Annotated in this window: 55 protein-coding genes and 1 pseudogene (2 of these 56 cut by a window edge); 29 read left to right on the top strand and 27 right to left on the bottom strand. The window is 47.0% G+C overall.

Annotated features, from left to right (window positions below; genetic code table 11):
• Positions 1-1469, bottom strand: the 5' portion of a protein-coding gene (gene alaS / locus VC178_RS10220; RefSeq protein WP_323482452.1) for an alanine--tRNA ligase. The gene continues 1156 nt to the left of window position 1, outside the view; only the first 1469 of its 2625 coding nucleotides appear in the window; the start codon lies at positions 1467-1469; its stop codon lies off the left edge, out of view.
• Positions 1470-1600: 131 nt separating this feature from the next.
• On the opposite strand from alaS, the gene VC178_RS10215 reads away from it, so the two are divergent.
• From VC178_RS10215 to VC178_RS10205, 3 genes are all read left to right on the top strand, one after another.
• Positions 1601-2062, top strand: coding sequence for a tripartite tricarboxylate transporter TctB family protein (locus VC178_RS10215; RefSeq protein ID WP_215295713.1), 462 nt, complete (start codon positions 1601-1603; stop codon positions 2060-2062).
• 19 nt (positions 2063-2081) lie between these two features.
• The gene (locus VC178_RS10210; RefSeq protein ID WP_215295714.1) at positions 2082-3584 is read left to right on the top strand and encodes a tripartite tricarboxylate transporter permease; all 1503 of its coding nucleotides are present in this window, start codon (positions 2082-2084) and stop codon (positions 3582-3584) included.
• Between the two features lie 84 nt (positions 3585-3668).
• Positions 3669-5441 carry a glutamine--tRNA ligase/YqeY domain fusion protein gene (locus tag VC178_RS10205; RefSeq protein WP_323482451.1) on the top strand — a complete coding sequence of 591 codons (1773 nt, stop codon included), beginning with the start codon at positions 3669-3671 and terminating at the stop codon, positions 5439-5441.
• On the opposite strand, the gene VC178_RS10200 is transcribed toward VC178_RS10205, so the two are convergent.
• Complete coding sequence (locus VC178_RS10200) at positions 5422-6318, bottom strand: SDR family oxidoreductase (RefSeq protein ID WP_323482450.1); 897 nt, start codon at positions 6316-6318, stop codon at positions 5422-5424. The two genes, VC178_RS10205 and VC178_RS10200, sit on opposite strands and share 20 nt — an antisense overlap.
• 27 nt (positions 6319-6345) lie before the next feature.
• Here VC178_RS10200 and VC178_RS10195 point away from each other — a divergent pair, with 27 nt between their 5' ends.
• On the top strand, positions 6346-7386 hold the full coding sequence (locus tag VC178_RS10195) for a CDP-6-deoxy-delta-3,4-glucoseen reductase (protein WP_323482449.1): 1041 nt from the start codon (positions 6346-6348) through the stop codon (positions 7384-7386).
• Between the two features lie 59 nt (positions 7387-7445).
• The gene (locus VC178_RS10190; protein ID WP_323482448.1) at positions 7446-8636 is read left to right on the top strand and encodes an acetylornithine transaminase; all 1191 of its coding nucleotides are present in this window, start codon (positions 7446-7448) and stop codon (positions 8634-8636) included.
• Between the two features lie 56 nt (positions 8637-8692).
• On the opposite strand, the gene VC178_RS10185 is transcribed toward VC178_RS10190, so the two are convergent.
• The 7 genes from VC178_RS10185 to VC178_RS10155 form a co-directional block, all read right to left on the bottom strand.
• Positions 8693-9406, bottom strand: a complete 714-nt coding sequence (locus VC178_RS10185) for an ABC transporter ATP-binding protein (protein WP_323482447.1) — start codon at positions 9404-9406, stop codon at positions 8693-8695.
• Complete coding sequence (locus tag VC178_RS10180) at positions 9403-10179, bottom strand: ABC transporter ATP-binding protein (protein ID WP_323482446.1); 777 nt, start codon at positions 10177-10179, stop codon at positions 9403-9405. Before VC178_RS10180 ends, VC178_RS10185 begins: the two co-directional genes overlap by 4 nt.
• Complete coding sequence (locus VC178_RS10175) at positions 10179-11240, bottom strand: branched-chain amino acid ABC transporter permease (protein ID WP_323482445.1); 1062 nt, start codon at positions 11238-11240, stop codon at positions 10179-10181. The genes VC178_RS10180 and VC178_RS10175 overlap by 1 nt, the downstream gene beginning before the upstream one ends.
• Positions 11241-11259: 19 nt before the next feature.
• Positions 11260-12195 carry a branched-chain amino acid ABC transporter permease gene (locus VC178_RS10170; protein ID WP_323482444.1) on the bottom strand — a complete coding sequence of 312 codons (936 nt, stop codon included), beginning with the start codon at positions 12193-12195 and terminating at the stop codon, positions 11260-11262.
• Positions 12196-12266: 71 nt separating this feature from the next.
• On the bottom strand, positions 12267-13430 hold the full coding sequence (locus VC178_RS10165; protein ID WP_416350553.1) for a branched-chain amino acid ABC transporter substrate-binding protein: 1164 nt from the start codon (positions 13428-13430) through the stop codon (positions 12267-12269).
• Positions 13431-13483: 53 nt separating this feature from the next.
• On the bottom strand, positions 13484-14425 hold the full coding sequence (ispH, locus tag VC178_RS10160) for a 4-hydroxy-3-methylbut-2-enyl diphosphate reductase (RefSeq protein ID WP_215318810.1): 942 nt from the start codon (positions 14423-14425) through the stop codon (positions 13484-13486).
• Between the two features lie 3 nt (positions 14426-14428).
• A complete protein-coding gene (locus tag VC178_RS10155) occupies positions 14429-14875 on the bottom strand; it encodes an FKBP-type peptidyl-prolyl cis-trans isomerase (RefSeq protein ID WP_215295723.1) in 447 nt (148 codons plus the stop codon).
• A gap of 30 nt (positions 14876-14905) precedes the next feature.
• On the opposite strand from VC178_RS10155, the gene radC reads away from it, so the two are divergent.
• The 3 genes from radC to rpmG all read left to right on the top strand — a co-directional run bounded on the left by radC (position 14906) and on the right by rpmG (position 16169).
• Positions 14906-15601: a RadC family protein gene (gene radC / locus VC178_RS10150; RefSeq protein ID WP_216124638.1), complete on the top strand. Its 696-nt coding sequence runs from the start codon at positions 14906-14908 to the stop codon at positions 15599-15601.
• A gap of 155 nt (positions 15602-15756) precedes the next feature.
• On the top strand, positions 15757-15990 hold the full coding sequence (gene rpmB, locus VC178_RS10145) for a 50S ribosomal protein L28 (protein WP_088526345.1): 234 nt from the start codon (positions 15757-15759) through the stop codon (positions 15988-15990).
• Positions 15991-16001: 11 nt separating this feature from the next.
• Positions 16002-16169, top strand: a complete 168-nt coding sequence (rpmG, locus tag VC178_RS10140; protein WP_015421876.1) for a 50S ribosomal protein L33 — start codon at positions 16002-16004, stop codon at positions 16167-16169.
• Between the two features lie 88 nt (positions 16170-16257).
• Here the strand turns inward: rpmG and VC178_RS10135 are convergent, their stop codons facing one another.
• Genes VC178_RS10135 through purN form a run of 3 tightly spaced genes read right to left on the bottom strand, consistent with a single transcriptional unit; the run spans position 16258 to position 19670 of the window.
• A complete protein-coding gene (locus VC178_RS10135) occupies positions 16258-17457 on the bottom strand; it encodes an acyl-CoA desaturase (RefSeq protein ID WP_323482442.1) in 1200 nt (399 codons plus the stop codon).
• 42 nt (positions 17458-17499) lie between these two features.
• Positions 17500-19044, bottom strand: coding sequence for an RsmB/NOP family class I SAM-dependent RNA methyltransferase (locus tag VC178_RS10130; RefSeq protein WP_323482441.1), 1545 nt, complete (start codon positions 19042-19044; stop codon positions 17500-17502).
• Positions 19041-19670, bottom strand: coding sequence for a phosphoribosylglycinamide formyltransferase (purN, locus tag VC178_RS10125; RefSeq protein ID WP_323482440.1), 630 nt, complete (start codon positions 19668-19670; stop codon positions 19041-19043). Before purN ends, VC178_RS10130 begins: the two co-directional genes overlap by 4 nt.
• 39 nt (positions 19671-19709) lie before the next feature.
• Between purN and VC178_RS10120 the strand changes: the two genes are divergently transcribed.
• The 6 genes and pseudogenes from VC178_RS10120 to VC178_RS10095 all read left to right on the top strand — a co-directional run bounded on the left by VC178_RS10120 (position 19710) and on the right by VC178_RS10095 (position 27178).
• The gene (locus VC178_RS10120) at positions 19710-20660 is read left to right on the top strand and encodes a bifunctional riboflavin kinase/FAD synthetase (protein WP_323482439.1); all 951 of its coding nucleotides are present in this window, start codon (positions 19710-19712) and stop codon (positions 20658-20660) included.
• On the top strand, positions 20635-23514 hold the full coding sequence (ileS, locus tag VC178_RS10115) for an isoleucine--tRNA ligase (protein ID WP_416350552.1): 2880 nt from the start codon (positions 20635-20637) through the stop codon (positions 23512-23514). Before VC178_RS10120 ends, ileS begins: the two co-directional genes overlap by 26 nt.
• A gap of 13 nt (positions 23515-23527) precedes the next feature.
• Positions 23528-24016, top strand: a complete 489-nt coding sequence (gene lspA / locus VC178_RS10110; protein WP_215295730.1) for a signal peptidase II — start codon at positions 23528-23530, stop codon at positions 24014-24016.
• Between the two features lie 9 nt (positions 24017-24025).
• A complete protein-coding gene (coaBC, locus tag VC178_RS10105) occupies positions 24026-25237 on the top strand; it encodes a bifunctional phosphopantothenoylcysteine decarboxylase/phosphopantothenate--cysteine ligase CoaBC (RefSeq protein WP_215295731.1) in 1212 nt (403 codons plus the stop codon).
• A gap of 41 nt (positions 25238-25278) precedes the next feature.
• Positions 25279-25728, top strand: coding sequence for a dUTP diphosphatase (gene dut, locus VC178_RS10100; protein ID WP_216124653.1), 450 nt, complete (start codon positions 25279-25281; stop codon positions 25726-25728).
• A gap of 92 nt (positions 25729-25820) precedes the next feature.
• A pseudogene (locus tag VC178_RS10095) lies at positions 25821-27178 on the top strand (IS3 family transposase).
• A 68-nt stretch (positions 27179-27246) separates the two neighbouring features.
• On the opposite strand, the gene VC178_RS10090 reads toward VC178_RS10095, so the two are convergent.
• The 3 genes from VC178_RS10090 to clpS are packed head-to-tail and all read right to left on the bottom strand — an operon-like array spanning position 27247 to position 30173.
• Positions 27247-27480, bottom strand: coding sequence for a hypothetical protein (locus VC178_RS10090; protein WP_068320954.1), 234 nt, complete (start codon positions 27478-27480; stop codon positions 27247-27249).
• A 33-nt stretch (positions 27481-27513) separates the two neighbouring features.
• Positions 27514-29820 (bottom strand): ATP-dependent Clp protease ATP-binding subunit ClpA, encoded by a 2307-nt coding sequence (gene clpA / locus VC178_RS10085; protein WP_215295734.1) that lies wholly within the window; start codon positions 29818-29820, stop codon positions 27514-27516.
• Positions 29817-30173 carry an ATP-dependent Clp protease adapter ClpS gene (clpS, locus tag VC178_RS10080; RefSeq protein WP_215295735.1) on the bottom strand — a complete coding sequence of 119 codons (357 nt, stop codon included), beginning with the start codon at positions 30171-30173 and terminating at the stop codon, positions 29817-29819. The genes clpA and clpS overlap by 4 nt, the downstream gene beginning before the upstream one ends.
• Positions 30174-30447: 274 nt before the next feature.
• On the opposite strand from clpS, the gene VC178_RS10075 reads away from it, so the two are divergent.
• Both VC178_RS10075 and VC178_RS10070 read left to right on the top strand, forming a co-directional pair.
• Positions 30448-30651, top strand: a complete 204-nt coding sequence (locus tag VC178_RS10075) for a cold-shock protein (RefSeq protein ID WP_011903586.1) — start codon at positions 30448-30450, stop codon at positions 30649-30651.
• Positions 30652-30735: 84 nt separating this feature from the next.
• Positions 30736-31188 (top strand): DUF192 domain-containing protein, encoded by a 453-nt coding sequence (locus VC178_RS10070; protein ID WP_215295736.1) that lies wholly within the window; start codon positions 30736-30738, stop codon positions 31186-31188.
• 73 nt (positions 31189-31261) lie between these two features.
• On the opposite strand, the gene VC178_RS10065 is transcribed toward VC178_RS10070, so the two are convergent.
• The 3 genes from VC178_RS10065 to argF form a co-directional block, all read right to left on the bottom strand.
• Positions 31262-31567 carry a pyrimidine/purine nucleoside phosphorylase gene (locus VC178_RS10065; RefSeq protein WP_215295737.1) on the bottom strand — a complete coding sequence of 102 codons (306 nt, stop codon included), beginning with the start codon at positions 31565-31567 and terminating at the stop codon, positions 31262-31264.
• A 43-nt stretch (positions 31568-31610) separates the two neighbouring features.
• On the bottom strand, positions 31611-32843 hold the full coding sequence (locus VC178_RS10060; RefSeq protein WP_323482437.1) for an argininosuccinate synthase: 1233 nt from the start codon (positions 32841-32843) through the stop codon (positions 31611-31613).
• Between the two features lie 68 nt (positions 32844-32911).
• On the bottom strand, positions 32912-33859 hold the full coding sequence (gene argF, locus VC178_RS10055; RefSeq protein ID WP_323482468.1) for an ornithine carbamoyltransferase: 948 nt from the start codon (positions 33857-33859) through the stop codon (positions 32912-32914).
• A 151-nt stretch (positions 33860-34010) separates the two neighbouring features.
• Here argF and VC178_RS10050 point away from each other — a divergent pair, with 151 nt between their 5' ends.
• A complete protein-coding gene (locus tag VC178_RS10050) occupies positions 34011-34325 on the top strand; it encodes a DUF3579 domain-containing protein (RefSeq protein WP_215295739.1) in 315 nt (104 codons plus the stop codon).
• Positions 34326-34400: 75 nt separating this feature from the next.
• Here VC178_RS10050 and rpsT read toward each other — a convergent pair whose 3' ends face one another.
• Complete coding sequence (gene rpsT / locus VC178_RS10045; RefSeq protein WP_068949332.1) at positions 34401-34667, bottom strand: 30S ribosomal protein S20; 267 nt, start codon at positions 34665-34667, stop codon at positions 34401-34403.
• Between the two features lie 151 nt (positions 34668-34818).
• Between rpsT and murJ the strand changes: the two genes are divergently transcribed.
• Both murJ and VC178_RS10035 read left to right on the top strand, forming a co-directional pair.
• Positions 34819-36372 (top strand): murein biosynthesis integral membrane protein MurJ, encoded by a 1554-nt coding sequence (gene murJ / locus VC178_RS10040; RefSeq protein ID WP_323482436.1) that lies wholly within the window; start codon positions 34819-34821, stop codon positions 36370-36372.
• 5 nt (positions 36373-36377) lie between these two features.
• Entirely contained in the window at positions 36378-37220 is an 843-nt protein-coding gene (locus VC178_RS10035) for a SirB1 family protein (RefSeq protein ID WP_215318836.1), read from the top strand.
• 29 nt (positions 37221-37249) lie between these two features.
• Here the strand turns inward: VC178_RS10035 and VC178_RS10030 are convergent, their stop codons facing one another.
• Positions 37250-37894 (bottom strand): VTT domain-containing protein, encoded by a 645-nt coding sequence (locus VC178_RS10030; RefSeq protein ID WP_323482467.1) that lies wholly within the window; start codon positions 37892-37894, stop codon positions 37250-37252.
• A gap of 58 nt (positions 37895-37952) precedes the next feature.
• On the opposite strand from VC178_RS10030, the gene miaA reads away from it, so the two are divergent.
• Positions 37953-38957 (top strand): tRNA (adenosine(37)-N6)-dimethylallyltransferase MiaA, encoded by a 1005-nt coding sequence (gene miaA, locus VC178_RS10025; protein WP_323482435.1) that lies wholly within the window; start codon positions 37953-37955, stop codon positions 38955-38957.
• A 15-nt stretch (positions 38958-38972) separates the two neighbouring features.
• Here miaA and purM read toward each other — a convergent pair whose 3' ends face one another.
• Entirely contained in the window at positions 38973-40025 is a 1053-nt protein-coding gene (gene purM, locus VC178_RS10020; protein WP_323482434.1) for a phosphoribosylformylglycinamidine cyclo-ligase, read from the bottom strand.
• 72 nt (positions 40026-40097) lie between these two features.
• Here purM and VC178_RS10015 point away from each other — a divergent pair, with 72 nt between their 5' ends.
• From VC178_RS10015 to panB, 6 genes are read left to right on the top strand one after another with little or no spacing between them, the layout of a single operon-like run.
• Complete coding sequence (locus tag VC178_RS10015; protein ID WP_323482433.1) at positions 40098-41087, top strand: AI-2E family transporter; 990 nt, start codon at positions 40098-40100, stop codon at positions 41085-41087.
• A 10-nt stretch (positions 41088-41097) separates the two neighbouring features.
• A complete protein-coding gene (gene hda / locus VC178_RS10010; RefSeq protein WP_323482432.1) occupies positions 41098-41862 on the top strand; it encodes a DnaA regulatory inactivator Hda in 765 nt (254 codons plus the stop codon).
• 19 nt (positions 41863-41881) lie between these two features.
• Positions 41882-42562, top strand: coding sequence for an HAD family hydrolase (locus VC178_RS10005; protein ID WP_215318843.1), 681 nt, complete (start codon positions 41882-41884; stop codon positions 42560-42562).
• A complete protein-coding gene (pcnB, locus tag VC178_RS10000; RefSeq protein ID WP_323482431.1) occupies positions 42559-43962 on the top strand; it encodes a polynucleotide adenylyltransferase PcnB in 1404 nt (467 codons plus the stop codon). The genes VC178_RS10005 and pcnB overlap by 4 nt, the downstream gene beginning before the upstream one ends.
• A 52-nt stretch (positions 43963-44014) precedes the next feature.
• Complete coding sequence (gene folK, locus VC178_RS09995; protein ID WP_323482430.1) at positions 44015-44542, top strand: 2-amino-4-hydroxy-6-hydroxymethyldihydropteridine diphosphokinase; 528 nt, start codon at positions 44015-44017, stop codon at positions 44540-44542.
• A gap of 17 nt (positions 44543-44559) precedes the next feature.
• Positions 44560-45375: a 3-methyl-2-oxobutanoate hydroxymethyltransferase gene (panB, locus tag VC178_RS09990; RefSeq protein ID WP_323482429.1), complete on the top strand. Its 816-nt coding sequence runs from the start codon at positions 44560-44562 to the stop codon at positions 45373-45375.
• Here panB and dnaJ read toward each other — a convergent pair whose 3' ends face one another.
• The 5 genes from dnaJ to hrcA all read right to left on the bottom strand — a co-directional run bounded on the left by dnaJ (position 45376) and on the right by hrcA (position 51513).
• Positions 45376-46515: a molecular chaperone DnaJ gene (gene dnaJ / locus VC178_RS09985; RefSeq protein WP_323482428.1), complete on the bottom strand. Its 1140-nt coding sequence runs from the start codon at positions 46513-46515 to the stop codon at positions 45376-45378.
• 111 nt (positions 46516-46626) lie between these two features.
• Positions 46627-48558: a molecular chaperone DnaK gene (dnaK, locus tag VC178_RS09980; protein WP_215295751.1), complete on the bottom strand. Its 1932-nt coding sequence runs from the start codon at positions 48556-48558 to the stop codon at positions 46627-46629.
• A 193-nt stretch (positions 48559-48751) separates the two neighbouring features.
• Positions 48752-49300 carry a nucleotide exchange factor GrpE gene (gene grpE, locus VC178_RS09975; RefSeq protein ID WP_215295752.1) on the bottom strand — a complete coding sequence of 183 codons (549 nt, stop codon included), beginning with the start codon at positions 49298-49300 and terminating at the stop codon, positions 48752-48754.
• 66 nt (positions 49301-49366) lie between these two features.
• Positions 49367-50467 carry a ferrochelatase gene (gene hemH / locus VC178_RS09970; protein ID WP_416350551.1) on the bottom strand — a complete coding sequence of 367 codons (1101 nt, stop codon included), beginning with the start codon at positions 50465-50467 and terminating at the stop codon, positions 49367-49369.
• A 35-nt stretch (positions 50468-50502) separates the two neighbouring features.
• On the bottom strand, positions 50503-51513 hold the full coding sequence (hrcA, locus tag VC178_RS09965) for a heat-inducible transcriptional repressor HrcA (protein WP_216178343.1): 1011 nt from the start codon (positions 51511-51513) through the stop codon (positions 50503-50505).
• Positions 51514-51550: 37 nt separating this feature from the next.
• Here hrcA and VC178_RS09960 point away from each other — a divergent pair, with 37 nt between their 5' ends.
• Together VC178_RS09960 and recN are read left to right on the top strand one after the other, a co-directional pair.
• Positions 51551-52456 (top strand): NAD kinase, encoded by a 906-nt coding sequence (locus VC178_RS09960; RefSeq protein WP_323482426.1) that lies wholly within the window; start codon positions 51551-51553, stop codon positions 52454-52456.
• A gap of 26 nt (positions 52457-52482) precedes the next feature.
• The gene (gene recN, locus VC178_RS09955) at positions 52483-54153 is read left to right on the top strand and encodes a DNA repair protein RecN (RefSeq protein ID WP_323482425.1); all 1671 of its coding nucleotides are present in this window, start codon (positions 52483-52485) and stop codon (positions 54151-54153) included.
• A 6-nt stretch (positions 54154-54159) separates the two neighbouring features.
• On the opposite strand, the gene glnE is transcribed toward recN, so the two are convergent.
• A complete protein-coding gene (gene glnE / locus VC178_RS09950) occupies positions 54160-56964 on the bottom strand; it encodes a bifunctional [glutamate--ammonia ligase]-adenylyl-L-tyrosine phosphorylase/[glutamate--ammonia-ligase] adenylyltransferase (RefSeq protein WP_323482424.1) in 2805 nt (934 codons plus the stop codon).
• Between the two features lie 78 nt (positions 56965-57042).
• On the opposite strand from glnE, the gene VC178_RS09945 reads away from it, so the two are divergent.
• On the top strand, positions 57043-57671 hold the 5' end (the start) of the coding sequence (locus VC178_RS09945) for a YhdP family protein (RefSeq protein WP_323482423.1). Its footprint extends 3502 nt past the window's final position; only the first 629 of its 4131 coding nucleotides appear in the window; its start codon is at positions 57043-57045; its stop codon lies off the right edge, out of view.

Below are 57671 nucleotides of genomic sequence, written 5' to 3'. Positions count from 1 at the left end.
ACCGCAGCATCGCCTGCTTGTACTGAGGTAACTTCAGAGCCATCGATGTATAGCGCAGTCACTTTGGAGCCCTCGTGTTTCAAGGAATCGTAGCCATGAAACTGCGTCGGCTTGCCTTTGTAATCCAAACCTTGAGCCACTTTGAACTTGCCGGCTGCTCTGGCTTGATCACGCTGCTTTTGCATAGCGACTTCAAAACCTTCGGCGTCTACTGTCACACCACGTTCGCGACAAACGTCTGCTGTTAAATCTAATGGGAAACCAAATGTGTCGTGCAAGCGGAAAGCGGTTTCACCGTCAACCACTTTAGCGCCACCCGCTAATGCACCATCCAAAATTTCCATGCCATTGGCAATCGTTTGGAAGAAGCGTTCTTCTTCTTGCTTGAGTACCTCACTCACCTTATCTTGCGCAGCACGCAACTCTGGATAGGCCTCGCCCATCTCTTTTACGAGTGCAGGGACTAGTTGATAGAAGAATGGTTTACGTGCCCCTAACTTATAGCCATGCCGAATCGCACGACGTGCAATACGACGCAAGACATAACCACGTCCTGCATTACCGGGAATCACACCATCCACCACAATAAAACTACAAGCCCGAATATGGTCAGCAATGACTTTTAATGAAGGACTTTCCGCATCACAGTTCTCGCCGCCAGCAGCGTCTACCGCTTCCTTGGACGCCTTGAGTAGGTTGACGAAGAGGTCAATTTCATAATTAGAATGCACGTGTTGCAAGACGGCAGCAATGCGCTCAAGGCCCATACCCGTATCGACGCTAGGCTTAGGCAATGGATGCATGACGCCTGCCTCATCGCGATTGAACTGCATGAACACGTTGTTCCAAATTTCGATAAAACGATCGCCATCTTCCTCTGGACTGCCAGGAGGGCCACCTGGAATGTGATCACCGTGATCATAAAAAATTTCAGTACAAGGTCCGCAAGGGCCGGTGTCACCCATCATCCAGAAATTATCGGAAGCGTAACGCGCCCCTTTGTTATCCCCAATCCGAATAATGCGATCTGCAGGAACACCAATTTGGTCTTTCCAAATGGCATAGGCTTCGTCATCTTCTGCATAGACAGTAACTAACAGTCTATCTTTTGGCAGCCTAAATACTTGGGTCAATAAATCCCAAGCAAATTGAATCGCATCTTTTTTGAAATAGTCTCCAAATGAGAAATTACCCAACATTTCAAAAAAGGTATGGTGGCGGGCGGTATAGCCCACGTTATCCAAGTCATTGTGTTTTCCACCCGCCCGAATGCACTTTTGCGCTGTCGTGGCACGATGATAGGAGCGCTTATCAAAGCCCAAAAACACGTCCTTAAACTGGTTCATGCCTGCATTCGTAAATAGCAGGGTAGGATCATCCCCAGGCACTACCGGGCTGGAAGTGACGATTTGGTGGCCTTTTTCGGCAAAGAAATCCAGGTAAGCCTGGCGAATTTGGGAGACTTTCATGTCAATAATTATCGCATTGGCACTAGCCTAGGGCAAAAGCTAGGCAATATGCCCTCGTCCTGCCTTACAATCCCACAACATTAATATAAATCGGCACCTTAGCAATTAAGTCGACATACAAGGAGAGCAACTTGAAAATTCGCAATCAACGGGATTTTGGGGCGGGGGTCATGTATATGGTCATCGGCCTCTTCTTTACCATTGTGGCTAGAAATTACCCCATGGGAACTGCCGCCAAAATGGGTCCTGGCTACTTCCCCTTCTACTTGGGCATATTGATGATTTTGCTAGGTTTACTGGTCGCCGTTAAAGCATTCAACGCAAAAGCTGCCATCGAATCCATTCCGAAATTCAACTGGAAGATCATTGCTCAAATTACGGGTGCGGTTGTCTTGTACGGACTTTTGCTTCCAAGAATGGGCTTCTTAGTTGCCGTAGTGGTTTTGGTATTCGTATCTGCCAGTGCCAGCAAAGAATTCACCTGGAAAGGCACTGCTATTAATGCAGCATTCTTAGTGACTTTCACTTATTCCGTGTTTGTAGTGGGCTTGAAACTTCAGTTCCCACTCCTGCCTGTCTTCCTACAACAATAACGAAACGGGACTCTGAAAAATGGATTTATTTGCTAACTTAGGTCTCGGTTTTGAAACCGCATTTACCTTACAGAATCTTTTGTACTGCCTGATTGGCTGTATCTTAGGAACCCTCATTGGTGTTTTGCCTGGACTTGGTCCGATCGCTACGATTGCGATGCTCTTGCCAGCAACGTATGCCTTGCCTCCCATTGCCGCATTGATCATGTTGGCCGGCATTTACTACGGCTCACAATATGGAGGCTCAACCACTGCGATTTTGCTCAACATCCCGGGGGAGACGTCCTCGGTGGTGACGGCGATTGACGGCTACCAAATGGCCCGCAATGGCCGAGCAGGTGTTGCCTTGTTTACCGCTGGCATGGGTTCATTCTTTGCGGGTTGCGTCGCAACTTTGGTGTTGGCTGCTTTTGCTGCGCCACTCTCACAGCTTGCCTTTAAGTTTGGACCTGCTGAATACTTCTCCCTCATGGTCTTGGGTTTAATTGGTGCCGTGGTATTGGCATCCGGATCTTTGATCAAGGCAATCGGCATGATCGTGCTTGGTCTATTGATGGGCTTGATTGGTACTGACGTGAACTCTGGTGTATCGCGCTATGCGTTTGATATTCCTGAATTGAGTGACGGTATTGGCTTTGTGGCAGTTGCTATGGGCGTATTTGGCTTCGCTGAAATCATGGGTAACCTTGAAAAAACAGGTGATGACGAAGGCTTCCTTAATAAGCTCACGAGTATGGTCCCCACCAAGACTGATGTGAAGCGCATGATTCCATCGATCTTGCGCGGTACAACGATTGGTTCGATCTTAGGCATTCTGCCCGGTGGTGGCGCAGCTCTAGCCGCATTCGGTGCTTACTCTGTCGAGAAAAAATCTTCCAAGTACAGCCATGAGTTTGGTAAAGGTGCGATTGAGGGTGTTGCTGGTCCAGAAGCAGCAAATAACGCAGCTGCTCAAACCTCCTTCATTCCATTGCTCACATTAGGCATTCCACCAAATGCGGTGATGGCCTTGATGGTTGGTGCGATGACAATTCATAACATTCAACCAGGTCCACAAGTAATGACCAGCAACCCAGCTTTGTTCTGGGGTCTGATTGCATCCATGTGGATTGGTAACGTGATGCTGATTCTCTTGAACTTGCCTTTGATTGGTATCTGGGTAAAGCTCTTGAAAATTCCTTATCGCTTCCTCTACCCAGCGATCTTGGTTTTCTGCTGTATCGGTGTATATACCGTGAACAATACGGTGTTTGACGTGTATGTCACGGCAGGCTTTGGCTTGATTGGCTACCTCTTCTTCAAACTTGGTTGCGAACCTCCTCCATTACTCTTGGGCTTTGTGCTTGGACCGATGATGGAAGAGAATTTCCGTCGTGCGCTACTCTTGTCGCGCGGTGATTTCACAACCTTTGTCACTCGCCCACTCTCCTTAGGATTGCTCATTGCAGCAGCCCTCTTAGTCGTGATCGTGGCTTTGCCAGCAGTGAAGAAGACCCGCGAAGAGGCATTCGTCGAAGACTGATTGTCTTAGACCTTACAGAAACGAGCCCGCAGCAGTTTGCGGGCTTTTTCTTTATGGTGCGGGGGTTTTCTCTACAATGTGGCTATGTCCCAAGATAGCAAATCTTCTAAAGTCGTTGCCGGCGCAGTCGCCGAGCCTTCCAACTTTTTACGTCAGATCATCGATCATGACTTAGCCAGCGGTGCTTTTTCACAGCGTACGAATTTAGCGGGCGAGCATATCCCATCGATCATCACTCGTTTTCCACCGGAACCAAACGGGTATTTGCATATTGGCCACGCTAAAAGTATTTGCCTCAACTTTGGCTTAGCTGCCGATTACAACCATCAAGCTGGTGGTGCGCGTTGCAATATGCGCCTAGATGACACCAACCCCGTTAAAGAAGATGTTGAATACGCTGACAGCATTCTAGATGCTGTGAAGTGGCTTGGATTTGATTGGGGTACACATCTTTATCATGCCAGCGATTACTTTGATCGACTGTATGAGTTTGCAGAAATTCTGATTCAGAATGGCAAAGCGTATGTCGATAGCCAAAGTGCGGATGATATTCATACTAATCGTGGCAACTTTGGACAAGCTGGAAAAAATAGTCCCTATCGTGAGCGTAGCCCTGAAGAAAATCTGACCCTCTTTCGCGAAATGCGCGATGGCAAGTTCAAGGATGGTGAACATGTTCTGCGTCTCAAAATTGATATGGCGCATCCCAATATCGTGATGCGTGATCCTGTGGTCTACCGTATTCGCCATACTGATCACCATCGCACCGGAAGCAAATGGTGCATCTATCCACTATATGACTTCACGCATTGCATCTCCGATGCGCTGGAGAGTGTCTCTCACTCGATTTGCACACTCGAATTTGAGAACAATCGTCCACTGTATGACTGGATCGTGAATTCACTTAAAGAATTGGGTGTCTTTAAAGATCCCGTCCCTCACCAATATGAATTTGCCCGGCTCAATTTAACTTACACCATTACTAGCAAGCGTAAGTTATTGCAGCTCGTTGAAGAAAAACAGGTTGATGGCTGGGATGATCCACGGATGCCAACCATTGTTGGTATCCGTCGTCGTGGTTACACCCCAGAAAGTATTCGCCTGTTCTGTGAACGGATTGGTGTCTCAAAAGCCGATAGCTGGATTGATATGAGCACGCTCGATCAAGCCTTGCGTGATGACCTCGAGGTAAGAGCACCACGCGCAACAGCTGTCTTAAAACCACTTAAGCTGGTAGTTGAAAACTTTGATGCTGCTGCAAAAGAATCTTGTTCAGCACCGCGCCATCCTCAACACCCTGAATGGGGTAATCGTGAATTCAACTTCACCCGCGAACTCTGGATTGAAGCGGATGACTTTATGCAAGAACCGATTAAAGGCTTCTTCAGGCTCTACCCACCAATTGGCGATCACGCTGGTAGCCGTGTGCGCCTACGTCATGGCTTTGTTGTTGAGTGCACTGGTTTTGAGACGGATGCGCAGGGCAATGTCACGCAAGTCAATGTGAGCTACTTCCCAGACAGTAAGAGCGGCACCGCTGGTTCCAATAACTATAAGGTGAAGGGCAATATTCACTGGATTAGCGCTGCAGAAGCAATCCCAACCGAAGTGCGCTTGTATGATCATCTCTTCACTGATCCACATCCGGATAGTGGCGATAAAAATTTCTTAGATGCCATCAATCCAAACTCTAAAGAAACAATGACAGCTTACCTAGAGCCTTGTATGAAAGATGTGAAAGCTGAAGATCGTTTTCAATTTGAACGTCACGGCTACTTTGTTGCAGATAAAACAGACTCCAAACCTGGCAAGCCTGTATTTAATCGCACAGTTGGTCTTAAGGATTCTTGGAAGTAGTCTGCAAAAAATCGGCTACGCTGGGATAACGCAGCGGAGTTTTCAACTCATGTAGTCGAGCATTTGTCACTCGTCTCGATTCCCGCATAAATGACCACAGCATCGGGCTCACCATCTGTTGCAGTTCACTAGCAGGCATACGTGGTGGCCTATCCAAACCAAAGGCATCAGCCACTTCATCAAAGTAATCGCCCATTTTGGTTTCACTCCCATCGCAGGTATTGATAATGCGCTGTGGCTTACCGTGATATACCGCCGCGCACACTAAGCGCGCTAGATCATCACTATGAATATGATTTGAGTAAGCATCTTCCTCTGGGAGTAGCGCCGGGGTTTTAGACTGTAAGCGCTCTAGTGGCAAACGATCAGCCGCATAGATTCCGGGCACACGCAAAATGGTGACAGCCACACCATGTGCTGGCCCCCATAAACGGAGTGCCTGCTCTGCGTCTACTCTTCTCTGGGCTCGCTCACTCTGAGGGCTAACGGGGGTTGCCTCGCTCACCTTGGCGCCACGATGATCGCCATATACGCCTGTGGTGCTGACATAGATCAAGCGCCTGACGACATTGGAGCCTTGGGCTAAAATTCTCAATAGGTTGCGGGTTCGGCAATCACGATTTCCTTGGTTTTGGGGTGGCGCTAAATGAATGACGGTTTGAGCTAAACCGGCTAGACGCCATAAAGTTTCTGGATGATCCAGATTCCCCAACATCGGAGTCGCGCCAACCTCCCTCAACTCCTGAAAACGATTTTGCGAAGATGTGAGTGCAAAAACCCGATGACTACGGGAAAGCTGTTTTGCTACCCGAAGACCAATGTCACCGCAGCCAATAATCAGGATTGAAGGTTTACCAAAAGATTGCATAAGTGACATCGTAACGATTTATTGAAAGGAATGAGAGTGTCTCATCAGGTCACGCTCAAAACGAGCGGCAAACAATTTACTGTAACTCAGGATGAAACCGTCCTGGAGGCCGCTCTTCGCCAAGGCATTAAGCTACCCTATGGCTGCAAAAATGGTGCCTGCGGCTCTTGTAAAGGTAAGGTCTTGGAGGGTCAAGTCAGCCATGATCAACACAGCGAGAGCGCTTTAAGCAAAGCCGATGAAACAGCAGGCGGCATCTTGTTTTGCTGCTCTCATCCACAATCCGATCTACTCATTGAAGCTCGTGAAGTCCAAGGCGCAGGCGATATCGCGATTCGGAAGATTCCTTGCCGCGTTAACACCATCATTAAGCCTAGTGACGATGTGGCGATTCTGAAGTTGCAACTTCCAGCTGCTGAACGCTTCCAGTTCTTAGCGGGGCAATACCTCGAGTTTCTTTTAAAAGACGGGCAACGTCGTGCTTATTCGATCGCCACTGCGCCCGAGCAAGAAGGTCCATTAGAACTGCATATTCGCCACTTACCTGGCGGCGTATTTACAGACTTTGTATTTGGGGCTGCAACGCCAGCACTAAAAGAAAAAGATATCCTGCGTTTCGAGGGGCCCTTGGGTAGCTTCTTCCTCAGAGAGGACTCTAAAAAGCCCATCATTTTTGTCGCCGCTGGTACTGGCTTTGCGCCAATTAAATCCATCATTGAACAAATGCAAGCCAAGAAAATGGATCGCCCGATTAAGCTGTATTGGGGCGGTAGGCGCCCAAGCGATCTGTATCTCCATGATCTATGCAAAACCTGGGAACAAGACATCCCCCATTTCCAATACATCCCAGTGATCTCAGACGGTTTACCAGAAGATACGTGGCAGGGCCGGACAGGCTTTGTACACCTTGCGGTCATAGATGACCACCCTAGCCTCAAGGACTTTCAGGTCTACGCCTGTGGGGCGCCTGTCATGGTCAACGCAGCCCGTGAGGACTTTTCATCCAAATGTCATCTGCCTGAGGAAGAATTCTTTGCTGATTCTTTCACTAGCGCGGCAGATTTAGCCACAAACTAATCCCCATAAAGTTAGATAATAGAAACTTCACTAGCCTTATTTAATTACCCCAGCCCAGCATGAACACTCCAGCCCCTATTGACACCCATTCAGTCATGTTTATTACTCAACGCCCAGATGTGGTGATGGTTGAGGGTGCTGGCTCATGGCTAACGGATAACAACGGCAAACGCTATTTAGATTTCTTACAAGGGTGGGCGGTAAATTGCTTGGGTCACAGCAATCCAGGAATGATTGCAGCACTAAATGCTCAAGCCAAGAAACTGATTAACCCCAGTCCAGCGTTTTATAACGAGCCGATGATTGGCTTATCCAACCTCTTGACTGCTAATAGCTGCTTTAACAAAGTCTTTTTTGCCAACAGTGGCGCCGAAGCCAATGAAGGTGCCATTAAGCTAGCCCGCAAATGGGGTCAGCTGAATAAAAATGGTGCCTTTGAAATCATCACTTTTGATCACAGTTTTCATGGTCGCACCATAGCCACCATGAGCGCCTCTGGTAAGCCAAACTGGGACACCATGTTTGCACCACAAGTTGCCGGTTTTCCGAAAGCAGATTTGAATGATTTGGAATCTGTTAAGAAGTTAGTGACGGATAAAACAGTGGCCGTGATGTTAGAGCCTGTTCAAGGTGAAGGCGGCGTCATTCCCACCACGAAAAAATTTATGCGTGAACTACGCCAGTTCACTAAAGAAAATAATATTCTACTCATCGCCGATGAAGTGCAAGCGGGCTGTGGCCGCACAGGCACCCTGTTTGCTTATCAGCAATACGGTATCGAGCCAGACATCATGACTTTAGGTAAAGGCATTGGTGGTGGCGTTCCCTTAGCAGCCCTAATGGCGACTGATGCGGTAGCTTGCTTTGTGCCTGGCGATCAAGGTGGCACCTATAACGGTAATCCTTTGATGACTGCGGTAGGCATCAGCGTGATCGAGCAATTACTGGCTCCCGGATTTTTAGAGAGCGTGAAAGCCAAGGGTGAACTACTCAAATCAGAATTACTCAAGCTTTGCGCTGAATTTAATCTGGAAGGTGAGCGTGGTGAAGGTTTATTGCGCGCCCTCATGCTCGGTAAAGATATTGGCGGTAAGCTAGTTGATTTAGCTCGTGAGCGTAGCCCTGAAGGCTTATTGATTAACTCACCCAGACCTAACTTGTTACGCTTTATGCCAGCACTCAATGTGAGCGATGATGAGATTCATCAGATGTGCAGCATGCTACGTGAGTTGCTGAAGGAAACTGCTTAAGCCATTTTCATGACTGCTTAGTCGCCTCACTTAGTCACCTACCTTAGTCGCCTACCTTACTCCCCTAAATAAGCAGTGCGCACTCTCGGGTCTTGAAGCAATTCTTTGCCGGCCCCTGTAAGCGTGATCAAACCACTCTCCATCACATAAGCACGATCGGCCATCTCTAAGGCTAGACGGGCATTTTGCTCAACTAGCAGAATGGTCATCCCGTTTGCTGAAAGATTACGAATCACATCAAAAATTGTTTCCACCATGATGGGGGATAAACCCATAGATGGCTCATCTAGCAATAAGAGCTTAGGTTCAGCCATCATCGCTCTACCCATCGCCACCATTTGTTGCTCGCCACCAGACAACGTGCCAGCGAGTTGCGAGAGCCGCTCTTTCAGTCTCGGGAAATAAGAAAATACTTCCTCTAGTTTTTGATGGATGGCTTTGGTATCCGTTTTCAGAAATGCGCCCATCTGCAGATTTTCTAAAATGCTCATGCGCTTAAATACGTCACGCCCCTCAGGAACAAGACCTAAGCCAAGACGAACCAATTCATAAGCGGGTAGCTGATTAGTTTTGTGCGCAAGAAATTCAATCTCACCTGATGTAGGAGTCAGTAAGCCTGCAATCGCTTTCAGGGAGGAGCTCTTACCTGCTCCGTTAGCACCAATTAAGGCTACTAACTCACCTTGATTGACATGTAGGTCAATACCTTTAACGGCGTTAATGCCGCCATAGGCTACCTTGAGATCTTGTACTTGCAGCAAGGCGCTCATGACACTGCCCCCTGACCAAGATAGGCTTTAATCACTTCAGGGTGTATGCGAACATCGGCTGGCTTGCCTGCAGCAATCACCTTGCCGTAATCGAGCACCGTTAAGCTATCGCAAATCCCCATCACCAAACTCACATCGTGCTCAATCAAGAGAATAGTTTTGCCATCCGCCCGAATACGCAGCAACAACTCACGCAGTTCTAATTTCTCGGTCGCATTCATGCCAGCAGCAGGCTCATCTAAAGCGAGGAGCTGAGGCTCAGTTGCTAAGGCTCTAGCAATCTCTAAGCGACGTTGATGCCCATAAGATAAATGACGCGCCTGCATCTCTGCATAATCACTCAAGCCCACGTAAGCCAGCAATGTAAGAGATTTCTCCCGAATCGCTTGCTCCTCGCGCTGCGTGGATGGAAAGCGGAAGATAGCGCCCAAGAAGCCCGCCTTAGATCGGCAGTGACATCCCACCATCACATTTTCTAAAACAGACATTTCTCCAAAGAGACGGATGTTCTGAAAGGTTCTCGCTAATCCCGATTTAGTGACTTCTGAGACTGACTCTGGGAAATAGGATTGACCATCAAATAAAAAGATGCCGGAATCTGCAGGGTAGAGGCCAGTGATGACATTAAAGAAAGTAGTCTTGCCTGCGCCATTAGGGCCAATCAAACCGACAATCGATCCCTTTGGCACCTGCAAACCGACAGAATCTAAGGCTTGCACTCCACCAAAGCGTTTAGAAACATCAGTTACATCAAGTAGCAAATGAGCAGACATTATTTGCCTCCTCCTTTTTGCCAAATACCGCCTGGGCGATACAGCATGATCAAAATCAGCGCTAAGCCATAGATCAATTGACGAATCACTTCAACATCAACAATTACATGACCAAAGAGCGCCTTTTGCACTGGCTCGGCTACGCCCCGTAATACTTCTGGAAAGACTGCCAATACGATTGCGCCTAAGATCACCCCAGGAATATGTCCAATGCCGCCCAACACCACCATCGCTAAAACAACGATTGATTCCCAAAGAGTGAATGACTCAGGGGAAACAAATCCCTGAAATGCAGAAAAGAGCACCCCCGCAACGCCAGCAAATGAAGCGCCAATCGCAAAAGCGAGCAACTTCATATTGCGTGTATTGATACCCATCGCTTTAGCAGCGATCTCGTCTTCTCGAATCGCAACCCAAGCCCGACCAATACGAGAGTTCTGTAAATGCAAACACACAATGGTTACAGCAATAGCTAAAGCCAGAAAAAGGTAAAACACCAAATACAAACCCGGGATCTGTACAAAGCCCAGGTCAAACGGTTTGGTAAATGAAACCCCAAACATCTGAATTGGATCAATCGCTGTAATACCTTTAGGGCCATTGGTGAGATTCAATGGGCGGTCTAGATTATTCATAAAGATTCGAATAATTTCACCAAAACCTAAAGTGACGATCGCTAAATAATCCCCGCGCAATTGCAAGGTGGGCAGCCCCAAAATAATCCCGAAGAGAGCGGCCAAGATGATGGAAAACACTGCCACCATCCAGGGAGAAAAATGCATGCCTTGCGGAAATGCAGAGGCAATCGTTTCAAAATGCTGAGGCAAATGTGGCGAAGCTAATAAGGCATAGCTATAAGCACCTAATGCATAAAATGCGATGTAACCTAAGTCGAGCAGACCAGCAAAACCGACAACTACATTGAGGCCAAGGGCGAGAACGATATAGAGCAAAGCAAAATCAAGCACGCGGACCCAATAGTTACCGCCACTCGCACCCACAATCCATGGCAACAGTATTAATGCAAACGCGCCTAAGTAAAGATAGGTAGATTGACTCAAATGATTTGAGACAAGCTTCTTAAGCACGGTCAGAAACCTTCTCACCCAGCAAACCAGTAGGTCGTAATATCAGCACTAAGATCAATACCAAGAAAGCAAAAATATCTTGATAGTTCGAACCAAAGACGCCACCAGTGAGTTCGCCAATGTAGCCAGCGCCCAAAGACTCAATTAAACCAAGCAGCAAACCCCCAAGCATCGCACCCTGCAAGTTACCAATACCGCCCAACACCGCCGCTGTAAAGGCTTTTAGGCCAGGAATAAAGCCCATATAAAAGTGCACATTACCGTAGTTGCTAGCGATCATGACGCCAGCCAAACCTGCTAAAGCACCACCCAACATGAACGTAATTGAGATCACCCGGTTTGGGTTCACCCCCATCAAGGCGGCAATTTGGGTTTGCTCTGCAGTAGCGCGCATAGCCCTACCGAGTTTGGTTTTCTCAACCAAGAACAATAGGCCGCACATCACTGCCAAGGCAACCGCAACAATCACAATCTCTTTACCGGTAATCGTTGCACCAGTAGCGCCTATTTCGATAGGACTGGATGGTAATAATTGTGGGTAGGTCATCGGATTTCGAGACCAAATCAACATGGCGATTGTTTGTAACAGTATGGACATACCGATTGCAGAAATCAGTGGCGCCAAGCGTGGCGCATGACGCAGAGGGCGATAAGCAATACGCTCAATCCAATAACTCAGACCCGCACAGACAGCCATCGTGATGGGCAAGACAATCAGGAGTGTGAGCCAGCCCGGTAAATCACTAGTCAAACTCAAAATCAAGCGCAGCAATGAGAGCGAGACCATTGCGCCGATCATCAACACCTCGCCATGGGCGAAATTGATAATCCCCAGCACGCCGTAGACCATGGTGTAACCCAAGGCGATCAAGGCATAGATACTACCCAGCACCAAACCATTGATGATCTGCTGTAGAAAAATATCCATTAAAAAATATTTATCAGAAATTTAGAGCACAAAAAAAGAGCACCGCATTTGCGGCGCCCTTTTCATGTTTCTTACATATTGATGACGTCAAGAACGGTTTTCTTTTTGTCTTTAAAGTCATAGAGGGTAATGACGCCCTCTTTCATATCGCCCTTACTATCAAAAGCAATATCGCCTACCAAGCCATTCATTTTAGTTTCAGGCATGACTACCAAGATCTTCGCTGGATCAGTTGAGTTGGCACGCTTCATCGCATCCACTAATACATAGACAGCGTCGTAAGTAAATGGTGCATAGATTTGTACATCAGCATTAAAGCGCTCTTTATAACGCTTTTGGAAATCAGCGCCTTGCGCCATCTTTGTGAGTGCCTTGCCTGCCTCAGAGCAAGTAACATTGACAACTGCATCGCCAGCCAATTCAGCTAGCTTCTCAGTGCACATACCATCGCCACCAACAATCTTAGACTTGATGCCCAACTCAGTTGCTTGCTTCGTTAATGGGCCACCAGTTGCATCCATGCCGCCGTACATGATGACATCAGGTTTGCTGCCTTTGATCTTAGTCAAAATAGCCTTGAAGTCAGTTGCTTTGTTATTGCTCGCTTCACGCGTGACAACTTTCACACCAGCCGCTTTCACCGTCTTCTCAAACTCATCAGCTAGACCTTTGCCGTACTGAGTCGAGTCATCAATGATGGCGACTGTTTTGGCATTCAAAGTCTTGGCAACATAATTAGCTAAAGCAGGGCCTTGCTGCGCATCGGTTGCTACTAGGCGATAGGTAGTTTTAAAGCCTTGCTTGGTGTAATCTGGGTTAGTAGCGGACGGAGAAATCTGCGTAATGCCAGCATCACTGTAGATTTTTGAAGCAGGAATACTAGTGCCAGAGTTCAGATGACCTACAACACCAACGACTTTTGCATCTACTAATTTTTGCGCTACTTGAGTTGCAGTTTTTGGATCTTCAGCATCATCTTCAGGCACTAAAGTGAGAACTACTTTTTTGCCATCAATCGTCAAGCCTGCTTTATTAATTTCTTCTAGCGCCAAGCGTGCGCCATTTTCATTATCTTTACCCAAGTGGGCGATAGGGCCAGTCAATGGAGCTACATGGCCAATTTTGACTTCAATACCATCTGCCGGTACAGCCGCAGATTTATCTCCGCCCTTACCGCAACCTGCCAGAATCAAGGCTGCTGCTGATAACGCAATAGCACTCTTCATAAAAATCATTTTTGATGCACTTGAATGAATCATCTACAGCTCCTTGGTTATAAATCAATACTTCAATCGACTAAATTTTTTGGCAGGGAGAATGTGACATCCTCAACTACCCCAGAGAGAGCCCTTACGCTGCGCGGCCCAAATTCTTGAATGCGCGCAACAATCGCTTGCGCCAAACTCTCTGGAGCAGATGCTCCAGCAGTCAATCCCACGCGCTTCTTGCCAGCAAACCATTCTGGTTTCAATTGATCAGGTGCATCGACCATGTAAGACGGTACACCCAATTTTTCTGACAATTCACGCAAGCGATTGGAGTTCGAGCTAGACGCACTCCCCACCACAATGACTACCTCCACTTGAGGTGCCATAAATTTCACTGCATCTTGACGATTCTGAGTGGCATAACAAATATCTTGCTTACGCGGTTGAACAATATCAGGGAATTTTTGAGTGAGTGCCGCAACAATTTCTTTAGTCTCATCTACTGACAAAGTCGTTTGCGTGACAAAAGCTAGTTTTATATCGCCTGTAAAAGACAAATTGGCAACATCGGTCGAATTTTCAATCAAGAACACGCCTTCTTTCACTTGTCCCATCGTGCCCTCCACTTCAGGGTGGCCAGCGTGACCGATCATCAAGACCGTGTAGCCTTCTTTACACAACTTAATCACTTCGAGATGCACTTTGGTTACCAGTGGGCAAGTAGCGTCATACACCTGCAAGCCACGTTCCTCAGCATCTTTTCGCACCTCCTGAGAAACACCATGGGCACTAAACACCACAATGCCGCCCTTGGGCACCTCGTGCAACTCTTCGACAAATACGGCGCCCTTACTACGCAATTCATTCACGACATGGGCGTTATGCACAATTTCGTGACGCACGTAAATAGGTGTACCAAAGCGTGTAAGTGCTTCATTCACAATATTGATTGCACGATCAACGCCCGCACAAAAACCGCGGGGTTGCGCCATCAAGATCTCTGCGTTATCAGTTGTATTCATATATTAGAGAATAGCCACAATTTGTGCTTCAAAGGTAACCTCTCTTCCAGCCAGAGGGTGATTGAAATCAAACCAGGCGCCCTGCTCATCAATAGACTGCAAAACACCCGCATATTGAGCTCCACCCGGCGCATTAAATTCAATTACATCACCGGGATTAAATTCAGCATCGTCATCACGACCTTCTTTGAGCGCCTGCAAAGTAACCCATTGCACCAAATCTTTTTTACGCTCACCAAAACTTTCATCGGGCGATAACAAAGCGCTTTTTTTATCGCCAACACTTAACCCTAGCAACACTTTTTCAAAGCAAGGTGCAAATTGTCCAGAGCCCATCAGAACCGTCGCAGGACGATCAACAAAAGTATTGATGTAATCCTCCCCGTTGGGCAGAGTAAGCCGGTAGTTGAGAGTCAAATAGGAGTTGGGCAAAACGTTAAGCTTGGTCATAAGGTAATTGTATCTAGCCCTGCGTCAGCTATGGATTCTCCCATCCCAAATTGGCCCAAAAATGAGCAACCTCGAGAAAAGCTTCGTCTGTATGGCGCCCGCTGCCTCACAGATGCTGAATTACTCGCCATCTTTTTGCGGGTCGGCGTTAAGGGGAAAAGCGCCGTCACCTTAGCCAACGATGTATTGCGCTACTTTGGTAGCCTTCCTCGCCTCTTGGCCAGCACCCCTGAAGAATTGACCCGAATCCACGGTATGGGAATCTCAAAATGGTCTCAAATACAGGCTGCCTATGAACTCGTAAAGCGCAGTCTTGAGGATGGTCTGGCTCAAGGCTCGATTTTTTCATCACCAGGTCACGTTAAGGAGTTTTTACAGGCCAAAATTGGCGGTCTACCCCATGAGGTCTTTTTATGCCTTTATTTAGACTCAAACCTACATCTCATAGAGTGCCAAGAGCTTTTTAGAGGCTCTATTACCCAGACCGCCGTCTATCCCCGAGAAATCCTCAAAGAGGCGCTAGCCAGAAATGCAAGCGCCATGATCGTGGCCCATAACCATCCCAGCGGCAACCCGCTCCCCAGTTCAGCAGACCAAGAACTCACCAAGACCCTGACTAAGGCCCTCCAGTTGGTAGATATTCCGCTTTTAGACCACTGCATTGTCAGTAATAGCGGTTTTTTCTCTTTTTCAGAATCAGGCCTTATGAATATTGAGAAAAATTGATAGTAATTGCTAACTTACAATAATGAGCCGGAGATTTTTGCAGGCCTTATGCACCCTATGAGGCTCAAACCCCAAAGCAAAAGCCAATAAGGACTAGCCCAAAATAGGCTTAGGCTGATACAATCTTCTTTTTTCGCAATTAATGGAGTTATGTCATGGCAAAAGTTTGCCAAGTCACTGGGAAGAAGCCGATGGTTGGCAACAATGTATCCCATGCAAACAATAAAACGAAGCGTCGCTTTTTGCCGAATTTGCAAAACCGTCGTTTCTGGGTTGAATCTGAAAACCGTTGGATTAGCTTGCGCTTAACCAATGCTGGCTTGCGCGTTATCGACAAAAACGGCATCGATGCTGTTTTGACTGATCTTCGTGCACGTGGCGAAATTTAAGGAGCACGCAAATGGCTAAAGGCGGCAGAGAAAAAATCAAGTTAGAGTCATCAGCAGGTACTGGTCACTTCTATACAACTTCAAAAAACAAGCGTACTAAGCCTGAAAAAATGGAGATCATGAAGTTTGATCCAACCATTCGCAAGCATGTTGCTTACAAAGAAACTAAGCTGAAGTAATTCAAACTTCATGCAAATAAAAAACCCGCTTAGTTGCGGGTTTTTTATTGCCTCAATCTTTGCGCTCTTTTAGATCGCTACTACCTGCCTAAGCATAACGACGCAATCGCAAAGAGAACTCACGCAAGCTTGTTAGACCGCTATCTTCAGCGCGCTGACACCAAGTATGCAACTGTGAAAGTAATTGCTCTCTGGTGGCGCTAGAACGACCCCAGATTGCCTGTAGATCACGACGCATCTCAATCATCTTACGCAGCTGTGCATTGCTCGCCATCAGCTCCTCTAGCTTAGCCTTCTCATCCTCGCTCAAGCGAGACTCATCCTTAGATAGCCAAGTACGGGCGTCGCTTAAATGTGAGGCAAGAACTTGCATGTGTTGCACTTCATTACTAAAGAAGTTGCGTAATGTTTTGCTATAGCGCGCCATGATTTCATAGCGATTAGCAATGATGGCCTCTAGGGTGTTTTGATCGGCGGGACGCAAATCACTCAAGACGGGTTTAGGTGGCGTTTTCTTTACTGTCGCCAAACCAACTGCACTCATCATCTGAATATAGAGCCAACCAATATCAAACTCGTACCATTTATTGGAAAGCTTAGCACTCGTTGCAAAGGTATGGTGATTGTTATGCAGTTCTTCACCACCAATCAAAATGCCCCATGGGAAAATATTGGTTGAAGCATCTTCGCAATCGAAGTTGCGATAGCCCCAGTAGTGGCCAATACCATTAATCACACCAGCCGCTGTAATTGGGATCCACAGCATTTGCACCGCCCAGACGGTTAATCCAATACCGCCAAACAAGAACACATCAATGATCAACATGATGGCAACGCCCTGCCAAGAAAACTTGGAATAGATATTGCGCTCGAGCCAATCATCGGGAGTGCCGTGGCCAAACTTCTCCATCGTCTCTGGATTCTTAGCTTCATTTTTATAAAGCTCAGCACCACGTGAGAGGACAGTGTTAATGCCTAAAATTTGCGGGCTATGGGGATCATCTACGGTTTCACATTTCGCATGGTGCTTACGGTGAATCGAGGCCCACTCCTTAGTCACCATCCCAGTGGTTAACCAAAGCCAAAAGCGGAAGAAATGGGAAACTATCGGATGCAGATCCAAAGCCCGGTGTGCTTGGCAGCGATGCAAGAAGATGGTGACTGCAGCAATCGTGACATGGGTAACAGCCAAGGTAAACAAGGCAATCTGCCACCAAGACCAATCTAAAGATCCATTGGCAAGCCAATTGAGGAATAAATCAAAACCTGAACTTGAAACTGTATTCAAAAGAGAGTCCTATTTAAGTATTAGCTCTTATTTTAGATCTTTTTAGGTCTTTTTGGGCTTATCTTTCGCTATCTCAGGGGTTTTTGGCTTTTCTGCTTTTTCCAGCTTACTACCTTTTTTCTGGAAAACAGCGCCAAAAAAGCCGTCTGTGCCATGAATATGGGGCCACAATTGCCACCACGGATTATCTGACGAGCACCCTAAAGGTAATTTATCCTTTGGAAACAAGGGCTTAAGTGCTTCAGCCGCTGGAACCACCTCAAATTCTGGGTGTTTCACCAAGAAATCTTCTGCAATGGCTTGATTTTCTTGGGGCAAAAGACTGCAAGTGGCATAAACCAGGCGACCACCCGGCTTTAATAAGCGAGCTGCTGAACCCAAAATATTCATTTGCTTCTGATTAAGCTCTAGAACGCCTTCCGGAGTTTGACGCCACTTCAAGTCAGGATTCCGGCGCAATGTACCCATTCCACTACAAGGGGCATCTACCAAGACTCGATCAATCTTTCCAGCCAAGCGTTTGATCTTGGCATCGTTCTCGCTATCGATCCATACAGGATGGACGTTTGAAAGGCCGCTACGGGCTTGTCTTGGTTTTAAATTTGCCAAACGACGCTCAGATGTATCAAAAGCATAAAGGCGTCCTGTAGAACGCATCAAGGCACCAATCGCTAAAGTCTTACCGCCAGCACCGGCGCAAAAATCAACCACCATCTCACCACGCTTGGGTGCAAGTAAATATGCCAAAAGCTGACTACCTTCATCTTGCACCTCAAACATGCCCGCCTTAAAGCCAGCAGTATTTTGTAATGCCGGCTTGCCCATGATGCGCACACCATCGGGTGCATATGGCGTTGGGATCGCTTGGTAGCGACCGCCCAAGGCATTCATCTGCACGAGCAATTCTTCCCGATTCATCTTCATGGTGTTCGCACGCAAATCTAGGAGTGCAGGATGCATCAATGATTTTGCGAGCTCTTCACGGGTTGCTTCACCAGGATATTTTCCAAAAGCATCCCATAACCACTCAGGTAAATTGTTGCGTACCAAAGGATTTAATGCAGCAGGATCAACCGTTGGAAATCGTTGCAACCATTCATATTCACCAGGCTTGAGAACATGCGCCAAATCGGCGATAGCACTCTCAGCACGGTTCGCGGAACCCAAGCCACCCTCAGACAAAGCGGACAGCAAACCCAATAGGGCTAAGCGTCTAGCCTGTGAGCCCTCACCACTGACAGCAAATTGAGAGAACTCATTTTTACGACGCAAAATAGCAAAGGCACTCTCTGCAATCAAGGCGCGATCACGATTACCGAGCTGTGGTTCTGCGCGAAAATAGCGACTCACTACACGATCTGCTGGCTGCTCAAAACTGAGCAATTCAGGAAGTAGACGCTCCAAGTGAATAGCATGCTGAGGTAATGCTTTTGCATTCGAAAAATTCTTCTGACCTTCGGGCGCAATGAGATTGCCACTCGCGTTACGTCGTTCAGGACGGCGCAAGGGATCTTTAGATTTAGCAGCGTAACTTTTTTGTGAGCTTAAGCGGGTGCCGGATTTACGGGGTGGACGTTCTGCGCTCATAATTTAAAAAATTGCGATTCTGGGGGTTGTAACTTCACTTGATTACCTTCTATTCGCAATCGTCCATCAAGGAACCATTTTACGGCCCGCGGGTAAATTTGATGCTCAGCAGTTAAAACACGAGCCGCCAAAGTCTCTGCATCATCCCCATCCAGGACTGGAACAGAGGCCTGGCAAATAATAGGCCCCTCATCCACACCCTCATTTACAAAGTGAACTGTGGCGCCATGCTCTTTAACGCCCGCCTCTAAAGCCCGCTCATGGGTGTGCAATCCTGGGAATGCTGGCAAGAGCGCTGGGTGGATATTGATTAATCGACCACCGAAATGACGAATAAAACCTGGCGTCAGAATCCTCATAAAACCGGCTAGAACCACCAAATCAGCCCCTAAGTCATCAATTTTCTGGGTGAGGGCAGCATCAAAAGATTCGCGACTTGCATGCTCTTTGTGCTCCAGGACATGGGCTGGAATACCCTGCGCGCGAGCAAAATCAAGGCCCTTGGCCCCAGAGCGATTGGCGATGACCCCTGCAAACTTGACTGGCCACTGCTCTTTTTGAGCTGTTTTGACGATCGCCTCGAAATTGGATCCGCGGCCTGAGATTAAGGTAACGATAGAAAGCATGCCCACAATATAATTGATGGCTACCCTGAAAGCGATTTTGTGAACGTATTCCGCGGCCCGACCCAGTTTTCTGCAGGACCTGCTTGTGCCTTAAGCATCGGTAATTTCGATGGCGTGCACAGGGGTCATCGCGCCCTGCTCAAGCAGTTAGTTGATGGCACCCATGAAAGAGGTTTGGTGAGTTGCGTCATGACCTTTGAGCCGCACCCCAAAGAATTCTTCTCTCCAGAGCAAGCACCGCCCCGCATTCTGAATCTGCGGGACAAACTGGCCGCCTTAGCCGAGCTTGGTATTGACCGTGTCGTGGTCGAACATTTCAATGCTGCTTTTGCTCGCCTCACACCCGATGAGTTTGTTTCAGAAATTATTGTGAAACGTCTCAACGCCAAATGGATTTTGATTGGCGATGATTTTTGCTATGGCGCAAAACGTGCTGGGAATTTTGCAAGCCTCCAAACAGCAGGTGAAAAATATGGCTTCAAGGTATCGAGTATTCAAACTATCTTAGAGGATGGCGAGCGCATCTCCAGCTCAGCCTTGCGTACTGCCCTTGCTCATGGCGATATGACTCTAGCTGAAAAATTATTAGGTCGTCCTTATGGAATTTCCGGACATGTGATACATGGACAGCAACTCGGACGCAAACTCGGATTCCCTACCTTGAACTTAGCAGTTGCCAATCACTTACACCATCGCAAGCCAGCAACTACCGGGATCTTCACTGCACAGGTATTGGGACTTAGTGACAAACCCCTGCCAGCAGTGGCTAGTTTAGGAGTAAGGCCTACCGTTGAAGATGAAGGTCGTGTTCTGCTTGAAACACACATCTTTGACTACCAAGAAGATGTCTACGGAAAAATTATTACCGTTGAGCTCTTAGAAAAAATTCGTGATGAGGCCAAGTATGATGACCTTGACGCCCTAACAAATGCGATTGCAGCGGATGCACAGCACGCCAGAAATTATTTCCAGAAAAAAGCTTATGTCTGAAAAAGAAAATTCCTATCCAGTCAATTTACTAGATACCTCCTTCCCAATGCGAGGGGATCTGGCTAAGCGTGAACCACAATGGGTTACTCAATGGCAAAAAAATAAGCTCTACGAAAAGATTCGTGCAGCTCATGCTAATCAACCTCAGTTCATCTTGCATGATGGTCCTCCGTATGCAAACGGCGATATTCATATTGGTCACGCAGTAAACAAGATTCTGAAAGACATGATTGTGAAGTCGCGCTGGCTAATGGGTTATGACTCTGCCTATGTACCTGGATGGGATTGTCATGGCATGCCAATTGAAATTCAGATTGAAAAACAATTTGGCAAGAACTTGCCAACTGCAGAGGTACAAGCTAAAGCACGTGCCTACGCCCAAGTACAAGTAGATAAGCAGAAGATAGACTTTGAGCGCCTTGGCGTTTTGGGTGACTGGAACAATCCCTATCTCACGATGAGCTACCGCAATGAGGCTGATGAAATTCGTGCACTAGGTAAGATCTGGGAAAAAGGATACGTCTTTCGTGGTCTCAAACCAGTGAACTGGTGTTTTGATTGTGGCTCTGCACTCGCTGAGGCCGAAGTGGAATACCAAGATAAAACTGATCCAACGGTTGATGTTGGCTTTGCGTTTGATGATGCACAGCGACCACAGCTCGCAAAAGCATTTGGTCTTCCTGAGTTACCTAATAAGCCTGGCCAGATTGTCATCTGGACAACAACGCCTTGGACTATTCCTGCAAACCAAGCAATGAATGTTCATCCAGAGGTGACTTATGCATTAGTAGATGTTGGCGATAAGTTATTGATCCTGGCAAAAGATCGTGTTGACACATGCTTGCAGGACTATAGTCTTGAAGGTAAAGTGATTGCTACCTGCCCAGGCGCGCAACTAGCGAATATTTCTTTCTGGCATCCGCTAGCCCCATTACATGAGGGATATAAGCGCCTCTCTCCAATCTATCCCGCTGAATACGTCACGCTCGATACTGGCACAGGTATTGTTCACTCTGCGCCTGCTTACGGCGAAGAAGACTTTAAGTCTTGCAAAGCAAATAAGCTAGCCGATAAAGATATTCTCAATCCTGTGATGGGTAATGGTGTCTATGCTTCTTGGTTGCCACTCTTTGCAAACGAATATATTTGGAAAGCCAACCCCAAAATTGTGGAAGCAATGCGTGAAGCGGGCAGTTTATTGCGCGACAAAACGTATACCCACTCTTACATGCATTGCTGGCGTCATAAGTCGCCGATTATTTATCGCGCTACTTCACAATGGTTTGCAAGCATGGACAAGAAGCCATCTGATGGCAAAGCTAGCTTGCGTGAGACTGCCTTAGCTGGCATTGATAGTACCGAGTTTTTTCCGGCTTGGGGTAAACAGCGCCTCCATAGCATGATTGCCAATCGCCCTGATTGGACCTTGTCACGCCAACGCCAGTGGGGTGTACCCATGGCGTTCTTTGTTCATAAGGAAACGGGTGATCCACATCCTCGCACTATTGAGCTACTGGAAGAAGTTGCTAAGCGTGTTGAAAAAGGTGGCATCGAAGCTTGGCAGCAACTCGAAGTTTCTGAGTTGCTTGGTGAAGAAGCATCACAATACGAAAAGAATCGTGACACCTTAGATGTTTGGTTTGATTCAGGGACAACACACTGGCATGTGATTCGCGGATCACATCGCAATGAATTACTAACTACCGATGCTGAGACACCGAACGGTCGATTGGCTGACTTATACCTCGAGGGCTCAGACCAACACCGCGGCTGGTTCCATTCCTCCTTACTCACCGGCGCCATGCTCGATGGCAAGCCACCCTATAAAGCACTACTCACTCACGGCTTTACCGTTGATGGTCAAGGCCGCAAGATGAGTAAGTCCGTAGGCAATGTCATCGCACCACAACAAGTGGCTGACAAACTTGGTGCTGAAATCATTCGCCTCTGGGTTGCCTCAACCGACTACTCCGGTGAAATGACTATCTCTGATGAGATTCTGAAGCGCGTGACTGAAAGTTATCGCCGCATTCGCAATACCTTGCGTTTCTTGCTCGCCAATCTTTCTGATTTTGATCCTAGCAAGCACGCAATGCCTGCTGAAAAATGGCTTGAGATCGACCGTTATGCAGTGGCACTTGCTAATCAATTACAAGGCGATATCGAATCCCATTACAAGGCTTACGAGTTTCATCCAGCTGTGACTCGCATGCTCACTTTTTGCTCAGAAGATTTAGGCGGCTTCTACTTAGACATCCTCAAAGATCGTCTCTATACCAGTGCGCCAAACTCACCTGATCGCAGAGCCGCCCAGAATGCGCTCTTTCACATCACTCGCAATCTCTTGAAGTGGTTATCGCCATTCCTCTCCTTCACTGCTGAAGAAGCATGGCAATCATTCCCGCATGGCTCAGGTAGTAAACCGTCTGAATCCATCTTTATGGAAGAGTTCGGCGCATTACCAGAAGTCGCTCATGCTGATGAATTGCTGGCCAAATGGAATCGCATTCGTGAAATCCGCTCTGAAGTGACCAAAGCCATTGAGTTAGAACGTGAGGCCGGTAATGTTGGCTCATCCCTGCAAGCTGAGCTGACCATTAAATTAGGTGATGTTGACTTTGCTATCTTGCATTCACTTGAGGATGACTTGCGTTTCGTAACCATCACCTCAAGCGCTAAGATTGTACTCAGCAATGATGGTCTCGAGGTCCTAGTACGCGGTAGCCAATATAAAAAATGTGGTCGTTGCTGGCATCACACTAAAGACGTAGGTGCCAATGCTGATCATCTAGAGCTCTGTGGTCGCTGTATCAGCAATCTCTTTGGCGCTGGTGACCACCGCTTGTTTGCCTAAGTAGCAGCAATTGATGAGCCTGCCAATGCTTCGCTATCTTGCTATTGCAACGATGATTCTGCTCTTAGACCAGTTGAGTAAGTGGGCTGCGTTAAGCAATTTGCAAATGGGTGTGCCTGAACCCGTCCTTCCTTTTCTGAATTGGCTACTGCTTTTTAATCCAGGCGCGGCGTTTTCATTCTTGGCGCAGGGATCAGGTTGGCAGCGTTGGTTCTTTACTATCCTTGGTCTCATAGCCAGCATCTACATCATTTACTTATTACGTAAAAGCCTTGGCGAGAAACTACTGTGCCTGGCACTCAGTCTGATTCTGGGTGGTGCGCTAGGCAATGTTTTAGACCGAATCATGTATGGCGCCGTAGTTGACTTCATCGATCTGCACTACGCCAACTGGCATTGGCCAGCCTTTAATATTGCCGATAGCGCAATCTGTATTGGGGCAGGCCTCATCATCTGGAGCGAATTGCGCAAGTCATTTGGCAAATCCCCTCAATCCCATTAAGCTGGCGCCATGCAATCACTTTTAAATAAGAAAATCGTTCTCGGCATCTCCGGCGGCATTGCCGCCTATAAGACACCAGAGCTCGCTCGCCTGTTAATACAAGAGGGCGCTTCTGTACAGGTAGTGATGACCGAGGCTGCACAACAATTTGTGACATCTGTCACCATGCAAGCGCTCACAGGCAATCCAGTCTTCACCAGCCAATGGGATAACAGCATTAGTAACAATATGGCTCATATCGAGTTATCACGCTCAGCTGACATCATCCTGATTGCGCCAACGAGTGCAGACCTTATGGCCAAACTTTCCCTTGGGTTGGCGGATGATTTGCTCAGCACGCTTTGCTTAGCAAGAGATTGCCCGTTGCTAATTGCCCCTGCGATGAACAAACAGATGTGGGAGCACGCAGCCACTCAGAGGAGTGCTGACCGCCTCCACCATGATGGGGTAACTCTTCTCGGCCCCGCGAGTGGCTTTCAGGCTTGCGGAGAAGTGGGCATGGGAAGAATGCTTGAGCCTGCAGAAATTTCTGAGCAAGTCATTGCCTTCTTTCAAAAGAAATCACTTGTAGGTAAAAAAGTATTGATTACTGCTGGCCCCACCTTTGAAGCGATTGATCCAGTCCGCGGCATTACCAATCACAGCTCCGGAAAGATGGGCTTTGCCATTGCTAGAGCCGCTTTGGAGGCTGGTGCCCAAGTACGTCTGATTGCAGGCCCCTGCGATCTTCCTACGCCATTAGAGGCGACTGGAAAGATTATCCGGACTAATGTCGTGAGCGCTAAAGAAATGCACGCTGCAACATTGGCAGCCACTGATTGCGATGTGTTCTTTGCGGTAGCGGCAGTAGCAGACTGGGGCATTGCAAAGCCTGCCAAAGAAAAAATAAAGCGCCAAGGTGATGGTGCTCCAAACATGGAATTTGTAGCCAATCCAGATATTCTTTTAGATGTTGCCAAGACAGTCAAAACCAAAAACGGCAAACCTTCCCCTTATTGCGTTGGCTTTGCTGCCGAATCCACCGATCTCGAAAAGCATGCGGACGAGAAACTGAAGCGCAAAGGTATTCCAATGATTGTTGGCAACATTGGTCCAGATACCTTTGGAAGCGACTTCAATCAGTTACTCGTTATGGATGCTAGTGGTAGTAAAAAAATAGCGAAGGCTGAAAAACTTCACCTTGCTCGCCAACTCATTCAACTAGTAGCCAAGAAAATTTAACAGCATTCTCTTTACTTACATTCCCTGCTTTAGGAAATTTCATGCAATCTTTACAAGTCAAAATTCTCGATGAACGGATGCGGTCTCAACTACCTACTTATGGCACCCCTGGTAGCGCTGGACTAGATCTACGTGCCTGTATCGATGAAACGATGGAGATTGCTCCGGGCCAAACTATTTTAGTGCCTACCGGTTTAGCCATTTATGTAGAAGATCCACGCTATGCGGCTTTTATTCTTCCTCGCTCAGGCCTTGGTCATAAGCATGGCATCGTCTTGGGTAACTTAGTTGGCCTCATTGATTCTGACTACCAAGGTCAATTGATGGTGAGCACCTGGAATCGTGGATCTACTCCATTTAAGCTTGAGCCAATGGAGCGCCTTGCACAACTCGTAGTGATGCCAGTGCAACAAGTTGAACTCAAAGTCGTCGAGGAGTTCAGTGAAAGTAGCCGTGGTGCAGGCGGCTTTGGCAGCACCGGTCGCAGCTAATTCATCTACCAATACGAATGAACAAAAAAGCCACCCGAGTGAACTGACCCCCAAAAGTTGGACGCTATGTCCAACCAAGGGGGTTTTGTTTTATGAGCAAGTACAGCAAGCAGTTCAAGCTAAAGGTAGTTAAAGAGTTTCTAAAGTCAGGTGGTCTTAAGCGGGTAAGTCACTTATTTGAGATTAGTCACTCAGATGTCCGCAAATAGGCTTTAGCCTATCAAGCACATGGCCATAGTGGTCTTAATCCCAGCTACCAACGCCATTCCCCAGAGTTCAAAGTCCAAGTTCTCCAATATATGGCACAGCATCAGATATCAGCTAGGCCAGCTGCTGCCCACTTTGGGATTGGTAGTATGACCACCATTTTGCAATGGCAAAAACTCTACAATGAAGGCGGTATTACAGCCCTTGCCAATCGACAGAGAGGACAACCGCCTATGTCCCAATTTAATATCAAAGCATTACTCAAAAAGCCTATCTCAGAACTCACGCCGGCAGAGTTGCGAAGACGTTTGGAGTTCGCCGAAGCACAGGCTGCCTACCTAAAAAAGTTAGAAGCCTTAGCTCAGAGCAAAGCAACAAAAGAGAACAAGCCCAAGTAATTACTGAGCTAAGGCCGTATTACCGTTTACCAGACTTACTACTCATCGCCAAGATGGCTAAAAGCGTTTACTACTACTGGCGAGCAGCCAGTAGTAATCATGAGCCTGATCCTTATGAGTTGGCTAAAGATCGTATTACCCAGATCTTTAATGCCCACCAGGGCCGTTATGGCTATCGGCGGGTACATTTAGAGCTGCGCAATCAACAGCAATATTTAAACCACAAGACCGTACAAAAGCTCATGGGGCAGCTAGGACTTAAATCCCTTGTGAGGCCTAAGCGATACCAGTCCTTTAAGGGGAATATTGGTAAAGCGGCTCCCAATTTATTGGAGCGTAACTTTGGAGCAAGCAAACCTAATGAGAAGTGGGTCACCGATGTCACTGAGTTCAATATCAAGGGTGAGCGAGTCTATTTATCGCCGATCTTAGACCTTTATAACCAAGAGATCGTCTCCTATGAGATTGCTGATCGGCCACAGATTAGCTCAGTAATGCAGATGCTAAAGAGCGCCTTCAAACGACTCAAGAATGAAGACAGGCCAGTATTGCACTCAGACCAAGGCTGGCAATACCAAATGGGGCTATATCAACAGGCTCTTTACAAGCAAGGTATTACTCAAAGCATGTCTAGAAAAGGTAATTGCTTGGATAACGCAGTCATGGAGAACTGGTTTGGGATTATGAAAACCGAGTTCTTCTATCAAAAGAAGTTTGACGATGTCGGGTCATTTAAAACAGAGCTTAAGAAATATATCCACTACTACAACCATGATCGAATCAAACAAAAACTAAAGGGATTGAGCCCGGTAAATTACCGAACCCAATCCCTCGTGCTAACCTAACTAAACTGTCCAACTTTTGGGGGTCAGTTCAAAGGGTGGCTTTTTACTTCTATAAATCCTACTACTCATTACTTGCGAATATGCGCTTTGCGTGCAGCATCTTGTGACATACCAGCACCCGCACCTTCGCGAGATTCTTTTTCTGCAGTAATTTCCTTGCGCCGTTCTTTGCAAGAACCAGCAATCTCTTGCAAAGCCTTGCGAGCACGAGCAGCAGACGCTTTAATGCCTTTGCCTTGGAACTTCTCATTCTCCGCTTTGTAAGTTTCAAAGGCCTCTAGCAATTTATCGTGATGGGACATATTTTCCTTTTTGAGTAGTGCGTCTGTAATTGATTACATTTCTTCTGCAGGTGCTACGTCCACCTTGGCGGCTTTGCCAGGTAACTTAGGAGCCTCAAAGTTCAACTGCACTTTGCCATCAGCATCAATATCCACATCGACATGACCGCCTTGCGCCAGCTTACCAAAGAGTAGTTCGTCAGCCAAAGCCTTGCGAACCGTGTCTTGAATGATGCGCTGCATTGGGCGAGCGCCCATTAAGGGATCAAAACCATGTTTTGCAAGGTGCGCGCGTAGTGCCGCACTGAAAGTGGCGTCAACCTTCTTCTCATGCAATTGCTCTTCTAGCTGCATTAAGAACTTATCAACTACGCGCATGATGATGGTCTCATCCAGCGCCTTGAAGGAAACAATGGCATCCAAGCGATTGCGGAACTCAGGCGTAAAGAACTTCTTAATGTCGGCCATCTCATCGCCAGACTCACGTGCGTTAGTAAAGCCAATGGTCGACTTCTGCATTGCTTCAGCACCAGCATTAGTAGTCATGATGATGATCACATTGCGGAAATCAGTCTTGCGACCGTTGTTATCCGTCAAAGTACCGTGATCCATCACTTGCAAGAGAATATTGAAAATATCAGGGTGAGCTTTTTCAATTTCATCGAGCAAGAGGACGCAATGAGGCTTTTTATTTACCGCTTCCGTAAGTAAACCACCTTGATCAAAGCCCACATAACCTGGAGGCGCACCAATTAAGCGGCTCACTGCATGACGCTCCATGTACTCAGACATATCAAAGCGCAAGAGCTCAATACCCAAAATGTAAGCAAGCTGTTTTGCAACCTCGGTCTTACCGACGCCAGTGGGACCCGAGAACAAGAAAGATCCAATGGGACGATCGATCTTGCCAAGCCCAGCGCGAGTCATCTTGATCGCACTCGCTAACGCTTCGATAGCAGGATCTTGACCAAAGACTACGCTCTTGATGTCACGATCCAAGGTCTGCAACTTACTACGATCGTCAACGGTGACAGATTGAGGCGGTATGCGCGCAATCTTAGCCACAATCTCTTCAATTTCAGGGCGGCCAATGGTTTTCTTCTGCTTAGACTTTGGCAAGATGCGTTGTGCTGCCCCCGCTTCATCAATCACGTCAATTGCTTTATCTGGTAAATGACGGTCATTGATATAACGAGCAGAAAGTTCTGCTGCTGCCACCAAGGCACCAGCAGCATATTTGACGCTGTGGTGCTCTTCGAAGCGAGATTTCAGGCCACGCAGAATTTGTACCGTTTGATCAACTGTTGGCTCAACCACATCGACCTTCTGGAAGCGACGCGATAAAGCAGCATCCTTTTCAAAGATGCCGCGGTATTCAGTAAAGGTAGTTGCACCAATACATTTGAGTTGACCATTAGACAAAGCCGGCTTCAATAAGTTGCTTGCATCCAATGTTCCGCCTGATGCAGCACCAGCACCAATCAAGGTGTGAATCTCATCAATAAATAAGACACCATGTGCATGGTCTTTTAATGACTTGAGCACACTCTTCAGGCGTTGCTCAAAATCACCACGATATTTAGTGCCTGCTAACAAAGCGCCCATATCTAAGGAATATACCGTTGCGTTAGCCAAGATTTCAGGCACATCGCCTTTAACGATTCTCCAAGCTAAACCTTCTGCAATCGCAGTCTTACCAACACCGGCCTCGCCGACTAATAGCGGGTTGTTCTTGCGACGACGGCAAAGGACTTGAATCACTCGCTCTACTTCACTCTCACGGCCGATCAATGGGTCGATCTTGCCTTGGCGAGCGAGGGCATTGAGATTTTGGGTGTATTGATCTAATGGACTCTCTTTGCCTGAAGAAGCAGCTTCTTCGGTTTCTTGCGTGTTGTCAGCAGGTTTGACGTGCTCAGCTTGATCTTTACGCACACCATGACTAATGAAGTTCACCACATCTAAACGGGTGACCCCTTGCTGTTGCAAGAAATACACTGCATGAGAATCTTTTTCACCAAAAATCGCCACCAAAACATTGGCACCAGTAACTTCTTTTTTGCCATTGGATGTTGATTGAACGTGCATGATCGCCCGCTGAATCACTCTCTGAAATCCTAAGGTTGGTTGTGTATCCACTTCATCATTGCCTGGCACCACAGGGGTGTTGTCATTGATAAAGTTTTTGAGTTGAGCACGTAGCTCTGCAATATTAACGGCGCAAGCCTTTAATACCTCGACGGCAGTAGCGTTATCGAGCAAGGCGGCGAGCAAATGTTCTACGGTAATGAACTCATGTCTTGATGCCCGCGCGTCAACAAACGCCATATGCAAGCTTACTTCTAGTTCTTGGGCAATCATACTTCCTCCATAGTGCACTGTAGTGGGTGACCCGCTTCACGGGATAATTCAATAACTTGATGCACCTTCGTGGCAGCAACGTCACGGGTAAATATTCCGCAAACACCTTTGCCAACCAAATGAACCTGCAACATGATGCGCGTTGCTGTTTCATGGTCCTTATTAAAATACTCCTGAATAACCATCACCACAAATTCCATTGGCGTGTAATCATCATTCAGTAATAAAACTTTATACATCGAAGGCGCCTTAACTTGCTCGACCTGTTTTTCGAGAAGAAGGGTGTCCTCAACATAAGGATTGGCAGGGACGCCAGTAGTGGGATTTTTAGGTGTGCGGCTCATGAGAAACATTCTAAACAGATATCTAAACTTGATTTAACCAGGGTCTTGTTGCGAAAACCCCTCAAAAACCCTTGTTTAACCCATATTGGGGCAATTTTCGATAAAAAAAGGGGTAATTACTGAGAGTGAAGTACACATAACTCCTTGACACCCCTACAAAAAGGGCAAACAATCGGGGGGTAGGCTTCAAAAGAGGTTCTATTTAGGCGTGTTGTGGATTGAGACTGATTAAAAAGTATTTACCCTCATCACGGTTGTTTTAAGTTTATGTAATGGAGTTCGCATGGCGACCGGAATTGTTAAGTGGTTCAATGATGCAAAAGGTTTTGGCTTTATCAAACCTGATGATGGTGAAGAAGAGTTGTTCGCGCATTTCAGCGCAATTACTATGCCTGGGTTTAAAACCCTTAAGGAAAACCAAAAGGTAACGTTTGACATTACCCAAGGCCCTAAAGGCAAGCAAGCTACCAATATCCAAGCGGCTTAATAGTCCTTAGATCATTATGGAAAACCCAGGATTCGTTCCTGGGTTTTTTTTCGCCTACAAATTGACTCGCCTAAAATTCTCAACATGGATACAAATAACAAACTAGTTCACACGCTTTTCTCTATTGCGTTTCTCATTTGCCCCGCCCTCGCATTAGCGCAGGTCAATGTTGGGCTACCGAGTATTGAACTCAAAACGGGAATCTATCGTATCCAAGCAGAGCTAGCTGATACGCCCAAGGCGAGAGAAGTGGGCCTCATGAATCGCACTAGCATGCCCACGAATTCAGGAATGCTGTTTATCTTTGAACAAAAAGCAGGTCATTGCTTTTGGATGAATAACACTAAGATTCCACTCTCGATTGCATTCATTGCTGACGATGGCAAGATTGTGAATATTGAAGAGATGCAAGCAGAGACCACCAACAATCATTGTCCCAAAGTAGCGATTCGTTACGCCCTGGAGATGAATAAGCAATGGTTCTCAGAAAGAGTGATTGCGCCTGGCAGCGTGATTAGTGGCTTACCTAAGAAATAATTAATCAACGCAGTGTGGCAAGGAAATAAAAAACGCAGACCTAGGTCTGCGTTTTCTTTAGGTGTAAATGCGTTTACTCAAAATGGCAAACGTAGTGCACTGGCTGCTCAGCACGAATGATGAAATAACCACCCTTTTCTACTTCCCAGCTTTGGCCAGCCTTAAATTCTTGCTCTGGAGCGCCGTTGATGCTGACAAAAGCATTGCCATCAACTACTTCCATGATCTCTTTGGTGCTCAGGTCAAAACGCAAAGTACTGGGTAGCACCACCCCAACTGACTTACGCACACCATTTGGCAAAGTCACTGTGTGGGAAACGCATTTACCGTCAAAATATACATTGGCTTTTTTGCCGACTGAAACTTGATCAAATTGCATCTGGGTTCTTTCTATTTTGTTTAGTTCTCAATATTTTTTCTAATTACTTCTTGGCGCGCTTACGCTTTGCTATTTCGGCAATACGCATACGCAATGCGTTGAGCTTGATGAAGCCACCAGCATCCGCTTGGTTGTATGCACCACCATCATCATCAAAGGTTGCAATATTTTGATCAAACAAGGTATTGGCTGAATCACGAGAAATCACCGATACAGAACCTTTGTAGAGCTTTAAGCGCACAACGCCATTGACCATCTGTTGCGTATGATCAATTAAGGTTTGCAAAGCAAGACGCTCAGGAGACCACCATAAGCCGTTATAGATCAAGCTTGCGTAGCGTGGCATCAAATCATCTTTCAAGTGGGCCACTTCGCGATCAAGGGTAATGCTCTCAATGCCGCGGTGCGCCTTCAGAAGAATGGTGCCACCAGGAGTTTCATAGCAACCACGGCTCTTCATGCCAACAAAACGGTTTTCAACTAAATCGAGACGACCAATGCCATGCATGCCACCAATACGATTGAGCTCAGCTAATAATTCATGTGGCTTGTAGGATTTGCCATCAATCGCAACTGGGTCGCCCGCTTTAAATTCGATTTCAATAATTTGCGGCGCATCGGGAGCTTTTTCTGGAGAAACTGTCCAACGCCACATAGACTCTTCAGCCTCGGCATTTGGATTTTCTAAATGACGGCCTTCATAGCTAATGTGTAATAAATTGGCATCCATAGAGTAAGGAGAGCCGCCTTGCTTATGTTTCATTTCAACTGGAATGCCATGCTTTTCTGCGTAAGCCATCAACTTCTCGCGTGACAGCAGATCCCATTCGCGCCAAGGGGCAATTACTTTGATTCCCGGCTCAAGTGCGTAGTAGCCCAATTCGAAGCGAACTTGGTCGTTACCTTTACCAGTGGCGCCATGAGATACAGAATCAGCGCCAGTTAAACGGGCGATTTCAATTTGACGCTTCGCAATTAATGGGCGGGCAATGGATGTACCCAAAAGATATTCACCTTCGTAAATCGTATTGGCGCGGAACATGGGGAACACAAAATCACGCACAAACTCTTCACGCAAGTCATCAATGAAAATATTTTCAGGCTTGATACCAAACTGTAACGCCTTGGCACGCGCCGGCTCTAATTCTTCGCCCTGACCCAAGTCAGCGGTGAAGGTAACGATCTCACAACCATAGGTATCTTGAAGCCACTTCAAGATCACACTAGTATCGAGTCCACCAGAATAGGCTAGTACAGCTTTTTTAATATCAGACATGATTTCTTATTCAATCAAAATTAATTAAAGACAAGTTACTTAATATTTTATTGCTTACGCTTTATTAATTAATCCAAACGACCGCAGAGCAAATACTCCATTAACGCTTTTTGAACATGCAAACGATTTTCCGCCTCTTCCCACACAATGCTTTGCGGACCGTCGATCACGCCCGCAGAAACTTCTTCGCCACGGTGCGCTGGTAAGCAATGCATGAATAAAGCATCTGGCTTTGCGACTGCCATTAACTCCTCATCTACCATCCAATCCTGGAAAGCATTCATACGTAAATTGTTTTCAGCCTCATAGCCCATGCTAGTCCATACATCGGTAGTCACCAAGTCAGTACCTTTACAAGCATCTTTTGGATCAACATAAACACTTAAATGTTTTGCGGCGTTCTTTGTTAAACGTGTTGGGTCTAATTGATACCCCTCAGGTGCAGAGAAGTGCAACTGAAAATCTAAGCACTCCGCCGCCTGAATCCAGGTGTAGGCCATATTGTTAGCATCACCAACCCAAGCTACGGTTTTTCCTTGAATCGGTCCACGGGCTTCAACAAAGGTGAAGATGTCTGCCAAAACTTGGCATGGATGATATTCATTGGTTAAACCATTAATTACTGGTACACGAGAGTTCGTAGCAAAACGCTCAATGATCTCCTGACCAAAGGTGCGGATCATGATGATGTCGGTCATCCGTGAAATCACCTGTGCAGCGTCCTCTACAGGCTCGCCACGACCTAACTGAGTATCTCGGGTGTTCAGGTATACAGCGTGGCCACCAAGCTGATGGATGCCCGCTTCAAAGGAGAGGCGTGTACGCGTGGAATGCTTTTCAAAAATCATGGCTAATGTGCGATCATGCAAAGGGTGCCAAGTCTCATAACTTTTGAACTTGGACTTTAACCATGCTGATCTTTTGAGCAGGTAGTCATACTCCTCACGAGTGAGGTCAGAAAACTGCAGATAGTGCCTTACCTGACCAGGCACTTGAGGCTTTGCCAGAGATGTCATAGTTGAGCTTTCTACTAAAGTTTTGGCTTGCATTTTTTTCTTAAAACATTCAACTGCACGAAAATAGAACATAAAGCCATCTTACGGTCACCTCCGGCTGTTAAGCTAGAGGGCTTAGCAATACGATTCTTACGAACTTCTTTACGCCAACTTGAACCACAAAAAGCTTTTCATTCAAGGCATCAACACTTCTGGCAAACCATTTCGGCCCAGTGATTGGGCGGAGCGTCTTTGCGGGGTAATGGCTACGTTTCGCCCTCCAGGAGATTCTGGAGACCCTCGCTTCACTTATTCGCCCTATGTCAGACCAGTGCTGATTGCAAAAGTGAAATGCGTTGTTATCGATACTAGACTAGGTGACCTCGATCCAAGAGCGCTCGACTTTGTCATGAACTTTGCCAAAGACAACAGTCTACCGATTGAAGAGGCCTGTGAGTTTGAACCCAAACCCCAAACCCAGTCCTAAAAACAAAAACCCGCTCTGATAAGGAGCGGGCTTAGGTCGAAATGATGATTCGACCAGCCTAAAACTTTTACTGAATTACGCTGCCATCGCCTTGATAGCTGCAGATAAACGTGACTTTTGACGTGCTGCAGTATTTTTGTGAGCAATCTTTTTGTCAGCAATCTTGTCGATAGTTGCTTGAGTTGCTGCGAACACTTTCGCTGCAGCAGCTTTATCACCAGTATCGATCGCCTTACGCACTGCCTTAATGGAAGTACGAAGCTTTGAACGCAAGCTGGAATTGTGCTCGTTCTGTTTTACTGCCTGGCGTGCGCGCTTACGCGCTTGTGCTGTGTTGGCCATCTTTAAACCTTGCCTCTATAAATTGCAAAATGCGATTAGTTAAAAATCTCGCGGACTTGCCAGATTCATAAGCAAGCTCGCCAAAACCCATGATTTTACCTGAAAGGGGCAAAAAAGCCCAGTCCTCCCATAAATAGGTGAAAATCGGCTCATGAACCTGCTTTCTGCCGCCGCCAAGGTTAGTTCCCTGACCATGCTTTCCCGTATTACGGGGCTGCTGCGGGAGACCCTGATCGCACGTAGTTTTGGGGCCTCAGAGTGGACAGACGCGTTTAATGTGGCTTTTAGGCTACCGAATTTGCTGCGCCGGCTTTTTGCCGAAGGGGCCTTTTCCCAGGCTTTTGTACCCATTTTGGGGGAAATCTCCACAAATGAGGACCAAAATAAGGCCAAAATCCTCATTAACGCAGTCGCCACGCTCTTATTTTGGGCCTTGTTGCTGACGGTACTCCTGGGAGTCATCGGCGCCCCCTTGCTCATTTTGGTGATTGCTACAGGCTTTTCCGGTGGACCAGCCTATGACGCCAGCGTTGTCATGACCCAAATCATGTTTCCCTACATTGGGCTAATTTCCATGGTCTCTCTGTCCGCAGGGATTTTGAATACCTATCATCGCTTTGCGATTCCCGCTTTTACCCCTGTTTTACTCAACCTGGCTTTAATCGGTAGCGCCCTCTTTTTGGCGCCCCACTTGGAGCAACCCATTTATGCATTAAGCATTGGCGTTCTGTTGGGCGGCGTTTTGCAATTAGCCATTCAAATTCCGGCGCTTGCTCGTCTTGGTCTTTTACCGCGCATTGGTTTATTGCCTGGTGCCATCAAAGCAGCAATCAGCAATCCTGGTGCTCGGCGCGTTCTCAAGCTAATGGGGCCAGCAGTCTTTGCTGTATCGGTTGCGCAAATCTCTTTAATCATCAACACCAATATCGCATCGCGCTTACAAGCGGGTAGCGTCTCTTGGCTCTCTTATGCCGATCGTTTAATGGAGTTCCCAACTGCCCTACTTGGAGTTGCATTGGGTACAGTGTTGCTACCCAGTTTGAGTAAAGCCAATGCCAAAAATGACTTAACGCATGCAGGCGAATTACTCATTTGGGGATTACAACTTACCTTCTTGCTTGCAGCACCTGCCGCCATTGCACTCTTTATTTTTGGCGAGCCCTTAGCTGCTGTTTTGTATCACTATGGAAAATTTAATGCGCTGGATGTCTTAATGACGCAACGTGCCTTAGCAGCCTATGGCGTTGGTCTGATAGGCCTAATCCTCGTCAAGATTTTGGCGCCCGGGTTTTATTCCCGCCAAGACATTCGGACTCCAGTGAAGATTGGCTTGTTCGTGCTGGTAGCTACGCAGCTGGCTAACCTGGTATTCGTGCCCTGGCTTGGTCATGCCGGCCTGGCTCTATCGGTTGGCGCTGGCGCCTGTCTGAATGCTGCCCTGCTCTGGGTTGGGCTGCATAAACGGGGCGCACTCCCAAGCGCCTCCTGGGCAAAGTATTTGGGACAACTCTTGCTGGCTTTAATTCCCTTTACGGCAGTGCTTTTTTATGCGGCAAATGCGCATAACTGGATCACCCTCCAGGCCGAACCCTGGATCCGCATTGGTCTATTGGCGATGTGGCTGGCTGCCGCAGCCTTGGTTTACTTTGGCGCCCTCGCTTTAGTCGGAATTCGCTGGCAAAAATTCTTGCGTCATGCAAAATAGAATGTATGCCAACACAACAACTCGACTATTTCACTTCATTAGTTGCTGAAGACGAACACTTTCCATTAACGGAAGCTGCCATCGCGGTAGCACAACATGCCTATCCAGATTTAGATGTACAAGGTGTACTCGATCACCTCGATGAGTTAGGCAATAAATTAAAAACACGCATTACGCCAGATACTGCGCCGATGCAACGCTTACAAATTCTGAAGCACTTCTTTTATACCGAGTTAGGCTTTGGTCCAAACCCGAATGATTTCTACGCACCCGAAAATTCGTATTTGCACTATGTGCTTGAAAATCGCAGAGGTATTCCTATCTCACTAGCGATTTTGATGATCGAGCTAGGTCAGCAAATTGGCTTGAAGATTCGTGGCGTGTCATTCCCCAATCACTTTATGATGCGTATTTCATTACAACAGGGTGAAATCATCATGGATCCGTTGACTGGTGATTCACTCTCGAAGAATCAATTGCAAGAGATGTTGGACCCCTACCTTGACGCCAAAGGCTATCGCGGTGAGCTCAGTCTTCCTCTTAACGTCTTCCTGCGGGCCTCCAGCCCAAGAGAGATCTTGTCGCGCTTCCTCAGAAACCTCAAAATGATCTACTCCGAGCATGAGCGCTGGGAGCGCTTACTGGGCATTCAAGAGCGCTTGGTCATTTTATTGCCCGATTCGGTTGAGGAAATTAGAGATCGCGGTTTGATCTTTGCGCAACTAGAGTATTTACGCCCTGCTATAGCCGATATGCATCGCTATCTCAGTGAAGCGCCTGAAGCGGAAGATGCTAGCGACATTCGTGAACACATCGCCACTTTAGAAAGTCAAACCAAGCTGCACTAAGTTAATGATTCAGTTTTGTTTGACTTGATTTAATTTTTCTTGCGCTGAAAAATTTTATAGAGTGCAGCCAAAACGACTGGTATCGCTGCTGCACCAATACCCACTAGTACGATCACATTTAAGTTTTGACGTATCACTGGAATATTTCCAAAGAAATATCCTGCAATCACCAAGCCAAAGACCCAGAGCACAGCGCCAGTGATATTGAATAACTGAAAGCGTGAGAAATTCATTTCCGAGATACCAGCAACAAAGGGTGCGAAGGTTCTGATGATGGGTAAAAAGCGTGCAACGATGATGGTTTTGCCGCCATGCTTTTCATAAAAAGCATGGGTCTTGAGTAAAGCGCCTTGGTCAATCCAGCGTGATTGACTACTAAATACTTTCTTACCAATCCAACGGCCAATGAAGTAGTTCACTGTATTGCCAGCTATTGCTGCAATCAACAAACCAATACACAAAGTCCAAATGTTGAAGTGCTCGGTTGCACAGTAAGCACCCGCAATAAACAAAAGAGAATCCCCTGGGAGGAAGGGGGCGATAACCAGGCCAGTTTCTGCAAACACAATCGCAAATAGCAAGCCATATGCCCAAGGACCATATTGCGAGATCACAACATCCAAATGACGATCAATATGTAGCAATAAATCGCTTAATTGCAAAAGGGTATCAATCAACTTGCACTCCAAAGATAGGTTTGATGCGGATATTAACAGGCTCTTATAATGGATCATGCAATCTGAACCCTACATTCAGCCTATGCAGTCATCAGAAGTCAATCCCATACTCTGTATTGTGGGGCCTACTGGTGCAGGCAAAACCTATCTCGCCATGTCTTTAGCTGAACATGCTAAATCGATTGGCCTGACCATCGAACTCATCAGTATGGACTCTGCGTTAGTCTATCGCGGCCTTGATATTGGCAGCGCCAAACCTAGCAAAGCAGAACAAGCTGCAGTGATTCATCACCTGATCGATATCCTAGAGCCGACAGAGGTTTATTCCGCAGCTCGATTTGCCAAAGATGCAAAACGACTTTGTGAAGAAATTCGTAATAGAGGCAATATTCCAGTAGTGGTTGGTGGAACCATGCTGTATTGGAGAGCTTGGGCGCATGGCCTTTCTACTTTACCAACAGCAAATCCTGAGATTCGTTCCCGCCTAGACGAAGAAGGCAAGACTCTAGGTTGGCCCGCGATGCATACCAAGTTGACCAAGGTAGACCCAGAAACTGCCGCTCGCCTAAAGCCCAATGATTCACAACGAGTGCAGCGTGCGCTAGAGGTATTTGAAATTACTGGCAAACCGATGTCGGCATTGCTCGCAGATTCACCTAGCGAAGATGGCAGAGAAGGATCGGTGATTCCTGCCTGGATTCATCTAGTATCCCTAGAACCAAGTGATCGCAAACGCTTGCATCAAAATTTAGAAAAACGGTTTGACGAAATGTTGCTCGCAGGATTTTTAGATGAAGTCAAAGCTCTACGAAATAATTCTGCGTTACATGCGGATCTGCCAGCCATTCGGTCGGTCGGTTATCGACAGGCTTGGGAATATCTCAACGGAGAAATCGACGCTGAGCAAATGCGCTACAAAGCATTAGCAGCAACCAGGCAACTTGGAAAGCGCCAACTGACATGGCTCAGAGCCATCGCCGGCAGAAACACCTTCGACCCCTTTAAACCAGCAGAGCTTAAGGCCGCATTGGATTACTGCAAAAGTCATTTGAAGAAGTAGGTTTGCAGTAATCGTTTAGATCACAATCGTTTGTGGTGCACCCTGAGGGCGCTCAAGCACTTCACCAACTGTCCAAGCTTTTAAGCCATGTGCAGTTAATGATTTGATTGCAGCATCCGCTTGGGCTGGAGCAACAATCACCACCATACCAATACCGCAGTTAAATACTCGCACCATCTCCGCATCAGCCACCCCGCCCTTCATCTGTAACCAGCGAAAGAGTTCTGGCATTTGCCAACTGTCACGATGTAAAACTGCTTGCGTATTTTCTGGCAAGACACGTGGCACGTTATCCACTAAGCCGCCACCCGTGATGTGCGCCATCCCTTTGACATCAATCTCAGAAATTAATTTCAGAAGCGGCTTCACATAAATTTCAGTCGGCGCCATCACCACATCGCCTAATGAGCGACCACCTAAATCATCAGTAGGTTTTGCACCAGCACGTTCAATAATTTTGCGTACCAAAGAATAACCATTGGAATGAGCGCCGCTGGAACCAATTGCCAACACCAAATCTCCTGGAACAATGGTATTTCCTGTAATAATTTTAGATTTCTCAACTGCACCTACTGCAAAACCAGCCAAGTCATATTCACCTGGAGGGTACATGCCTGGCATTTCTGCAGTCTCACCACCGATCAATGCGCAGCCAGATAATTCACAGCCTGTGGCAATGCCACCAACGACAGTAGCTGCTGTATCTACCGTCAGCTTGCCGCAAGCAAAATAATCCAAGAAGAAGAGTGGTTCAGCGCCTTGGACCAAAATATCATTGACGCTCATCGCCACCAAGTCCTGGCCGATCGTATCGTGACGATTCCATTCAAATGCCAAGCGTAGCTTTGTACCCACACCATCGGTACCGGATACCAAAACAGGCTCTTTATAGCGCTTAGGCACCTCAAATAAAGCACCAAAACCACCAATTCCGGCCAAAACACCTTCCCGCATAGTCTTTTTAGCCAAAGGCTTGATCCGGTCTACCAAGGCATCGCCAGCATCAATATCAACGCCCGCATCACGGTAAGAAAGGCCTTTTGAGGAAGAGTGAGTAGGTGAAGTCATGTCTGAGCTGGAATATTAGTAAAAATTGCTACTGGGTCAGTAGAATCATTGAATTCTAGAGGATTACTAGTAATGGCTGAAATTTTTACCCCTTTTCTGACTGCATTCATTCTGGCATATGCCTTAAGACCCCTTTGCCTGTGGATGGAAAGGCGTCACCTTCCTAGGGCCTTAGCTGCAGCATTGGCCATGCTCATTGGTTTGAGCCTGGTTTTCTTTATTTTTGGTCTGTTGATTAGTCTTCTGAAATTCGAAATTCCCTTGATTAAGGCGCAGCTCCCAGAATGGATTGCCAATACCCAAGCCTGGCTTGGGCCTAAGTTGACAGAGCTTCATATCAATATTGATTGGGGGAACCTCAAAACCAGTGTTACCCAAAAAATCACTGAGCACATTAACGATAACGCTGACACTCTCATTAGCAACACACTGGATACCGTATTGGTATCTGGCAGCTCAGTTATCGCAGGCTTTGTAAATGGCGTATTAATTATTTTTGTAATGTTTTATTTGCTGATCGATTGGGATCATTTTTTCAGCCTTCTCAAAAATACCGTTCCACTCCGTGCGCAAGAAACCGTTCATCACTTAGCGATGCATACCGATGGCTTACTTTCACAATATCTGCGTGGCATGTTGATTGTGATTTCCATCATGGCTATTTTCTATGGAGTGGGCTTGAGCATAGTCGGAATAAAGGGTGCCGTTGCGCTAGGTGTCTTTACTGCCCTCATGATTGTGATTCCTTACATTGGGATCGCCCTTGGTTTAACTCTAGCAATTCTTTCTGCGCTCTTGCAATTCGGCCTTGGCGCCCAACTTATTGGGGTGCTCCTTGTGTTTGGGCTTGGGCAATTTTTAGAAGGGTTCTTCTTAACGCCACGCCTAGTTGGTGAGCGCATTGGGCTACACCCTGTTGGAGTGGTATTTGCCTTGCTGCTCTTTGGAAAACTCTTTGGCTTCTTTGGCGTCCTATTGGCTTTACCAATCAGCGCAGTGAGCTTGGTGCTAGTGCAATATCTTTGGTCTGTTTATACGCAAAGCTCCTGGTATCAAAAATAATTTTGCTTGAATGAATACGCCCTCGCTTCCAAGACAATTCGCTTTAGACATCAGTCACACACCCAAAGCAAGTCTCGACAATTATCTGCCTAGCCAAGACCTCGCTCTTCTGTCGACACTACAAACACTTTGTAGCTCTTGGAAAGAATCATCCGAATCATCCGAATCAATACCAAACAATCCTCTGAATCACCGCTGGATGTATTGGTGGGGACCTGAAGGCTCTGGTCGCACGCATTTGCTCACAGCAATGACGAGTGCAGCTGATGATGCCGGCCTTGAATCTTTCTCTCTCAATCCGAATGAGCCAATCTCTTGGGTGCGCCTTGAGGAAAAATTGCCAAGCCTCACCCAAAGTAATGCCCCTTCAGTTATCGCCATAGACGATGTGGATCGTTTAGATGAGCGCTTAGTTGGAGCACTCTTTCGCATACTGAACGAGGTGCAAGCCAGTGAGAATATTCACATCTTCATGGCCGGCAACGAGGCCCCTGCCAACCTGACGCTCCGGGAAGACCTCAGGACACGCCTAGGATGGGGTTTGGTCTACCAAACCCAACTTTTAGACGATGATGAGAAAATACAAGCCTTAGAGCAAGCAGCCAAAGCTCGAGGACTAGTTCTATCCCCAGACGTATTGCCATGGTTGTTAAACCGTTTTTATCGCGATATGCCCAATTTGATGGCCCTCATGGATGCTTTGGACGCCTATTCATTAGAAACAAAACGTGCTGTAACCTTGCCACTAGTACGCGAGCTCTTGCAGCCTAAATAATTTATTCAATATTCCATTTGTGACCCAGCTAGCCCTTTTCGATTTAGATCACACCTTACTACCCTGCGATAGCGATTATGAGTGGGGTCAATTTTTAGCGCGTATTGGCGTTGTCGACAGTGCAGACTATGCGCGCCAAAATGATCGCTTCTATCAAAACTACAAAGATGGCACGCTTGATATTCATGAATTTCTGCGCTTTGCCTTAAAGCCTCTGTCTCAGCACTCCCGCGCACAATTAAAAGAATGGCACGACCAATTCATGGAAGAAGTGATTCATGGGCAGCTTCGTCAAAAAGCAATTGATTTGGTAAAGCAGCATCAAGATGCTGGAGACTTGTGTTGCGTTGTCACTGCAACCAATAGCTTTGTTACCCGTCCGATTGTTGAAAGCTTTGGGATTGAACACCTCATTGCTACCGAGCCAGCAACCAGCAGTGAGAGCCCTTTAGCGAATTTCACAGGCGAAGTGAAAGGTATTCCAAATTTTCGTGAAGGCAAAATTCAGAATGTGCAGGATTGGCTGGCAAAACAGAAGCTTGCCTTGGGCGCATTGCCGCGGAGTTATTTCTACTCTGACTCCATGAACGACTTACCCTTAATGGAGCAAGTCAGCCATCCAGTTGCCACCAATCCAGATGATCGCCTTCGTAGTGAAGCTCAAAAGCGCAACTGGCCTATTCTTGAGCTGTTTGCATGATTACTAAATTCATTAACCGTATTTTGCGTCGTGACCCCATGGTCAAGCATACGCATGCGAACAATACGGGAGCACCAAAGCGTATCCCCAAAAAATCACATCGCATCGATCCACACTTGCTTTCTAAAAATGCTGTCAAAGTAACCCAAACTTTGCAGCAAGCTGGTTATGAGGCTTTCATTGTGGGCGGCGCCGTGCGCGATCTCGTCTTGGGGATTGGCCCCAAAGATTTTGATGTCGCTACTAATGCCACGCCCGATCAAGTACAAAGATTGTTTCGCAAAGCCCGCCTTATCGGGCGTCGTTTTCAGATTGTGCATGTGACTTTCTTTGGCAAAGGCCATCCCGAAATTATTGAGGTTTCTACCTTTAGAGCCTTACTAGATAACGCTGGTGACCATGTGGCAGAAAGTGGTCGCATTTTGCGCGACAACGTTTGGGGCTCACAAGGCGAAGATGCTGCACGCCGTGATTTCACTATCAATGCAATGTATTACGACCCGTCCACCGAGACTGTCTTGGACTATCACGGCGGCATGGTAGACATGCAAAAGAAAACCTTGCGCATGATCGGTGACCCCGCAAAGCGTTATCGCGAAGACCCAGTACGTATGCTCAGAGCAATCCGCTTTGCTGCTAAAACGGGGTTTGCTTTGGATGCCGATACGCGCGCACCAATTGCTAAGTTAGGCAAGCTATTACAAGACGTACCATCAGCAAGACTCTTTGATGAAATTCTCAAGCTCTTAATGTCAGGTTATTCTTGGGCGGCCATTCAGGGCCTCAAAGATGCTGGCCTGCATCATGGCCTGTTGCCGCTCCTAGATCACATTCTCGATAGCAGCGAATCCTCTAAAGGAGCCAATGATTTTGTCAAGCTTGCCCTAGCTAATACCGATCAACGCATTCAATCGGGCAAGAGTGTTTCGGCAGGATTCTTATTTGCCACCTTACTCTGGCCAGATCTCTTACAGAACTGGAAAGCGAATATCGCCAAAGGGATGGCCAACATCCCCGCACTGCATGATGCGATGGACGACACTATTGCCACCCAAAGCAGTGGCATGACGATTCAACGTCGCTTTGAAAGCGATATGCGGGAAATCTGGTCCATGCAGCCTCGCTTTGAAAAGCGGGTTGGACGCTATCCATACCGGCTCATCGAATCGCCCCGTTTTAGGGCAGGCTATGACTTCATGCTGCTTCGTTGTGCAACTGGGGAGCAAAACCCAGCCATAGGAGACTGGTGGACTAACTTCATTGCGACCGACCCTGCAGGGCAAGAAGATTTGATGGCTAGTGCCAAAAATGAATCCGGCTTAAGCGCAAGCTCCCCAGCCAAAAGACGGCGGCGCAGAAAACCCAAAGCAGCCATCGCACCAGAACCTTTAGCAGACTAAGCAGACTTAGAGAAATTTCAGTAAAGTAGTTTCATCTCTAGTTTGGAATCGTATGGCACGAGCTTTTATCGGATTTGGTGGCAATATCGGCGACACCCGTCAACTAATCACTGACGCAATCGTCTGCCTTGCACAACGCACAGAATTACATGTTCTAGCAAAGAGTTGCTTTTATCAAAGCGCGCCGGTTGAAGCCACTGGTGGTGACTACATCAATGCCGTGATTGAAATCGAGACGCAGTTAAGTCCCTATGGTCTTTTGCATGTTTGCCAAGCCATTGAATTAGAGTTTGGCAGAGAACGTCCTTATGCCAATGCGCCGCGTACTCTTGATTTAGATATTTTGTCTTTTGAGGGCGTTATTCAAAATGAGACTGAGCTCATACTCCCTCATCCAAAAATTATTGAGCGCTCATTTGTTCTTCTGCCCTTGCTAGAAATTGCACCCGACTTCTTTTTACCGAATGTTGGCGAACTCAAGGCTTACCTTCCCAAGGTGGCGCATCAAAAAATCGAAAAACTCACCTGCCGCAACTGCAATTGCGGGGGAAAAGACGTTTATAGCCAAACGGCCCATTAATTCATTAAACTCTCGCCATGGGTTACTTACAAGGCGACAAGCCAATCTCCATTACTAAGCTCTTGGCAATGCATGCTGAGCAAGAAAAAATCACGATGCTGACTGCATATGATTCGACGATGTCTGCATTGTTGAATCGCTGCGGGGTTGAAGTCATCTTGATTGGCGACTCTTTGGGTAATGTGATTCAAGGTCACTCTAGCACTACACCCGTCACTGTTGAGCAAATGGCTTATCACACTGAGTGTGTGGCGCGTGCCAATACCCATGCATTTTTAATTGCCGATTTACCATTTGCTAGCTATGGCGATCCAGTGCAGGCTTTAGATGCTGCAGCAGATCTCATGCGCGCCGGTGCTGATATGGTCAAGCTGGAAGGCGGAGATTGGCAAGTAGAGATCATTCAATACCTAGTTGGGCGTAGCGTTCCTGTTTGCGCCCACCTCGGATTACTGCCTCAATTGGTTCATGTCTTGGGCGGCTATAAGGTGCAAGGCAAATCAAAAGATGCCGCAACCCTCATGTTGGAACAAGCCATTGCGTGCCAAGAAGCCGGCGCTCAAATGGTAGTTCTAGAAGCCATCCCTTCATCACTGGGTGAAAAGATTACAGCTGAACTACATATCCCGACGATCGGCATTGGTGCTGGCCTTAATTGCTCAGGTCAAGTATTGGTATTGCAAGATATGCTGGGCATCAGCCCAGGTAAGCCTCCTAAGTTCGTGAAGAACTTTATGGAAGGCCAGCATTCGATCGAAGCTGCTATTAAAGCCTATGTACGGGAAGTGAAGTCCGGAAAATTTCCCGGACCCGAGCATAGCTTTGCTGGCTAATTAACTAAAGAAACTCTTTACACCGTCAAACCAGCCTTTTTGCTGCGGGCTATGCTTATCCCCGGCAGATTTTAGACTATCGTCAAACTGTTGCAGTAATTTCTTTTGCTCATCAGTCAACTTCACTGGCGTCTCTACCAAAACATGCACGAACAGATCGCCAACCAGTGCTGAACGCAGCCCTTTTATACCTTTGTTCCGTAAACGGAATGTTTTACCGGTCTGCGTACCTTCAGGAATCGGAAATTCGACGCGACCTGATAAGGTTGGCACTTCAATCTCGCCACCAATAGTTGCTATCGCAAAAGAGATTGGCATCTGCACATGCAAGTCACTACCGTCACGTTCAAATACTGGATGCGGCTTCACCCGCACTTCTACATAGAGATCTCCAGAGGGGCCGCCATTAATGCCAGGCTCCCCATTACCAACCGAGCGAACACGCATACCATCATCAATACCCGCGGGGATTTTGATTTCAAGTGTTTTTTGTTCTTTGTGTTTGCCTGTGCCATGACAAGTCTTGCAGGGCTTCGGAATATATTCACCAGTGCCGCGACACTTTGGACAGGTTTGCTGCATCGAGAAGAAACCTTGTTGTACACGGACTTGACCATGACCATCACAGGTAGAACACTTCTCCGCTTTGGAGCCAGGCTCAGCACCAGTGCCGTGACAAGGTTTGCAGTTACTCCAACTAGGCACCCGAATCTGGGTGGTATGCCCCTCAGCAGCTTGCTCAAGACTAATGTCCATGTTGTAGCGTAAGTCAGCACCTTTGTAGACCTGTGGACCAGACTGACGACCGCCACCTTGACCAAAGATATCTCCAAAAATATCTCCAAAAGCATCTGCGAAGCCACCGCCAGCAAAACCGCCACCCCCAAAACCCCCACCACCCATAGATGGATCTACACCAGCATGGCCATACTGATCGTATGCAGCGCGCTTGTTGGGATCGGTCAGCGTTTCGTACGCCTCCTTTACTTCTTTAAATTGGGCTTCAGCCGTTTTACTATCGGGGTTGCGATCAGGGTGATACTTCATTGCCATTTTGCGATAGGCTTTTTTGAGCTCTTCATCGCTAGCACCTTTTGCTACACCAAGCACTTCATAAAAATCGCGTTTACTTTTAGGCACGGCCTATTCCTCTCTACAACCTGAATGACACAAGTCGGCACGGGGCCGACTTGTTATTTAAGCACTGCAAAACTACGTTAATGAGTATGTAATTGAATGTCTAGCATTCGCTTACTTCTTATCATGAACTTCTTTAAAGTCAGCATCAACAACATCTGCGTCTGGAGCAGCTTTAGCTTCGCCGCCAGGGGCTGCACCAGCTGCAGCGCCAGCCTTCGCTTGCTCAGCAGCCATGACTTTTTCGCCCAATTTCTGACTTGCTTTACCCAACGCTTCGGTCTTGGCTTCAATCGCTTCTTTATCGCTGCCTTTGATCGCTTCATCCAACTCTTTCAGAGCTGCTTCAATCGCTTCTTTTTCAGCAGCCTCTAAGCTAGCACCATGCTCTTCTAAAGCCTTCTTAGTAGAGTGAGCCAAGGCATCTGCAGTGTTACGAGCAGTGACTAGCTCTAATGCTTTCTTATCTTCAGCAGCATTGGCTTCAGCATCTTTCACCATGCGTTGAATTTCTTCTTCAGTCAAACCAGAGTTTGCCTTGATGGTGATCTTGTTCTCTTTACCAGTGGTTTTGTCTTTTGCAGTGACGTGCAAAATACCGTTAGCATCAATATCAAAAGTCACTTCAATTTGTGGCATACCGCGTTGCGCAGGCGCGATGCCTTCAAGATTAAATTCACCAAGCAACTTATTAGCCGCAGCCATCTCACGCTCACCCTGGAAGCACTTAATCGTTACTGCAGGCTGATTATCTTCGGCAGTCGAGTAGACCTGTGAATGCTTGGTAGGAATCGTCGTGTTCTTTGGAATCATCTTAGTCATGACGCCGCCAAGAGTTTCGATACCCAATGACAATGGGGTAACGTCCAAGAGCAATACGTCTTTACGATCGCCAGACAATACGGAACCTTGAATTGCAGCACCTACTGCCACTGCTTCATCTGGGTTAACGTCTTTGCGTGGCTCTTTGCCAAAGATTTCTTTTACTTTGTCTTGAACCGCAGGCATACGAGTTTGACCGCCGACCAAAATCACGTCGTCGATATCTGCTACGTTCACGCCAGCATCTTTAATTGCGGTTAAGCATGGGCCAGCTGTGCGCTTAATAAGCTCTTCAACCAAAGACTCTAACTTGGCACGAGTCAACTTCAAGTTCAAATGCTTAGGACCACTAGCATCAGCCGTCACATATGGCAAATTGATTTCCGTTTGCTGCGCAGATGACAATTCGATCTTGGCTTTTTCTGCAGCATCTTTCAAACGTTGCAATGCCAAAACGTCTTTGCTCAAATCCACGCCTTGTTCTTTCTTGAACTCAGCAATGATCCAGTCAATGATGCGCTGGTCAAAGTCTTCACCACCCAAGAAAGTGTCGCCATTAGTAGAGAGCACTTCAAACTGCTTCTCACCATCCACGTTAGCAATCTCAATGATGGATACGTCGAATGTACCGCCACCCAAGTCATACACAGCGATCTTACGATCGACTTTGTCTTGTTTGTCTAAACCAAATGCCAATGCAGCAGCAGTTGGTTCATTGATGATGCGCTTTACATCCAAGCCAGCAATACGACCAGCGTCTTTAGTTGCTTGACGTTGGCTGTCGTTAAAGTAAGCAGGGACCGTAATGACCGCCTCGGTCACTTCTTCGCCGAGATAGTCTTCGGCAGTCTTTTTCATCTTGCGTAAGATTTCAGCAGAGACTTGCTGTGGTGCCATTTTCTTATCACGCGCTTCAACCCAAGCATCACCGTTATCAGCAGCAATAATTGAATAAGGCATCAAGCCGATGTCTTTTTGCACTTCAGGATCTGTAAATTTACGACCCATTAAACGCTTCACTGCGTAGATGGTGTTCTTAGGATTCGTCACTGATTGACGTTTAGCTGGCGCACCAACCAATACTTCGCCATCTTCAACATAGGCAATGATGGATGGAGTTGTGCGAGCGCCTTCTGCGTTCTCGACCACTTTAGGTGCATTGTTTTCAACGACTGAAACGCACGAATTCGTGGTTCCCAAGTCAATACCGATGATCTTTCCCATAATTGCTCCAAAAAATTAAGTTACTTTGTTGTACTTCTAGTCTGTTTTAGGCAACTCATCTGAACCGCCGCGAATATTCCAATACTCAATAAATGGGGTCTAAAAAAGTGAATTCAAGGGGTGAAATAGCAAAAAAGGCAGAAATCTGCCTTTTTTATCCCTTTTTTGAGGTTTTAGCCCTTATTGATGCGGCTTATTTCGGGGCGCTGACCGTCACTAAAGCAGGTCTGAGGACTCGATCGGCCACGGTATAGCCACGCTGGAGCACCGAAACTACGGTATTAGCTTCCTGCTCAGAAGGCACCGAAGCAATCGCTTGATGGTGGTGTGGATCAAATTTATCGCCCACCGCAGGATTGATTTCAGTCATGCGTCCCTTTTCAAAAGCGGATAAAAGCTGCTTTAAGGTGATTTCTAGGCCTTCTTTAAAAGCCTTCGCATCACCCGCATCCGTACTCAAGGCCGCATAGAGACTATCGGTCACCGGAACTAAGTGCTCAGCAAAACTCTCAATCGCAAATTTGTGAGCCTTGGCAACGTCCTCAACAGCACGGCGACGAATATTTTCACCTTCAGCCTTGGCACGCAAAAAGTTGTCTTGCAAATCAGACACCTGCTGATGGAGTTCAGCAATTTCTTGCTCAGGCGTTTTGATAGCCGGCGTTTCTGCTGCAGCATCCGCCGCTGGCTCAGTTGCAGGATTGTCTTGCTCTGGTGAAGGATTTTGATTTTCTTGTGTCATAGACGCTATTTTACTTTTCTATCAAAGTGGCTAGTGCTTCTTCATATTGGGATAATTCGCTTTTTTTCAAGACTTAGATTTTTCGGCTAGCGTTGCTCTTTCGTTCCGCTTAGCTAATTCAGCTTCAGACTCAGTCCCCAAAGACCACCCTAGTAAGTGCTGATAGGCAATATCACGCAGCGCCTTGATCCACTTAGGGTTGCTGTTTAAGCAGGGAATATAGCGATAGTCTTTGCCGCCATGCTCTAAGAAAGATTCTCTTGCTTCCATCGCAATCTCTTCTAAGGTCTCAAGACAATCTGCCGGAAAGCCGGGACAAAAAATATCTACTCGCTGGCAACCATCTTTAGCCAAGTTTTCGATCGTTAGCGCCGTGTAAGGCTTTAACCATTCCGCTTTTCCGAAACGGGACTGAAAGGTAACGATGTATTGACCTGGCTCTAAACCCAAAGACTCCCCAAGCAATCGTCCGGTCTTCAAACATTCGCAGTGATAGGGATCGCCCTGCATTAAATTGCGCTTGGGCAGGCCATGAAATGACATCACAAAACGATCACCCTTTGCAAAATCAGGCCTTCCATCTTGATCCCAATGACTGAGAACTTGATCACGCAGTGCTGCAATGTACGCAGGGTTGTCGTGATAGTGCTTTACCAAACGCAGCTCCGGCTGATCACGCCAAGTACTCAGAACACGGAATACTTCATCAAAACTTGAGGCGGTAGTGGTAGCTGAATATTGTGGGTAAAGGGGCAATAACAGTAAACGCTCCATCCCTTGAGCCTTCAGGCTCTCTAGGACCTCTTGGGCAGAAGGCTTGCCATAACGCATCGCCAAATCAACCAAAACAGTATGGCCCTCATTCGCAAACTTCTCCCCCAACTCTTTCGCTTGCAAGCGCGAGTAATGCATGAGTGGCGAACCGAATTGTGGCAACCAAATAGATGCATATTTTTTTGCAGAGGCACTACTGCGAATTGGCAAAATAATGCCATTCAAAATAAACCACCAAATAAAGCGTGGAATTTCTACGACGCGTGGATCCGAAAGAAATTCTTTCAAATACGATCTCACCGCTTTTGCTGTTGGCGCAGCTGGCGTACCCAAATTCAATAAGAGCACGGCTGTTTTAGAAGCGCGTAAGTGGGGATTTTGATTCAAAGTAATTTCTCTAGTAAATAATTTTCAGCATCAATGTGGACTCAAGAGCTCAAGGCGCCTGATAATAACTTAGAGGTGATATCCACAATCGGAATCACTCGGTCATAAGCCATACGGGTTGGTCCAATGACGCCTAAGGTGCCCACGATCTGACCATCAACGCTATACGGAGCGCTGATGACCGCTAGGTCCTCATATGGCAAAAGATCACTCTCGCCACCTATGAAAATCTGAATACCGTCGGCATGGCTCGATACGTCTAGCAACTGCATCAAGACCGATTTTTGCTCCAACATATCAAACATCTTGCGCAATTTATCAAGGTTAGAACTTAAGTCTCCTACATTCAGTAAGCGACGCTCACCAGAGAGCACCATCTCACCGCGACTCATATCGTAATCCGCAACACCACTTTGCAAGGCTAAGGCCATCAAACCAGAAATATCGGCACGCAAAGTATCGAGGTCAGATTTCAAATGTTGGCGCACTTGCTCAAAACTTTTGCCAGCAAATTGTGCATTAATGTAATTTCCCGCCTCAATCAATTGACTTGGTGTGTAGTCTTGATTTGTTGGCAAGATACGATTTTGTACATCACCCTCGGGAGTCACCATGATGAGCAAAATCTTGCCTTCACCCAAACGAAGAAATTCAATATGTTTAAAAACTTGGGCACGCTTTGGTGTCATCACCACACCAGCAAAATGGGTGAGATTAGACAGAATCTGGGCGGCTGAATTCAAAACCCTTTGTGGGGAGTCTGGCAAAAGCCCTTTTTCAACCTCACGGGCGGCGATCTCTTCGAGAGGACGAACCGTCACCATGGTGTCCACAAACAAGCGATAACCCCGTGGTGTGGGTATTCTGCCGGCAGAGGTATGAGGGCTAGTCACCAAGCCCATATCCTCTAGATCAGCCATGACATTGCGGATGGTGGCAGCAGAGAGGTCTAAACCCGAAAACCTTGAAAGCGTGCGCGAGCCAATAGGCTGACCCTCCTCGATATAGCGCTCGATGAGGGTTTTAAGTAAGGCGCGGGAACGTTCGTCCATGGTGGAAGGGATTTTATGCCTATGGTTTAATCGTTATATGTTAAGCCCATCCCCCAATTCCTCCAAGAAGGCATTTAGCCGGGTGGCACTCGTCGGCAAATTTCAAGCGGACGGCATTGAAGATCACCTGCGAGACCTGGCTAAATTGGTCTCAGGCTTGGGCTGTGAGGTCTTTATTGAGGCCGATACAGCCACTCACCTCGGTTTGAGTGACTATCCGACTAAAACCGCACAAGACTTTACTGGGGCAATTGACCTAGTTGTGGTTTTGGGTGGTGATGGCACCATGCTGGGCATTGCTCGCCAATTAGCAGGCAGCCATGTTCCCCTCGTGGGAATCAATATGGGTCGCCTTGGTTACATGACTGATATCCCGATTCAGTCTGTACAAACTACTTTGCCCAAAATTATTGCGGGCGACTATGAAGCGGATACTAGAACTCTCCTGCATGCTGTTGTTCTGCGTGACGGCAAGAAAATCAACCAGGGCTTAGCGCTTAACGATGTTGTTGTGAATCGCTCCGGCATTTCTGGGATGGTAGAGCTTGCTGTTCATGTCAATGGCTCCTTCATGTACAACCAACGCTCTGATGGTTTGATTGTCTCTACCCCGACTGGTTCAACTGCCTATGCACTTTCTGCTGGTGGCCCGATTTTGCATCCACATGTAGCAGGCATATTGCTCGTACCAATTGCGCCACACTCACTTTCCAATCGACCCATTGTTTTGCCACAAGATAGCGTGACGGTGATTGAGGTAGTCAACGGACTTGAGGTGATCGTCAATTTTGATATGCAATCACAAACAAATTTGCAAAGTGGCGATAAGGTTGAGGTGCGCCAATCCGACAAAACAATCGATCTGTTACACCCCAGCAATCACAGCGACTACAAAACTTTGCGTGAGAAATTGCACTGGAATGAATACCCATCGACTTTCTGATGTCGAGTTTATTGCTACGCTAATACATGCTTCAAACTATCTCCCTTCGTGACTTTGTCATTGTTGATCAGCTTGAACTCGACTTCGCTAGTGGCTTCACGGTGCTCACTGGTGAAACTGGGGCTGGTAAATCTATTTTGCTAGATGCCTTAAGCCTTGTCCTGGGTGAACGCGCAGATAGCAGTCAAATTCGTGAAGGTAGCAATCGTGCAGAGATTTCTGCCCTCTTTCGCATTGACGCAGAACTTATTCAATCCTTTGGCCAATGGTTAGATGCTCAAGGCTTCCCAGTTGAAGATAATGGTCAGAGTCTATTGCTCAAAAGAACTATTGAGAGCAACGGACGCAGTCGCGCTTTTATTAATGGAAGTGTTGCCACGCTAACTCAGTTGCGTGAAGCAGGCGATCAGTTGGTCGACATCCATGGGCAGCACGCGCATCAACTTCTTTTAAAGGGCGGCGCCCAACGTGAGCTCTTAGACCGTCATGCTGGATTACTGCCACTAGCCACAGAAGTGGCACAAGCCTTTAAAACACTGAACGATTCTCGTCGTCGTTTAGAACAAGCAGAAAATGCTGGTCAGGATGTTGAGCGGGAACGTGAAAGACTGCAGTGGCAATTAGAAGAACTCACCGAGCTCGCTCCACAAGAAGGTGAGTGGATCAACATTCAAAGCGAGCATGCTAGATTGGCTAATGGCGCCAAGCTAATTAGCGGCTGCCAAGAAGCTATAGACATATTGAGTGACGCGGACAACTCTCTAGAGTCTTCTCTATCTAAGGTCTGCGGCAATATCAGCGCCTTAGCCGAACATGACCAAGCCTTAAGTGGCATTAGCGAATCCTTGGAGAGTGCGCAAATTCAGCTAGATGAGGCGATTCATGGATTAAATCGCTATCTCCAAAAAATTGATTTAGATCCCGCTCGCCTTGAACAAGTCGAAGAACGTATGCAGGCCCTGCACAGTACTTCTAAAAAATATCGCACTGAAGTAGAGGCATTACCAACACTGCTTTTGGAAACTACCGAACGCTTGGAGGCACTGACTGCCTCACAAAATATGGATGCCCTCCGAGAAAAAGTAAAGCAAGAAGAGGCGGCCTATCTCAAGCTAGCAAAGCAACTCTCCCAAAAACGCAGTAAGGCAGCTACAGACCTAGGTCAGTTAGTGACAGATGCTATGCAAAATTTATCGATGGCCGGCGGACGTTTGGAGATTGCCCTATCGCCACTTCAAGAAGGTGGCTCGCATGGTCTCGAGCAAATCGAGTTTTTGGTGGCAGGCCATGTAGGCAGCACTCCTCGCTCATTAGCCAAAGTAGCATCGGGTGGAGAACTGGCTCGTATTAGTCTGGCAATTAGCGTGATCACCAGCAAAGCTTCATTCACCCCTACCTTGATATTTGATGAGGTCGACGCTGGTATTGGGGGAGCTGTTGCAGAAACTGTTGGCAAACTTCTACATCAGTTGGGTCAGTCCCACCAAATTCTGTGCGTTACCCATCTCCCGCAGGTAGCCGCCCAAGGCAATCATCACCTTAAAGTCAGTAAATCTCAAAGTGGCGATAAGACTGTGTCACAAGTTCAATCGCTTGGAAGAACAGAACGAGTAGAGGAAGTTGCCAGAATGCTAGGTGGCGCTACCATTACCGATACCACCCGTCGCCACGCACGCGAACTACTTGAGCAAGATTAAATTGATTTAAACGCTGGAAGGCGCTTTAAAAATTTCTTGCCACAGTTGTAAGACACAATCCCTAGCATTCAAGAGTTCAGGCTCAATATCCAACAGAATACGAGTTTTTTCTGCACCGTCTAAACGTAAACGGTGTTGACGCGCTCTTAATAAACGATAAGCGTCACCAACCTGTTCAGCACTAACGCCCTCGATTAGGCCCACTTCACCAGCAATTCGCAGTAAAGCAATATTGCCAAGATTGCCTATCAGCTGGGGATATTGATTTGCATAGGCTAAGACTAAGAACTGCACCATAAACTCAATATCTACCATGCCGCCAGCATCGTGCTTTAAATCAAAATTCCCAGTTCCATTGGGATGCCCCTCATGCACCTTGCGACGCATAGCCAAAATCTCAGCACGCAAATGATCTACATTGCGCTTCTGACTCAAGACTTCTGAACGAACTGCATCAAACTCAATACCAACTGAAGCATTACCAGCAGCAAAGCGAGCACGAGTTAAAGCCTGATGCTCCCATACCCAGGCGGCGTTGTCACCTTCACGCATCTGATATTTTTTAAACGCTTCCGTATTGGTCACCAAAAAACCAGCTGACCCATTGGGACGAAGGCGAGTATCAATTTCAAATAAGCTTCCGGTCGCAGTAAAGGTCGTCAACCAATTAATCATACGTTTAGCTAACAGCGCGTAAATTTCTTGGGCGGCATAATCGTTTTCACTCGACTGATATAAGAAGACCAAATCTAGATCAGAGGCATAGCCCAATTCTTTACCGCCCAACTTACCATATGCAATCACAGCAAAAGCGGCGGCTTTATCAGCGGGTAAGCCATACTTTTTCGCTACGGTAGGCCAAACGCGTTCAAGGGTAGCTTGCAAAATCAAATCCGCTAAAGCAGATAAATGATCGCTAACCTTTTCTACAGGAAGAGCGTGGTCCACCCCTATTCCCAAATCTGCTAGCAAGGTAATGAAGGTTTCGGTGTGATGGGTCACGCGCAAAATATCCATTGCCTGTTCTGAACCATCGCCATCAGCCATGACATCGTCTAAACGAATATTTAAATTCATCTTTACTTCATGCCAATAGTCTTCTGGATGCTCAATCAGCGACCTTTCAGTACGAGAGTTCAGTAAATAATCTAATAAGTGTGGATGCTGGGTGAGGTACTGCGCGCCCCACTGAGATGCTTGGAGCAAAGCTAAGATATTCAACAGCGCCTTTGGATATTCGGCCAGGATAGATAAATAAGCGCTACGTCTCACAATGGCTTCGAGTAAATCGAAGAAGTGCAATAAAGTTTGATCTGCAGTCGCTAACTTACTATCTTCAGCCATCAAAATTTCTGCAGCACTACGAATTAAGTTATCAAAAATCAAGCGACTTTTATCTGGTAGCTGCTTTACCTTGGGGCTTGCAATCCATGATTGCCAATGGAGCAAGGACTTAGGAAAACAGGCTGCATCTAACTCCCAGTCATGACTTAAGGGTGCGAGATCCAGACGATTTTCATCATCTAATACAAAGGCTTTTTCAAATAGACGCGCTACATTATTTTGATGACGCTCTAACTCCGTCAAAAAACTTGACTCGTCTGAGAAGCCCATAGTATCAGCCAAACGAGCACGCACAAGCGCATCATCTGATAAATAATGGGTTTGCTGATCATCCCAAACCTGAATGCGATGCTCAAGGCGTCTCAGAAAAATATAGGCATCTTGTAGCTCATCAATCTCTTGTGCTGGCAATATGCCGCGCTGCTTGATAAGAGTAAGCACTTGTAATGTGGGACGCACTCTAAAACGAGGATCAGTACCACCCCGCATCAGTTGAAACATTTGCGCCAAAAACTCAATTTCCCGAATACCGCCGCGACCTAACTTAATGTCGTGTGATCGACCTTGATGTCCAGTAGATCGCTTCTCTGCCTCTTGCTGTATTTGTGCATGCAGATCTCGAATGGAGGCAATCACGCCATAGTCCAAATGCCGGCGATACACGAAGGGCCGAATCAGTTGCTCGAGGGCTTTTTCACAATGGGCAAAATCATGTGAGTCAGGCAAGGGCGCAATAAGCCTACCTTTAATCCAGGCGTAACGCTCCCACTCCCTGCCCTGTACTAGTAAATATTCTTCCAACATATCGAGACTACATACCAAAGAACCAGAGTCCCCATTAGGTCGTAAGCGCATATCGACACGAAATACAAAACCATTCGCGTCCACCTCTGATATGACCCTCATGAGGCTTCTCCCCAAACGGGTGAACCACTCGTGATGGGATAAGCTTTTGGGACCACCTTGCGTCTCACCCTCATGCTCATACAAAAAGATCAGATCAATATCCGATGACAGGTTGAGCTCATACCCACCCAACTTACCCATACCCACCACCATCAAGGGCATTTCACTATTGGTTGAAAGACTCCAGGGCAGTCCAAAGCGATCTTGCAAATCTCTGCGCAGAAATACAATGGAATCAGCAATCGCTAGTTGGGCAAAATGGCTGAGGCTATGCGTGACCTCCTCTAAATCAGCCATGCCATTCAGATCACGAAAGGCCACCCATAGCATGAGGCGTTGACGAGCCAAGCGCAAATTGGCCATCCATCGCGCCTCATCATGCTCGCTACTCAGACTATCGACCTTACAGGTCTCAAGTAGACCTTGAATCCCGGGCAAATCAATTTTTTGGTGTCCATGGGCTTTTAGCCACTCAAGCCACTCGGGTTTGGCATGGAGCCAACGCCGCGCGTAATTGGAGTGCTGCTCTAAAAACGCAGTTTGCCTAGAAATATTATCCATACCCCCATCTTAATACCGACCAAAATTCAAGCACCCGGTGCTTGGCGGTCTAGCAGAGCCTGACGGATAATAGAGGCCATGCTGCAAAACATCATTCCGCCTCGACTCAAGAGCGTATTAACAAAACGTCCTCCAGGTTTAGGTGGCGAGTGGCGTAAGCGCGCCCTGATTCTGCTAGGTTTTGTGATGGCGCTTTTTCTACTCGGCCATCTTGGTGTGCGCTATGTGCTTTGGCCTCAAATTGAAAAATCCAAGGCTTCAGTTGAAAAGCTCATTAGCAGTCGCGTCGGCGTTAATGTCTCGATTGATGATCTCCGAGTTTCTTGGACAGGCATCAGACCTTCCTTTGAGATGGATGGCCTGCGCTTCAGCAGCCCCGATCATTCAAAATCATTATTGATGATCGAAAAGATTTATGGTGAACTGAGCTGGAAATCTTTTTATCACTTAGCGCCCTATTTTCATGAAATTCATTTTGAAAGCGCGGAAATTTATGCACAAAGAAACTCCAAGGGTGCAATCACGATTGCTGGAATTTCGATTGATAGCGGCACCAGCGATTACTCTGCAGAGAATTGGTTATTTTCACAAGACACTATTGAAGTTAGCAAAGTCAAACTCTTTTGGGATGATCAGCTCAACAAAAAATCACAAACCTCTATTGAAGTCTTAAACCTATCGCTTCAGAACGGTATTCGTAGACACGA

It is taken from the genome of Polynucleobacter sp. AP-Sanab-80-C2 (assembly GCF_035012965.1).
Taxonomy (GTDB): domain Bacteria; phylum Pseudomonadota; class Gammaproteobacteria; order Burkholderiales; family Burkholderiaceae; genus Polynucleobacter.
The sequence above is the reverse complement of the archived record's forward strand: the minus strand, read 5'-3'. Positions and strand labels throughout refer to the sequence as shown.

Coding starts and splice junctions, on each gene's coding strand:
- rpmG (WP_015421876.1), top strand. CDS start 16,002: ATGGCTAAAGGCGGCAGAGAAAAAATCAAGTTAGAGTCATCAGCAGGT.
- purN (WP_323482440.1), bottom strand. CDS start 19,670: ATGCTTTCTATCGTTACCTTAATCTCAGGCCGCGGATCCAATTTCGAG.
- VC178_RS10165 (WP_416350553.1), bottom strand. CDS start 13,430: ATGATTTTTATGAAGAGTGCTATTGCGTTATCAGCAGCAGCCTTGATT.
- recN (WP_323482425.1), top strand. CDS start 52,483: ATGCTTCAAACTATCTCCCTTCGTGACTTTGTCATTGTTGATCAGCTT.
- miaA (WP_323482435.1), top strand. CDS start 37,953: ATGCAATCTGAACCCTACATTCAGCCTATGCAGTCATCAGAAGTCAAT.
- grpE (WP_215295752.1), bottom strand. CDS start 49,300: ATGACACAAGAAAATCAAAATCCTTCACCAGAGCAAGACAATCCTGCA.
- VC178_RS10190 (WP_323482448.1), top strand. CDS start 7,446: ATGAACACTCCAGCCCCTATTGACACCCATTCAGTCATGTTTATTACT.
- VC178_RS10170 (WP_323482444.1), bottom strand. CDS start 12,195: ATGGATATTTTTCTACAGCAGATCATCAATGGTTTGGTGCTGGGTAGT.
- rpmB (WP_088526345.1), top strand. CDS start 15,757: ATGGCAAAAGTTTGCCAAGTCACTGGGAAGAAGCCGATGGTTGGCAAC.
- VC178_RS10180 (WP_323482446.1), bottom strand. CDS start 10,179: ATGTCTGCTCATTTGCTACTTGATGTAACTGATGTTTCTAAACGCTTT.
- panB (WP_323482429.1), top strand. CDS start 44,560: ATGGGTTACTTACAAGGCGACAAGCCAATCTCCATTACTAAGCTCTTG.
- argF (WP_323482468.1), bottom strand. CDS start 33,859: ATGACATCTCTGGCAAAGCCTCAAGTGCCTGGTCAGGTAAGGCACTAT.
- clpS (WP_215295735.1), bottom strand. CDS start 30,173: ATGTTTCTCATGAGCCGCACACCTAAAAATCCCACTACTGGCGTCCCT.
- VC178_RS10015 (WP_323482433.1), top strand. CDS start 40,098: ATGGCTGAAATTTTTACCCCTTTTCTGACTGCATTCATTCTGGCATAT.
- rpsT (WP_068949332.1), bottom strand. CDS start 34,667: ATGGCCAACACAGCACAAGCGCGTAAGCGCGCACGCCAGGCAGTAAAA.
- VC178_RS10200 (WP_323482450.1), bottom strand. CDS start 6,318: ATGTCACTTATGCAATCTTTTGGTAAACCTTCAATCCTGATTATTGGC.
- folK (WP_323482430.1), top strand. CDS start 44,015: ATGGCACGAGCTTTTATCGGATTTGGTGGCAATATCGGCGACACCCGT.
- dnaK (WP_215295751.1), bottom strand. CDS start 48,558: ATGGGAAAGATCATCGGTATTGACTTGGGAACCACGAATTCGTGCGTT.
- VC178_RS10130 (WP_323482441.1), bottom strand. CDS start 19,044: ATGAGCGCAGAACGTCCACCCCGTAAATCCGGCACCCGCTTAAGCTCA.
- glnE (WP_323482424.1), bottom strand. CDS start 56,964: ATGGATAATATTTCTAGGCAAACTGCGTTTTTAGAGCAGCACTCCAAT.
- VC178_RS10210 (WP_215295714.1), top strand. CDS start 2,082: ATGGATTTATTTGCTAACTTAGGTCTCGGTTTTGAAACCGCATTTACC.
- VC178_RS10065 (WP_215295737.1), bottom strand. CDS start 31,567: ATGCAATTTGATCAAGTTTCAGTCGGCAAAAAAGCCAATGTATATTTT.
- lspA (WP_215295730.1), top strand. CDS start 23,528: ATGAGCCTGCCAATGCTTCGCTATCTTGCTATTGCAACGATGATTCTG.
- VC178_RS10205 (WP_323482451.1), top strand. CDS start 3,669: ATGTCCCAAGATAGCAAATCTTCTAAAGTCGTTGCCGGCGCAGTCGCC.
- VC178_RS10070 (WP_215295736.1), top strand. CDS start 30,736: ATGGATACAAATAACAAACTAGTTCACACGCTTTTCTCTATTGCGTTT.
- VC178_RS09960 (WP_323482426.1), top strand. CDS start 51,551: ATGTTAAGCCCATCCCCCAATTCCTCCAAGAAGGCATTTAGCCGGGTG.
- radC (WP_216124638.1), top strand. CDS start 14,906: ATGGATTCTCCCATCCCAAATTGGCCCAAAAATGAGCAACCTCGAGAA.
- murJ (WP_323482436.1), top strand. CDS start 34,819: ATGAACCTGCTTTCTGCCGCCGCCAAGGTTAGTTCCCTGACCATGCTT.
- VC178_RS10155 (WP_215295723.1), bottom strand. CDS start 14,875: ATGACCAAGCTTAACGTTTTGCCCAACTCCTATTTGACTCTCAACTAC.
- VC178_RS10075 (WP_011903586.1), top strand. CDS start 30,448: ATGGCGACCGGAATTGTTAAGTGGTTCAATGATGCAAAAGGTTTTGGC.
- VC178_RS10035 (WP_215318836.1), top strand. CDS start 36,378: ATGCCAACACAACAACTCGACTATTTCACTTCATTAGTTGCTGAAGAC.
- purM (WP_323482434.1), bottom strand. CDS start 40,025: ATGACTTCACCTACTCACTCTTCCTCAAAAGGCCTTTCTTACCGTGAT.
- ispH (WP_215318810.1), bottom strand. CDS start 14,425: ATGAATACAACTGATAACGCAGAGATCTTGATGGCGCAACCCCGCGGT.
- dut (WP_216124653.1), top strand. CDS start 25,279: ATGCAATCTTTACAAGTCAAAATTCTCGATGAACGGATGCGGTCTCAA.
- VC178_RS10185 (WP_323482447.1), bottom strand. CDS start 9,406: ATGAGCGCCTTGCTGCAAGTACAAGATCTCAAGGTAGCCTATGGCGGC.
- pcnB (WP_323482431.1), top strand. CDS start 42,559: ATGATTACTAAATTCATTAACCGTATTTTGCGTCGTGACCCCATGGTC.
- clpA (WP_215295734.1), bottom strand. CDS start 29,820: ATGATTGCCCAAGAACTAGAAGTAAGCTTGCATATGGCGTTTGTTGAC.
- coaBC (WP_215295731.1), top strand. CDS start 24,026: ATGCAATCACTTTTAAATAAGAAAATCGTTCTCGGCATCTCCGGCGGC.
- VC178_RS10090 (WP_068320954.1), bottom strand. CDS start 27,480: ATGTCCCATCACGATAAATTGCTAGAGGCCTTTGAAACTTACAAAGCG.
- VC178_RS10060 (WP_323482437.1), bottom strand. CDS start 32,843: ATGTCTGATATTAAAAAAGCTGTACTAGCCTATTCTGGTGGACTCGAT.
- hrcA (WP_216178343.1), bottom strand. CDS start 51,513: ATGGACGAACGTTCCCGCGCCTTACTTAAAACCCTCATCGAGCGCTAT.
- hda (WP_323482432.1), top strand. CDS start 41,098: ATGAATACGCCCTCGCTTCCAAGACAATTCGCTTTAGACATCAGTCAC.